The organism is Paenibacillus sp. cl123 (genome assembly GCF_900101595.1).
In the GTDB taxonomy this organism is placed as follows: domain Bacteria; phylum Bacillota; class Bacilli; order Paenibacillales; family NBRC-103111; genus Paenibacillus_G.
The window spans coordinates 109036-166706 of the sequence record NZ_FMYY01000013.1 but is presented as its reverse complement, the minus strand read 5'-3'; the positions used below and the strand labels follow the sequence as shown (position 1 = coordinate 166706).

The 57671-nt window shown below is 56.6% G+C and carries 46 protein-coding genes (1 of these 46 running past the window's edge); 24 read left to right on the top strand and 22 right to left on the bottom strand.

The window, feature by feature from the left end; all coding sequences use genetic code 11:
* The first annotated feature begins 92 nt into the window (after positions 1-92).
* Positions 93-560 (top strand): SRPBCC family protein, encoded by a 468-nt coding sequence (locus tag BLR08_RS19670; protein WP_072333822.1) that lies wholly within the window; start codon positions 93-95, stop codon positions 558-560.
* Positions 561-759: 199 nt separating this feature from the next.
* Here BLR08_RS19670 and BLR08_RS19665 read toward each other — a convergent pair whose 3' ends face one another.
* The 3 genes from BLR08_RS19665 to BLR08_RS19655 form a co-directional block, all read right to left on the bottom strand.
* A complete protein-coding gene (locus tag BLR08_RS19665) occupies positions 760-2310 on the bottom strand; it encodes an extracellular solute-binding protein (protein WP_072333819.1) in 1551 nt (516 codons plus the stop codon).
* Between the two features lie 124 nt (positions 2311-2434).
* On the bottom strand, positions 2435-3304 hold the full coding sequence (locus BLR08_RS19660) for a carbohydrate ABC transporter permease (protein ID WP_072333816.1): 870 nt from the start codon (positions 3302-3304) through the stop codon (positions 2435-2437).
* Between the two features lie 13 nt (positions 3305-3317).
* Positions 3318-4283, bottom strand: a complete 966-nt coding sequence (locus BLR08_RS19655; RefSeq protein WP_083537365.1) for an ABC transporter permease — start codon at positions 4281-4283, stop codon at positions 3318-3320.
* 239 nt (positions 4284-4522) lie between these two features.
* Here BLR08_RS19655 and BLR08_RS19650 point away from each other — a divergent pair, with 239 nt between their 5' ends.
* Positions 4523-6760, top strand: coding sequence for a helix-turn-helix domain-containing protein (locus BLR08_RS19650; protein WP_072333813.1), 2238 nt, complete (start codon positions 4523-4525; stop codon positions 6758-6760).
* A gap of 137 nt (positions 6761-6897) precedes the next feature.
* Here BLR08_RS19650 and BLR08_RS19645 read toward each other — a convergent pair whose 3' ends face one another.
* Together BLR08_RS19645 and BLR08_RS19640 are read right to left on the bottom strand one after the other, a co-directional pair.
* The gene (locus BLR08_RS19645; RefSeq protein ID WP_072333811.1) at positions 6898-8301 is read right to left on the bottom strand and encodes an NAD-dependent malic enzyme; all 1404 of its coding nucleotides are present in this window, start codon (positions 8299-8301) and stop codon (positions 6898-6900) included.
* 131 nt (positions 8302-8432) lie between these two features.
* A complete protein-coding gene (locus tag BLR08_RS19640) occupies positions 8433-9488 on the bottom strand; it encodes a peroxiredoxin family protein (RefSeq protein WP_072333807.1) in 1056 nt (351 codons plus the stop codon).
* A 160-nt stretch (positions 9489-9648) separates the two neighbouring features.
* On the opposite strand from BLR08_RS19640, the gene BLR08_RS19635 reads away from it, so the two are divergent.
* Both BLR08_RS19635 and BLR08_RS19630 read left to right on the top strand, forming a co-directional pair.
* Positions 9649-10422, top strand: a complete 774-nt coding sequence (locus BLR08_RS19635) for a C40 family peptidase (RefSeq protein ID WP_072333804.1) — start codon at positions 9649-9651, stop codon at positions 10420-10422.
* Between the two features lie 183 nt (positions 10423-10605).
* Positions 10606-13734 (top strand): gamma-glutamyltransferase, encoded by a 3129-nt coding sequence (locus tag BLR08_RS19630; RefSeq protein ID WP_072333801.1) that lies wholly within the window; start codon positions 10606-10608, stop codon positions 13732-13734.
* Between the two features lie 217 nt (positions 13735-13951).
* On the opposite strand, the gene BLR08_RS19625 is transcribed toward BLR08_RS19630, so the two are convergent.
* Complete coding sequence (locus BLR08_RS19625; protein ID WP_072333798.1) at positions 13952-14965, bottom strand: NAD(P)H-dependent amine dehydrogenase family protein; 1014 nt, start codon at positions 14963-14965, stop codon at positions 13952-13954.
* A gap of 111 nt (positions 14966-15076) precedes the next feature.
* On the bottom strand, positions 15077-16003 hold the full coding sequence (locus BLR08_RS19620; RefSeq protein WP_072333795.1) for a LysR family transcriptional regulator: 927 nt from the start codon (positions 16001-16003) through the stop codon (positions 15077-15079).
* Positions 16004-16289: 286 nt separating this feature from the next.
* Here BLR08_RS19620 and BLR08_RS19615 point away from each other — a divergent pair, with 286 nt between their 5' ends.
* The 8 genes from BLR08_RS19615 to BLR08_RS19580 all read left to right on the top strand — a co-directional run bounded on the left by BLR08_RS19615 (position 16290) and on the right by BLR08_RS19580 (position 24901).
* Positions 16290-16997 (top strand): gamma-glutamyl-gamma-aminobutyrate hydrolase family protein, encoded by a 708-nt coding sequence (locus BLR08_RS19615; protein ID WP_072333792.1) that lies wholly within the window; start codon positions 16290-16292, stop codon positions 16995-16997.
* A 70-nt stretch (positions 16998-17067) separates the two neighbouring features.
* Positions 17068-18612, top strand: coding sequence for an ABC transporter substrate-binding protein (locus BLR08_RS19610; RefSeq protein ID WP_072333789.1), 1545 nt, complete (start codon positions 17068-17070; stop codon positions 18610-18612).
* A 54-nt stretch (positions 18613-18666) separates the two neighbouring features.
* Positions 18667-19584 carry an ABC transporter permease gene (locus BLR08_RS19605; RefSeq protein ID WP_072333786.1) on the top strand — a complete coding sequence of 306 codons (918 nt, stop codon included), beginning with the start codon at positions 18667-18669 and terminating at the stop codon, positions 19582-19584.
* Positions 19585-19596: 12 nt separating this feature from the next.
* Positions 19597-20523: an ABC transporter permease gene (locus tag BLR08_RS19600; protein ID WP_072333784.1), complete on the top strand. Its 927-nt coding sequence runs from the start codon at positions 19597-19599 to the stop codon at positions 20521-20523.
* 27 nt (positions 20524-20550) lie between these two features.
* A complete protein-coding gene (locus BLR08_RS19595; RefSeq protein ID WP_072333781.1) occupies positions 20551-21567 on the top strand; it encodes an ABC transporter ATP-binding protein in 1017 nt (338 codons plus the stop codon).
* Positions 21551-22558, top strand: a complete 1008-nt coding sequence (locus BLR08_RS19590) for an ABC transporter ATP-binding protein (RefSeq protein ID WP_072333778.1) — start codon at positions 21551-21553, stop codon at positions 22556-22558. Before BLR08_RS19595 ends, BLR08_RS19590 begins: the two co-directional genes overlap by 17 nt.
* On the top strand, positions 22555-24060 hold the full coding sequence (locus BLR08_RS19585) for a gamma-glutamyltransferase family protein (RefSeq protein ID WP_072333776.1): 1506 nt from the start codon (positions 22555-22557) through the stop codon (positions 24058-24060). Before BLR08_RS19590 ends, BLR08_RS19585 begins: the two co-directional genes overlap by 4 nt.
* Before the next feature lie 151 nt (positions 24061-24211).
* A complete protein-coding gene (locus BLR08_RS19580; protein ID WP_072333773.1) occupies positions 24212-24901 on the top strand; it encodes a class I SAM-dependent methyltransferase in 690 nt (229 codons plus the stop codon).
* 86 nt (positions 24902-24987) lie between these two features.
* Here BLR08_RS19580 and BLR08_RS19575 read toward each other — a convergent pair whose 3' ends face one another.
* The 6 genes from BLR08_RS19575 to coxB all read right to left on the bottom strand — a co-directional run bounded on the left by BLR08_RS19575 (position 24988) and on the right by coxB (position 30424).
* Complete coding sequence (locus tag BLR08_RS19575) at positions 24988-25452, bottom strand: DUF420 domain-containing protein (RefSeq protein WP_072333770.1); 465 nt, start codon at positions 25450-25452, stop codon at positions 24988-24990.
* Positions 25453-25487: 35 nt separating this feature from the next.
* Positions 25488-26372: a cytochrome c oxidase assembly protein gene (locus BLR08_RS19570; protein WP_072333767.1), complete on the bottom strand. Its 885-nt coding sequence runs from the start codon at positions 26370-26372 to the stop codon at positions 25488-25490.
* A gap of 194 nt (positions 26373-26566) precedes the next feature.
* On the bottom strand, positions 26567-26884 hold the full coding sequence (locus tag BLR08_RS19565; RefSeq protein WP_072333763.1) for a cytochrome C oxidase subunit IV family protein: 318 nt from the start codon (positions 26882-26884) through the stop codon (positions 26567-26569).
* 2 nt (positions 26885-26886) lie between these two features.
* A complete protein-coding gene (locus BLR08_RS19560) occupies positions 26887-27510 on the bottom strand; it encodes a cytochrome (ubi)quinol oxidase subunit III (protein ID WP_072333760.1) in 624 nt (207 codons plus the stop codon).
* The gene (ctaD, locus tag BLR08_RS19555) at positions 27507-29318 is read right to left on the bottom strand and encodes a cytochrome c oxidase subunit I (protein ID WP_072333887.1); all 1812 of its coding nucleotides are present in this window, start codon (positions 29316-29318) and stop codon (positions 27507-27509) included. The genes BLR08_RS19560 and ctaD overlap by 4 nt, the downstream gene beginning before the upstream one ends.
* Positions 29319-29386: 68 nt before the next feature.
* Positions 29387-30424 carry a cytochrome c oxidase subunit II gene (coxB, locus tag BLR08_RS19550; protein ID WP_072333757.1) on the bottom strand — a complete coding sequence of 346 codons (1038 nt, stop codon included), beginning with the start codon at positions 30422-30424 and terminating at the stop codon, positions 29387-29389.
* A 435-nt stretch (positions 30425-30859) separates the two neighbouring features.
* On the opposite strand from coxB, the gene BLR08_RS19545 reads away from it, so the two are divergent.
* From BLR08_RS19545 to BLR08_RS19510, 8 genes are all read left to right on the top strand, one after another.
* Positions 30860-31567 carry a hypothetical protein gene (locus tag BLR08_RS19545; RefSeq protein ID WP_072333754.1) on the top strand — a complete coding sequence of 236 codons (708 nt, stop codon included), beginning with the start codon at positions 30860-30862 and terminating at the stop codon, positions 31565-31567.
* Between the two features lie 157 nt (positions 31568-31724).
* Complete coding sequence (locus tag BLR08_RS19540; RefSeq protein WP_090586366.1) at positions 31725-33605, top strand: DEAD/DEAH box helicase; 1881 nt, start codon at positions 31725-31727, stop codon at positions 33603-33605.
* Between the two features lie 726 nt (positions 33606-34331).
* On the top strand, positions 34332-34922 hold the full coding sequence (locus tag BLR08_RS19535) for a guanylate kinase (RefSeq protein ID WP_072333751.1): 591 nt from the start codon (positions 34332-34334) through the stop codon (positions 34920-34922).
* Between the two features lie 272 nt (positions 34923-35194).
* Positions 35195-36394 carry a conserved virulence factor C family protein gene (locus tag BLR08_RS19530; protein ID WP_072333748.1) on the top strand — a complete coding sequence of 400 codons (1200 nt, stop codon included), beginning with the start codon at positions 35195-35197 and terminating at the stop codon, positions 36392-36394.
* A 191-nt stretch (positions 36395-36585) separates the two neighbouring features.
* Positions 36586-37356: a stalk domain-containing protein gene (locus BLR08_RS19525; protein ID WP_072333745.1), complete on the top strand. Its 771-nt coding sequence runs from the start codon at positions 36586-36588 to the stop codon at positions 37354-37356.
* Between the two features lie 51 nt (positions 37357-37407).
* Positions 37408-38799, top strand: coding sequence for an MORN repeat-containing protein (locus BLR08_RS32145; RefSeq protein WP_143014420.1), 1392 nt, complete (start codon positions 37408-37410; stop codon positions 38797-38799).
* A gap of 11 nt (positions 38800-38810) precedes the next feature.
* Complete coding sequence (locus tag BLR08_RS19515) at positions 38811-40742, top strand: S-layer homology domain-containing protein (protein ID WP_072333739.1); 1932 nt, start codon at positions 38811-38813, stop codon at positions 40740-40742.
* A 160-nt stretch (positions 40743-40902) separates the two neighbouring features.
* Positions 40903-42507 carry a sensor domain-containing diguanylate cyclase gene (locus BLR08_RS19510; RefSeq protein WP_072333736.1) on the top strand — a complete coding sequence of 535 codons (1605 nt, stop codon included), beginning with the start codon at positions 40903-40905 and terminating at the stop codon, positions 42505-42507.
* Positions 42508-42600: 93 nt separating this feature from the next.
* Here the strand turns inward: BLR08_RS19510 and BLR08_RS19505 are convergent, their stop codons facing one another.
* The 4 genes from BLR08_RS19505 to BLR08_RS19490 all read right to left on the bottom strand — a co-directional run bounded on the left by BLR08_RS19505 (position 42601) and on the right by BLR08_RS19490 (position 49169).
* Positions 42601-44754, bottom strand: coding sequence for an ABC transporter ATP-binding protein (locus BLR08_RS19505; RefSeq protein ID WP_072333733.1), 2154 nt, complete (start codon positions 44752-44754; stop codon positions 42601-42603).
* Between the two features lie 33 nt (positions 44755-44787).
* Positions 44788-46539 carry an ABC transporter ATP-binding protein gene (locus BLR08_RS19500; protein WP_072333730.1) on the bottom strand — a complete coding sequence of 584 codons (1752 nt, stop codon included), beginning with the start codon at positions 46537-46539 and terminating at the stop codon, positions 44788-44790.
* Positions 46540-46739: 200 nt separating this feature from the next.
* Positions 46740-48377, bottom strand: a complete 1638-nt coding sequence (locus BLR08_RS19495) for a hypothetical protein (RefSeq protein WP_072333727.1) — start codon at positions 48375-48377, stop codon at positions 46740-46742.
* A gap of 3 nt (positions 48378-48380) precedes the next feature.
* On the bottom strand, positions 48381-49169 hold the full coding sequence (locus BLR08_RS19490) for an ABC transporter ATP-binding protein (RefSeq protein ID WP_072333724.1): 789 nt from the start codon (positions 49167-49169) through the stop codon (positions 48381-48383).
* Between the two features lie 177 nt (positions 49170-49346).
* Here BLR08_RS19490 and BLR08_RS19485 point away from each other — a divergent pair, with 177 nt between their 5' ends.
* Positions 49347-49604 carry a hypothetical protein gene (locus BLR08_RS19485; protein WP_072333721.1) on the top strand — a complete coding sequence of 86 codons (258 nt, stop codon included), beginning with the start codon at positions 49347-49349 and terminating at the stop codon, positions 49602-49604.
* Positions 49605-49679: 75 nt separating this feature from the next.
* Here the strand turns inward: BLR08_RS19485 and pyk are convergent, their stop codons facing one another.
* Positions 49680-51098: a pyruvate kinase gene (pyk, locus tag BLR08_RS19480; protein WP_072333884.1), complete on the bottom strand. Its 1419-nt coding sequence runs from the start codon at positions 51096-51098 to the stop codon at positions 49680-49682.
* Positions 51099-51256: 158 nt separating this feature from the next.
* Here pyk and BLR08_RS19475 point away from each other — a divergent pair, with 158 nt between their 5' ends.
* The gene (locus BLR08_RS19475) at positions 51257-52096 is read left to right on the top strand and encodes a helix-turn-helix transcriptional regulator (RefSeq protein WP_072333717.1); all 840 of its coding nucleotides are present in this window, start codon (positions 51257-51259) and stop codon (positions 52094-52096) included.
* 432 nt (positions 52097-52528) lie between these two features.
* Here BLR08_RS19475 and BLR08_RS19470 read toward each other — a convergent pair whose 3' ends face one another.
* Together BLR08_RS19470 and BLR08_RS19465 are read right to left on the bottom strand one after the other, a co-directional pair.
* Positions 52529-53074, bottom strand: coding sequence for a DinB family protein (locus tag BLR08_RS19470; protein WP_072333714.1), 546 nt, complete (start codon positions 53072-53074; stop codon positions 52529-52531).
* Positions 53075-53139: 65 nt separating this feature from the next.
* Positions 53140-54087: a helix-turn-helix transcriptional regulator gene (locus tag BLR08_RS19465; protein ID WP_072333711.1), complete on the bottom strand. Its 948-nt coding sequence runs from the start codon at positions 54085-54087 to the stop codon at positions 53140-53142.
* Positions 54088-54213: 126 nt separating this feature from the next.
* On the opposite strand from BLR08_RS19465, the gene BLR08_RS19460 reads away from it, so the two are divergent.
* Together BLR08_RS19460 and BLR08_RS19455 are read left to right on the top strand one after the other, a co-directional pair.
* Positions 54214-55143 (top strand): PAS domain-containing protein, encoded by a 930-nt coding sequence (locus tag BLR08_RS19460; RefSeq protein ID WP_072333708.1) that lies wholly within the window; start codon positions 54214-54216, stop codon positions 55141-55143.
* Positions 55144-55149: 6 nt separating this feature from the next.
* Positions 55150-55803, top strand: a complete 654-nt coding sequence (locus BLR08_RS19455) for a GGDEF domain-containing protein (protein ID WP_072333705.1) — start codon at positions 55150-55152, stop codon at positions 55801-55803.
* A gap of 109 nt (positions 55804-55912) precedes the next feature.
* Here the strand turns inward: BLR08_RS19455 and rnhA are convergent, their stop codons facing one another.
* A complete protein-coding gene (gene rnhA, locus BLR08_RS19450) occupies positions 55913-56572 on the bottom strand; it encodes a ribonuclease H (protein ID WP_072333700.1) in 660 nt (219 codons plus the stop codon).
* Positions 56573-56840: 268 nt separating this feature from the next.
* Positions 56841-57671, bottom strand: partial view of a DNA helicase RecQ gene (gene recQ / locus BLR08_RS19445; protein WP_256257721.1) — the 3' portion only. 978 nt of this gene lie beyond the right edge of the window; the window shows 831 of its 1809 coding nt (coding positions 979-1809); its start codon lies off the right edge, out of view; it ends in the stop codon at positions 56841-56843.

Here is a 57671-nt window from a genome sequence, read left to right as displayed (position 1 = left end):
AGATTCGAGAAGACATCGCCTATAGTCTGCAGTTATTTGGTAAACTTGATTAGGAAGAAACCAAACATTCCCAATAAGAAAGGAACCTACCCATGACCCAACCAAACGACAGTCTAATTGTCCAGGCGGAAATGCTTATACGCCGGCCAGTGAATGAAGTGTTCGAAGCTTTCATCGATCCGGCCGTCACGACGAAGTTCTGGTTTACCCGAAGCAACGGCAAGCTCGAGGCGGGCAAGCGGGTTCGCTGGGACTGGGAGATGTACGGGGTATCGGATGAGGTGCATGTGCTGGAGATCGATGTTCCGACCCGGATTCGCGTTCAATTTTCCGACGACACGCAAGCCGAGTGGCGATTTGCGCCGCGGGCAGCGGATGAAACCTTCGTCACCATCTTAAACTCAGGGTTCAAGGGAACGCAGGACGAGATCACTCAGCAGGCCATAGACGGGATGGGCGGATATACGATGGTGCTCTGCGGACTGAAGGCGCTTCTGGAGCATAACGTCATGTTGAATCTCGTAGCGGACAAGGCTCCCGATGCTCACGTCAAGCTGTAGCGGCCTCTTCCCCTTGGAGCAGGCTTTCTGCTCGCGGCCGTAACGGCAGTGACCGAAATGTCTTTTCCCGCATGATCCGTTGCTTTCCTGCCGCGAAAAGCCATCGCTTCATTGAACGCCAAACTCACAAGCCCCCTAACGCAAAGCAAAGGCTGCCCGCACCCTCCGCGGACAGCCTTTGCTTTTTCCTACCTACTTTTTACTTAGCCGCGCTCATACGATCATAAGCGCCTTTGTACGTATCGATCAGCTTCTGAACGCCCAGGTTGTTCATCTCTTGCACGTATTTATCCCAATCGCTGAGCGGACGGGAGCCGGAGACAAACTTCGCGAAGCTCTCTTCGCGGAATTTCTTGACGGCTTGGCCGGTGACGGACAGCACTTCCATCTCCTTCTCGTTGAACGCCGGTCTTGGCTGCATCGCGGCCGGGTCATACTTGCGGGCCTCTGTATAAGCCTTCTGCAGATCCGGCGTGAACAGCGACAGATGCGCGTCGTAATCGAACCAGGTGTAAGTTCCGCTTGTTGCCAGACCGGTTTTCTTGCGCATTTCCGTCAGGTCGGTGAACTCGGGCTTGAACTTCTTCTTGCCGTTCTCCACCGTATACGTCTCGCCTTCCTTACCCCAGCTGGCGATCGTGCGGCCTTCCTCGCTGTAGAAGAAGTCCATGTAAGCCATAATATCCTTCACGTTCTTGGACGTGGACGATACCGTCAAGCCGCCCTCGAGGAAATGCATGTACGGATTGAGCTGCTTCCCGCCAGGGAGCCCTGCCGGAGGAGCCATGAACTGCATGTTGTAGTCAGGCTGCTCTTTGCGCATCGCATTGTTGAAGAAGTCGACGCGGCTGATGTAGTCGATCGTGATGAAGGACTTGCTCGTGGACATCGCATCCTGCCACTGCTTCGTCTGCACAGTCAGGAAATCCGGCTGAATCAGCCCTTCCTTGACGAATTTATTCATCATCGTGACCATTTGCTTGTAATTCTCTTCCGTTGCACCGTAACGCCATTCCTTCTTGTCGAAGTCATAATAGACATCCTCGCCCGTCTGGAAGTTGGTCGCCAGATGCGCCATCATCTCATCCGGGATTTGTCCGAAGCGGAAGGAGAACGGATAGCTGTCCGGGTATTGCTCCTTCAGCTTCTTCATCACCGTATAAAGCTCGTCATAGGTCTTGGGAGGCGTCAAGTTATGCTTCTTGAAAATATCCTCGCGATACAGCCAGATCATCCGGTTCGTTTCGCCGAAGCCCTGGTTCGGAAACATGTACATCTTGCCGTCCGAGGCGGTAGCCGCCTTCGCTTCGTCGGGATATTTCTCGATCCATTTCTTCAGGTTCGGCATATCCTTCACATGATCCAGGATATTGACGAGCGCTCCCTGCTGGCCGTATTTATTGGAATCGTTTTTGCGGTTCGCCATGTAGATCAGGTCCGGCATGTTGCCGGAGGCGACGACCAAGCTGAGCGTGTCAGCCAGCTTGCCTGACGGAAGCTGCACGTTCAAGCGGACGCCGGTCTTCTCTTCGATCATATTCCATACCGGCCAGTCCTTGCTGTACGGGAAAGTTGCATTGTTGTCCAGCAGCGCCGTGAACGTTTTTTTCTCCTTCGGCTGGTTGGCAGGGGCGGTTCCGGCGTCTCCGCCTGTAGCGGCCGGTGCCGGCGCCGGCTGTCCGCTGCTGCAGGCAGCGGCCATACTGGCCAGCAAAGTAACGGTGAGCAAAGATGCAGCTTGTTTTTTCATATCGTACAATCTCCCCTTTGTCTTCTGTTATCGTACCAAACTTGTGAAGCGTCTACCACTCGGACCCTCAAGCCCGGACCTGAACGACCGGCTGCCCCGGTCTCCTGTCCTGCCGGATGCGCGGCTACCCCTTGACCGCGCCGATCATCACTCCCTTGACGAAGTATTTCTGGATAAACGGATAGATCACAAGGATCGGCAGCGTCGACACCATAATCGTCGCAAACTTGAGCGAATCCTCGACGATCAGATTGTCTCCGCCAATATTGGTAACCTCGCCGGAGCTGACGGTCCCGGCCAAGATGAGGTTGCGCAGCAGCACCTGCAGCGGGAACAAGTCAGGCTGGCGCAGGTACATGAGCGGGAAGGTGAAGTTGTTCCACAGCGCCACCGCGTAGAACAGACCGATCGTGGCGAATACCGCCATGGACAACGGCAGCACGATGCGGGCGAATATGCCGATGTCGTTCAGACCGTCCATCTTGCCCGACTCCTCCAGCTCCTTCGGAATGCCGAGGAAGAAGGTTCGCATGATGATCAGATTCCACGTACTGACGGCTCCCGGCAGCACCATGCTCCACACCGTGTCCACCAGACCGAGCGAGCGGACGACGAGGAAGGTCGGAATCATCCCTCCGCTGAAGAACATCGTGAACACGATCATCATCATGAAGCCCTTCTGGAACTTCATATCGCGGCGCGACAGCGCATAAGCCCCCATCGAGGTGACCACGAGCGCGATAGCCGTTCCCAGAGTCGTGTACAGGATCGTATTGCGGTAAGCCTTCCAGATGCTCGGGTCGCCCAGAACAACCTTATACATTTCGAAGTTCAAGCCCTTCGGCCACAAAAACACTTCGTTCTTGATGACATAAATATCCTTGCTGAGCGATACGGCCGCCATGTACAGAAATGGATACAGGGTGACGACGCATACGAACGACAGGATGATGACATTCACAACGGTAAACCAGCTGATTCTGTTTCGCTTCATTGCCTCTCGCCCCCTACCATAAGCTGTTCTCGCTGACTTTGCGGCTGACCCAGTTGGCCGAGACAATGAAGATCAGGCTGATGATGCCCATGAACAGATCGATCGCCGCCGCATAACTGAAGTTCCCCTGTACCAGACCGACCCGGTAGACGTAGGTGCCGATGACATCCGCCGTCTCATAAACCGCCGCGTTGTACATCAGGAACACTTTCTCAAAGCCGATCTCGAGCACCTTGCCTACATTCAGAATGAAGACGATAACGATCGCGGGCGCAATGCCCGGCAAAGTCACGCTTTTCATCTTCTGCCAGCGGTTTGCCCCATCCATATCCGCCGCTTCATACAGCTGGGGATCGACGGCCGTCAAGGCAGCCAGATAAATGATCGTCTCCCAGCCCAGATGCTGCCAGATTTCGGAGAGCACATAGATCGGTCTGAACAGACCCGGCTCCATCATGAAATTGACAGCCTCGAAGCCGAACATCTTGATAATCTGATTGATCAGCCCGCTTGTCGGTGACAGAAACATAATGACCATGCTCGCCACAATAACGTTCGAGATGAAGTGAGGCAAGTAGCTGACTGTCTGCACGAAGCGCTTGAACACGGCGCTCTTCAGTTCATTAAGAAGCAGCGCCAGCAGGATCGGGGCCGGGAAGCCGAATACCAGCTTATAGATCCCGAGCAGGAATGTGTTGCGCATCAGCAGGAAGAAATCCGGGTTCTGCAGAAACATCGTGTAATACTTGAAGCCGACCCAGTCGCTCGCCATGATGCCTTTAAATAGATTATAATTCTTGAAGGTGATAACCAGTCCGAACATCGGCGCGTACCTGAAGATCAGGAAGTAAATCAGGCACGGCAGGAACAGCAACCATAAGTATTTGGTTTTATGCCATTCTCTGACGATATGCTGCCGTCTGCGCTGCCATCCGCTGACGACGGGGAGTTGCTCGTCGCTAGTGCTCGTCAGTTCCATATATGCTTCTCCTCCGGTGCTAAAATTCACAGTCGCTTGCCATGAGGCCTTGCGTGCCGTAACCTAACGATAACAACCTCCGGGCCTGCTGCAAATCGTCCAGATTTCCGCCGTCTCCGCCCTTTTTCAGGAATATGAACGAATGCATACGAATAAGACAAAAGGAATATTGGGACGCAGACCAAGAGCCTATATAATGAAAGCAACCATAAAGCCTGTAGACAAAAGGGGGATGGCTTATGCGTTTCGTCTGGCCGGAGAAATGGAAGTTCCGCACCTTGTTTGCCAGGCTGCTTGCCAGCTTCCTGGCGATTATTGTGCTGCTCGCAGCCTTTAACTTCGGGTCCTTCCTGTATCTGAAGAGCAAAATTCACGACGAGATCGTCAAGTACAACGGTCTTAATATGAAGCACACGGCGGAGAGCTACGAAAACCATTTCAAGCTGACGCTGGACATGATGCTGAGCCTGAATCAGAACAGCGATCTGTCCGCCAATCTGAACGTGCTTCGCCAGCTGTCCGAGCAAGCCGGTTATGATAAAACCGTCAAAGTTCATACCGAAATCAATACGCTGCTGGCTAATCCGTTGCTGTATTACGAGAATATTCTGTTTTATTTCAAAAATGGGGATTACGTGCTGGAGAAGGAAGGGACGAGCGAGGCCAAGGATACGTTCGGCAAATTTTACGTCAGCCCCGACTACAAACCGGAGTTCTGGCGCCAGCAGTTCGACGGGAGTTATGTGTACCGGATATTGCCGGCATCCCAATTTTCCCAGAGTTATATGAACTCCGGCAAATCGCTGGGCCATCTGATTCCCGTCGTGCTGAAAAATTCGATGCACCGCGACCTGCTGTTCATCGTGATGCTGGACAGCAACCGGATGGCACGGACGCTGCACTACTCGCTGGAAAATCCTCTGCTCATCGTAGACGATCAGGGGCAGCTTATCTTCTCTTCGGACAGCCGCGCAGCCGCAGGGCAGCTGCCCTCGTTCACCGGAGATAGCTCCAGCCTCACTCAGAACGGCTATTATTACTTCCAGGAAAAAGGAAAATTCACCGGCTTCCGCTATGTGACGATGGTGCCGATCCAGAGCATTTCCTCGGAGCTGCTCCGGCTGAATCTGATCCTGATCACGCTGCTGGCCGTCACGATCGCCATCTCGCTGATGACCTCGATCTGGTTAAGCGTCCGGCTGAATACCCCGGTCCAGCGCCTGATCCAGGCCGTCGGCCAGTACCAGAGCCTTGACGGACCGCCGAATCCGAGCGGCATCCGGGAATTCCAGCTGATCGGAGAGCAGATCCGGCGGATGCATCAGGACTTGTCGGACAAAAGCTCGCTGCTTCGCTCCTATGCCTTCACCGACAAGCTGAAGCAGATTCGCACCAATCATGATGAGCTGAAGGATGTCGCGTTCCATCGCCCTTTTGTCGTCATCTTGTTCCGGCTCGAATTTTTCTCGGGTTTTCTGGATATGCCTCATATGAACAGGGAGCGAGTCACTTATTTTATCCGGGAATATATTCAGACCCATTTCTCCCAGATCCATGAGGACAACCTGACGTTTCAGATCGACAAGGATCAGATCCTTAGCCTGATCTTCCATGAGGAGGCGCCGGACGAATGGCTGCTGCCGCTTAAGGCCGTGTTCGACAATGACAAGGACTGGTGCCTGTTCACGATGGCGGTCAGCTCCTCCTATCGGGAAGCCTCTGACTTCGTCCTCGCGTATGAGGAAGCCTTGAAGCTGGCCGAAGGCCGGATGCCTTATGCGGAAACGCAATTGATACGCGTCGCGGCGCAGCGGCCGCTCTACCGGCTAACCGCCATGCAGCAGGAAGAACTGCAGACGAAGATTCGGGCCGGGAACGCGGAGTCGCTGCGCGAATGGATACGGGAGCAGCTCGAGAATTTGCAGAGCAGCGAGCAGACAACGTCCGACCTGCAGCGCTTTGTGAGGCATGCGGCCGAGCTGGCTATGAAGGAAGCGGAGTCGGCTGGCGTCAAAACGGAGGAGCTGCCCGGAGAAGCGGAGCTGCTGACTCAGACCGGGCAGTGCCACACGTACGAGCAGGCCCGCTTGCTGCTCGAGCATGTGCTGCTGCTGTGCGCGCAGACGATGATGGCCAAGAATGAAAACAAGGACCCGGTCATCGAGTTTGTTAAGGATTATCTGGACCAGCATCTGAGCGAAGATGTGTCGCTTGACTTGATGGCCGACAAGCTGAATTTGTCGCGCGGCTACCTGTCCACCTATTTCAAGGATAAGACCGGCATGAACTTCAGCGATTATTTGCACCGGGTGCGGATACGCAAAGCGCAATCCTTGCTGCTTGATCTGGAGCTGAAAATTCATGAGATCGCGCTGGAGCTCGGCTACCAGAACGTCAACTCGTTCATCCGCATGTTCAAACGCTATGCCGGCGTGACCCCGGGCGAATATAGAAAGCAGCAGTCCGGTCATAGTTAGGCCGGTCGAGCGGAGCACGGGGAACACAGACTAAAAAGCCTGACGGTTTTTATACCGTCAGGCTTGTCCTTATTTTCCTATAGGCAGAACTGCGCAGAAAGCGAGCGCGGCGCGTATCCGATGGGCCCGGTCCGGGCTTAACGGAAATCCGGCGGGATTCTCCGCGCTACCCCCGTCAGGATAGCCGCCTCGATAATCGCGTGGCGCACCTTGGTTACGACTTTATCATTGAAAATACTAGGGATGATATACTGCTCGTTCAGTTCGCTCTCGGTGACGACCGAAGCGATAGCCCGGGCGGCGGCCAGCTTCATCGGCTCATTGATGCGGCGTGCGCGGCAGTCAAGCGCTCCGCGGAAGATGCCCGGGAATACGAGCACGTTATTGATCTGGTTCGGATAATCGCTTCGTCCTGTGGCGAATACACGGACATGAGGAATCGCCTCATCCGGCGCAATCTCCGGGTTCGGGTTGGCCATCGCGAAGACGATGCTGTCCGCATTCATCTTCTGCACGTCCTCGCCGGTCAGCAAGCCTCCGCGCGATACGCCGATGAATACGTCCGCTCCCTCGATCGCTTCCTTCAGCGTGCCGGGCTCCGCTCCTACCTGCGGCTGCTCAGCCAGCCACTGCCACATCGGATACGAATACGTGCCTCCGCGGACGATTACGCCTTCCCGGTCGACCGGGACGAGCTTGGTGACGCCTGCGGCCAGCAGCATTTTGCAGATGGAGACGCCCGCGGCGCCGATCCCGTTCACCACTACGCGGACGTTTTCGATCCGTTTGCCTACGACCTTCAGCGCATTGAGCAGACCCGCGATGACGACGACGGCCGTCCCGTGCTGATCGTCATGGAATACCGGAACATCCAGCTCTTCGGCCAGCCGCGTCTCGATCTCGAAGCAGCGCGGGGAGCTGATATCCTCCAGATTGATACCGCCGAAGATAGGACTGATCGCCTTGATCGTCCGGATAATCTCTTCGGTATCCTTGGTGTCCAGGCAGATCGGGAAGGCGTCCACGCCCGCCAGCTGCTTGAACAGCATCGCCTTGCCCTCCATGACGGGAGCGGCGGCATGGGGGCCGATGTCGCCCAGACCGAGAACCGCCGTACCGTCCGTTATGACGGCAACCGTATTACGCTTTATCGTAAGGGAATAAGCTTTGCGCGGATTTTCATGAATGGCCGTACATACCCGCGCCACACCCGGTGTGTAGACGCGTGACAAGTCGTCGCGGTTTTTGATCGGAAGATTGGGCTGCATATTGATCTTCCCGCCCAGATGAACGAGAAACGTACGGTCGGATACGTTGATCAGCTTGATGCCGTCAATCGCTTTCAGCGCATCGACGACTTGCGCTTCTCCGGATTCGGCCACATCTACGGTAATATCGCGGACAGAGGACTCCTTGCCGGGACGGATAACGTCGATGGATGTAATATCTCCACCCGCTTTGCTGATCGTTGTTGCCACATCCCCGAAAGTCACCAACTCGTGATTAAGCTCCACACGCAAAATAACACTTGTCTGCGCCATACTTTTTCCTCGCTTTCGACCTAAAATGATGTCACGTTTAACATATATGACCTATGAATAGAACTATGTTACCATGTTGTCGTTTTTTTTGGCAAATGAAAAACAACTTGCACCCCGATTAGAAACATTTTTCACTTCGCCTTGCGAATGGAGGCCAGAGCGTTTTCCAGCATCTCTCCGTTCATCGGACCGGGATGCTTGGCCCGTATGATGCCCTGCTCGTCAATCACGAAAGTTGCCGGATAGGCCTGAACCCTGTACAGCTTGCCTACTGCTCCGTCTCGGTCCAGCGGGATCGGGAAGGTGAGCTCCCATTCGTCTACCCATGCCTCCACGACCGGCACGCTGGCTTCCGTCTGGGTTTCATTGACGCCGAGGATGACAACGCCGTTCTTTTCATTATTTGTATAAAACTGCTGCATATACGGCATCTCGGCCTGACAAGGCGGGCACCAGGTCGCCCAGAAGTTTACATACACGACGCTTCCCCGGTAATCCGAGAGCTTGAGCTCGCCTCCGCCAAGTAGGGACAGAGAAAAATCCGGCGCCTCTTGGCCGATATTCAGCCCTACCTTGGCGGCCGTACCGCTCCCGCCCGCTTCTTCCGGCTTGCCCGCAGAGCCCGGTTGGTTGAACACTGTGAACACAAGCGCGCATCCGATCCCAAGCACCAGCAGCCGCTGCGCCACAGTGCCCGCCGAGTAGTTCTTCCCCTTCATCAGCCATATCCCCAGGAAAATCGCCCCCAGCAAAGCGACGGACAGCCGCTCCGGCAAGATGTCGTCCCCCTGAACGCTGGTTAGCGCGCTATAGGCGACGTACCCCCCGAAAAGCGAAACGAGCAACGAATCTATGTAGACGGGTCTGCCGATCCGGCGTTTTTCGAGGGCGATCCCTACATAGAGTACTGCCGCCGCGGAAGCGAGCCAGGCCGAATAACGGCCTCCGCTGAAGTAGAGCAAGGACTCCGGATGGTTCCAAACTCCCGACAAATCCGTGAGCACCCAGCCCCACTTCCAGATCAGCAGCCAGAGCAAGGCGCCATTAAGCGCCGCCGCCGCGATGCTGCGGCGTTCCGGTTTGGCTCGAAGCCTAAGCTGCAGAACTCCGTAGCCCATGGCCGCAGCTGCCACAATGATCACCACATGGCGATGGAGGACCAGCGGTCCCCAGACCCAAGTATCCATGTCACTTCCGTCTCCCTTGTATTTTTGCCTTTGTTCCATTGTGAATCGTCGTACGTTACCTTGTCAACATGGACTCGGCCACGCACGCCTAACCTTAGGAACATGCGCGGCCTTGTTCAGGAGCACCACTCAACCAGAACCGCAGGAGGGCATGACATCTATGAAAAAAAAGCTCGTTGTTACGATTGTTACTGCAGCTATCTCCCTGAGCACGCTCGGCTCCTTCGCCGGACAAGCTCTTGCCGCCACCGGTACGATCGTGGGCAGCGTCAACTTCCGCAGCCAGCCGGACGCCAACGCATCCAGCTACGGCTATCTCAAGAAGGGCGAACGCGTCGACATCGTATCCAAAGTCAACAACTGGTGGTATAAGGTCAAGGACGATCAAGGACGTACCGGCTATGTCTCAACCAGCAGCAACTATATTAAAGTCAGCGGCTCCACAGGTTCATCGGGTTCTTCAGGCTCATCGGGCTCTTCCGCTAAAGATTCAAGCTCCGTGCGCAGCAAAGTGATTGCGGCCGGCAAAAAGTATCTGGGCACGCCTTATGAATATGCTTCCGACCGCAGCAACACCCGCACCTTCGACTGCTCGGACTTTGTCAGACAAGCCTTCAAGGTCGGCGCAGGCATCACGCTTCCAAGCGACTCGCGCAGCCAGGGCAGCTATGTGAAGTCTATCGGCAAAACAAGCACCAACTGGAAAAACCTGAAAGCCGGCGATTTGATGTTTTTCATGGAATACCGGGGAGGCAGCGCTTCGGCTTACCCGTCCAATACGTCGGGACAGCGTATCACGCATGTCGGCATCTATCTGGGTGACGGCAAGATCCTCCATACATACTCGAAAGAATCGGGCGGCGTCCGCATCGATACGATCAGCGGCAAGCATTGGGAGCATCGCTTTATCTTCGGCGGCAGCGCTCTCAAATAAAAAACAGGATACTCCAAAGCAGCGAGCCTTTAGAAGCGATTCTAAAGGCTCGTTTTTTAATTTATAAGCCACGATTATTATTCTATAACGATCCGATATTAAAAGTTTTCCGGCATGCACTATATAATAAAGTTGCTTCCATGAATTGGATGAAGCAGTTAAAACCCAAAGGAGGAATGGATTGTGAAAGCAGTGAAATACAAAAAGGCGCTCAGCGCGGCACTATGCGCCTTCATGCTGTGCGCCTCGCCCACGGCGGTGCTGGCGGACAGGCTCCCATGGTATGATCAGCAGTCGACAGTCACCGGCACCGGCGGAGCCGCTGCCACCGAGCATCCGCTTGCTTCGGCGGCCGCTATGCGCATCCTGCAGGCCGGAGGCAATGCGGTGGAGGCGGCTATCGCAGCTTCAGCCGTTCAAGGAGTGGTTCGCCCTTTCTCGGGAGGCATCGGCGGGGGCGGCTACATGCATATCTACCTGAAGGATACGAACCAATTCATTGTACTGGATCATCGCGACGTGGCGGCCAGCTCATTTGGTCCAAGCTCTTTCCTCGATGAGAACGGCAATGAATTTGCCGACGTAATCCGCGACAGCAGCGGTGTCGCAGTCGGTGTCCCCGGCATGGTCAAAGCCTGGGAGGAAGCTCTTCAGCTGTACGGCAGCGGCCAGCTTACGCTGAGCGACGTACTGCAGCCGGCCATCGAGGCGGCCGAAGACGGATTTTATGCCGATCATAACTTCATCCGCGAGATTACCGAAAACGCCGAACGATTCCGTGCCTTTACCTCCACTACCGATATCTACCTGAATCCCGACGGAAGCGTGCCCGCTCCGGGTACCTTAATGAAAAATCCCGACCTGGCCGACACCTACCGGCTGATCGCCCAACACGGCAGCAGCGTATTTTACCAGGGAGAGATCGGACAAGCGCTTGTCCAAACTGTCAATCATCCCCCTGTCTCATCCTCTCCCTCCTTCCAAGTCCTTCCCGGCAGCATGAGTATGAGCGATGTTCAGAACTACCAGACGCTGACTTATTCACCCCTGCACGTTAACTATCGGGGCTATGATATTTACGGCTTGCCTCCTTCTTCTTCGGCAGGAGCCACGATCGGAGAAGCGCTGAACATTCTGGAAGGCTATCCGCTCGCTTCCATGCCCCGCAGTACGGCGCTCCATTATTATCTGGAGGCTTCCCGGCGGGCCTTCGCCGACCGTAATGCCTATCTGGGCGACCCTAATACCTTCAGCGGCCCTATGCCGATCTCAGGGATGCTGTCCAAAAACTATGCGGAGCAAGTCCGGCAGGAGATTACGGAGCGAGGAACCCAGCGTATCGTCGATGCGGGAAATCCGTGGCCGTTCGACGCCAACCCGCAACTCCAGGCTCAGCCGCTTCCGTCCAGAGGGAAGCAGATTTTCGCCGCTGATTTTGCCGGAACGGCCAACGGTTCGCCATGGGACGATACGGGCAAGTTCGCCACAGGCTTCGGCATCGGCTCCGGCTCTCCCGGAATCGGGGTAACGATGAGCGTATATAATGAAGCGGGACGCATAGAGCTGCCCGGCGCTCAGTACGGTTACGCCCGGGCCTCGTCCGTATCGGCTCCTGTGTATGACAGCGAGGTGCTGCTGCGCTTCAAGCTCGATGAGCTGGGCGGCAACCGCAATCTGCGGGTATGGCTGAGAGCGGACGACTGGAACAGCACTTCCGCTCCGCATAACGGCTACGGCGTTGAGATCAATACAGCCTCCGACACGATCCGCATGATCCGGACGCGGGACAGCAACGGCGTATACGGTTTGTCTACTGCCAGCCACGCCCGGACCACGGATTGGCAGTGGCTTCGCTTCCGCGTCGAGGGAGATCAGTTACGTGTGCGGATTTGGAAGGACGGCGAGCAAGAGCCGCGGGACAGCTGGACGCAGTCGCTCCAAAGTCAATCGGTCAACAGCAAGGGAACCTTTATGCTGAGCGCCGTTGAGCTTACAGGAGCTGCCGAGGGCGGCGGCATCCAGGTCGACGATATTCGCGTAACGGAGCTGAACCCCGCTTCGTTAACCGCCGATTTCTCTCAGGCTGCCAACGGCGCAAGCTGGGACAGCACGAATCTGTTCACAACTAACGTCGGCATCGGCTCCTCCAATCCGGGCACCGGAGGCGTGATCGATATCCAGGATGGGATCGGGCGCATGTATGTCGATAAAACGAAGTTTGCGTATGCCCGGGCTACTTCGGTGATGAATGCCGTCTATGACAGCGAGCTGCTCGTCAAATTCAAAATGGATAGCCTGGGGGCTGACCGCAACCTCCGTCTGTGGCTGAGGGCGGACGGCTGGAACAGCACCTCCGCTCCGCATAATGGCTACGGCGTCGAGATCAACACCCAGTCCGATACGATCCGGCTGCTGCGCACCCGGCAGAGCAACGGCATCTACGGGTTGACGACCATCGATCATCCAAGGACGACGGACTGGCAGTGGCTCCGCTTCCGCGTGGAAGGCAATGTGCTGAAGGTGCGTCTGTGGAACGACGGACAACCGGAGCCGGTAGACTGGCTGCATCAGAGAACTAACGGAGATGTGACGGCTCCCGGCAAATGGATGGCCAGCGCAATCGAGCTGACCGGGGGCACCGGTATCCAGGGCGGCAGCTTCCTGATCGATGAGCTGAAGGTGTACAATCTGGATGCGGTCAATACACGCGAATCGACGATTCATCTCACCGTCTCCGATGCAGACGGCAATATCGTAGCTTACACGCATACGTTGAATTCGATCGGCGGCAATGCGATGGTTGTACCCGGCTACGGTTTCTTGCTCAATAACGGCCTGAATACCCGCGTGCCTTCCAGCAGCCCGGAGGGACATCCGAATGCTCCGCGGCCGGGCATGCGGTCCTTGAGCAGCATGTCGCCGACCATCGTGCTGCAGAACGGCGAGCCTGTGCTCGCGCTCGGTTCGCCGGGCGGACAGACGATTCTGACTTCCGTCCTGCAGGTGCTGATTAACCGGCTTGATTTTGGAATGACTTTGCCGCAGGCTGTAGCCGCTCCAAGGTTGTCGCAAAATAACGGCAATGCTTACGGACGAACGCTGATCGAGCCTGAAGTGACCGCCATGCCGGAGTATGAACAGCTGCGCCAGCTTGGCCAGCCCTTCAGCATATCGGGGCTCACCTACGGAATCGGCTCAGTCAACGCGATTGCCTTCCTGCCGGACGGTCAGGTGCAGCCCGTATCGGAGCCGGTCAGACGGGGCGGAGGCAGCGCCATGGTCGAGAGCCTTTATCCGCCCGCCTCACCCTAACTGTTACTGGCGCCCTTGATCCAAGCAACTCAGCAAGTCAAGCAGCATGCGGCCTTCTCCGCAAGGAGAACCGCATGCTGTTTTGCTGCGTACAGCGGGCAAGCAGCTTCGTCTGTCGGGCACGTTCTTCCAAGGATACTCCGGTTTCCGAGAAATAATAAAACGGCTTGCGGATATGCTCCGCAAGCCGTCAAGCCGTTATCTCAAGCCGTTATCTTTAAAGCGCAGCGCGTGTCAGCGGGATATCCGCCATCGTGAGCAAGCCCGTCAACCCGCTGTCGTAGAGCGTTTTGGCCGTGTTGACCGCCACATTCACCGTTGCCGTATCTCCGAATATCCCTTCCGGCACGACGAAGACCAGTCTTCCCATATCTTCCGTCTCCAGCACGATCCGGTCTTCTTGCTCGACCTCCACCGACATGATCAGATCCAGCTCGATCGGAATTCCCTGCTCGGTCTCCCCCCGGGTGTTTTGATGCAGCCCGCTGACTTGTCCGCTTCTCAGCTCTCCTAGCGCCAGCGTCGTGTCCACACTGGAGATGGTCGGCTCGATCGTGTTGCGGACTTCGGTCAGGTTCAGCTTCAGTCCGTAGGCAATCAAGCGCAGCGACTCTTCCAGCCCCACATGGCCTATTTTCTCCTGCCGGGCCAATTCACGGAAGGCTTCCGGCGTCATGCCGATGCCGACTTTCCTTTGCAGCGGAATACGGCGCTTGGACACATCCACCCTGCGGAAGATGCTGATTCGCTTGATCGCCTGCGAGACAGTAGTCGCGAACAGCGTCATCGCATCCATAATATAGCCCGGATTAACACCAGTCCCGATTACAAATTTGTTTTTCGAGCGGGCATATTCATGAATCTCCGCAGACAGCTCAGGATAGCGATGCCAAGGGTAGGATAATTGCTCGCAGGTAGATACGACCGAGTAGCCTTCATCAAGCAGCAGCTTGATCTGCGGCCATACTTGAGCAAGATTCGAGCCGGTGGCGTGCAGAGCCACCTTGGAGCCTGCGGCATCATTGCCCGCGATTTCCCGGACGTTCGAGACGACTTGAATGCCTGCCGGCGTGCTGCCTGTCAGCTCGCCCGCGTCCTTGCCTATTTTCTCCGGATCGATATCTACGGCTCCGATCAGGCGGATCGTCGGGCTGGCCAGATAGCTTTGCATCATCTTGATGCCGATCGGCCCCAGACCATAAGAAATAACATTCATTGGTTGTGCGCGCATGTGTTCATGCCCCTCTCCCTTAATATGGTTCCACTGTACCACCAGGGAGATGAAAGCAAAAATACGGAAAAATTATATTTTCATAAGCCTGGCTTATAAAACGGCGGTTGTTCACATGGCTGCCGGATGGCTGTCGCCGACAGATTCCTTTAAAATTCGCAGGGCCGCTTCCGTAATCAGGCTGGGATGCGTGTTATTCCAAACAGCCGAAATCGAGCTGTACAGCGCCATATTTTTGATCGGAACCGCCTTGATATCATAAGAGCCGAGCAGTTGAAGCATATCTTCAGGCATTAGCGTAATCCCGATTCCGTTGGAGATCAGATTCGCTATCGTCAGTATCTCCGGCCCAACGCCTATCGTTTTGGGAACGAAGCCGGCGGTAAGACAGGCATGCTCCAGCAAGTAATACAGAGAAGGCGAATGTTTGGGATCATAATGAAGGAAGGTTTCGTTTTTGAGGTCAATGAGATCGATCTCCTCTTGCTGGGCGGCCGGATGCTTGCCTGACAAGGAAACATGCATAGGATGCTTGGGAAACTCCATCCAGCGAAGGGGCTGCTGGATCGTATGCTTCTGATCAATGGGCGTACGGATGAAAGCTAGATGATACTCGCTTTTTTGGACGAGTTCGATGGCCTGGGTAGAGGTAGTTTCCTTAATATAAAACTCGATTTGAGGATGTTCTTCTTTCAACCTTTTCAGCAGGTACGGCACCATATTGCTGGCCGCCGAAGGTACGGTTGCGATGCGGATCGTCGTCTGAGGCACCGCTCCCTCCGCCTTCAGCTCCTTCAAGGTCGATTCGATATTTTCAAATGAAGGCAGCAGACTCTTGAACAGGTACTCCCCTTCGGCTGTCAGCATAACGCTGCGCGTCGAACGGTACAACAGCTTGAAGTTCAGCTCTTTTTCCAATAATGTGATCTGCTGGCTGAGCCCGGGCTGCGAAATATGCAGCTTCTGAGCAGCTTGACTGAAGTTCAAGTATTTGGCAATCTCCATAAAATACCTCAGTGACAAATAGTTAATGTTCATTTTGCCCGTCCTCCAGGAAAATGGATATAAATATGACTGGAATTTATAGGTCCATATTATACCACTAACCTCCCATTTTGTAACCAAATGCTTAAGTTTGGTTCTCTTTATCAAGTCATGTTTATGTTACACCTATTTTATGAAAGCGATTAAAGTAATAAATGAAGGGCTTTCATAATTATTACTTATAAGTATATAAGCAGAATGTCATTAAAACCTGCTGACTGGAATGTTATAATTTATAACATTCAAACTATCTTTCACTTATTTTCAAGGAGGACAGAGCGTGAAGCCAATTATCGGAATTACCTCTAATATTCGCGAAGAAAAGCTGCTGACCACCGGGATAAGCAATGTGCGCGCGATCGAACGTGCTGGCGGAGTGCCGGTTGTGCTTCCAAACCTTACCGATGAGCAGGCTGTGATGCGTATAGCCGGCATCGTGGATGGCCTGCTCGTGACAGGCGGCGGAGATATTGACCCTTCCTTCTTCGGAGAGGAGCCGCTTCCGGCCCTGGGCGAGGTATGCCCCGAACGGGACTTGTTCGAGCGGATGCTGATTAACCGGCTGCTCGAGCTGGATAAGCCCATGCTCGGCATATGCCGCGGATGCCAGATGATCAATGTATCGGCAGGCGGGTCTTTGTACCAGGATATTTACTCCCAGCTTGGAAACGGGCTGCTCCAGCATACTCAGAAAGCCCCCCGCTCCCATACCTCCCACTGGGTGGAGGCGACGGATTCATCGCTGCTGCACCGCATCGTAGGAGAAACCCGCTTCAAGGTCAACACCTTCCACCATCAGGCGATCAGGACCGTACCGGAAGGCTTTAACATCTGCGGCTATGCAAGCGACGGCATTGTCGAGGCATTCGAGAGTCAGCGGCACCGCTTTGTCCTCGGGGTGCAGTGGCATCCGGAAAATCTGGCCGGACGCGACGACGTTTATTCGCTGCAGCTATTCCGCGCATTGGTCCAGGCTTGTACGAATTAGTCGCTGGACAGCAGAGCAAGCGCTGCCTGTCACCGGAATATTCCAAACCAAGTATTAGGGGGACTCGAGAATGCGCTTTATCAAAAAATGGGCTGTAGGCGCGGCCGTACTGAGCATGGTATTGACCGGATGCAGCAAGGATGCGGCGGTTACCGGTGATTCCCCGCAGGGACCGCGCCCTCTGACGATCGCTCTACCGACGGAAATCAAATCCATGGATTTGTACGCACACAATGATTTCGTCTCCTGGATGGCGGCGGCCAATCTGTATAACGGTCTGCTCAAGCGCAGTCCGAAGGGCGAGATTGTTAACGATCTCGCGGACAGCTACACCAAGATCAACGATACGACCTGGGAGTTTACGCTGAAGAAGGGCGTCAAATTCCACGACGGCAATGAGCTGACCGCGGAGGACGTTAAGTTCACGCTTGAGCGGGCCACCAAGGATAAGACGCTCAATGAGGGCACCGCCTTCAAGTCCATCGCCGAGGTCAAGGTACTGGAGCCGCATAAGCTCCAGGTGCTCACTCAAAAGCCCGATCCGCTGCTGCTGAGCGTTGTGGCGCGCACCAGCGCCGTCATCTACCCCAAGAAATACATAGAGGAGAAGGGTGCCGATTACTTCAACGAGCATCCGGTCGGCACCGGCCCCTATAAGTTCGTAGAGTGGAAGCGCGGCAGCCACGTGACGATGGAGCCTTACGCCGATTACTTCGAGGGCGCGGCCAAGGATTGGAGCAAGCTGACCTTCCGCATCGTGCCCGAAGCGACGACCCGCGTCGGCGAGCTGCTGACCGGCGGCGTCGATCTCATTCCCGGCGTAGCCAGCAACGACTGGCCGCGTATCAAGGGCAACGCGACCACCGAGCTCGTGTCCGCCAATTCCAACCGCGTCGCGATTATTGTCCCCAAAGCTGCGCCCGGGACGCCGACAGCCGACAAGCGAGTCCGCGAAGCGATTGAGCTGGCGATCGACAAGAAGCTGATTATCGACAAGCTGCTTGGCGGGGATGCGAGCCAGACGCGTACACGCGTTACACCCGGAAGCTTCGGCGCCAACGAGAAGCTGTTCAATACTTCGCTGACCGACGTCGAGAAAGCGAAGCAGCTGTTAAAGGATGCCGGCTATGCCAACGGGCTGCAGTTAACGATGCAATCTTCCAACGGCCGTTACGCCAAGGATAAGGAAGTCGCCGAGATGGTCGTCGGCATGCTGGCTGCCGTAGGCATCCAGGTCAAGCTGGAGCTGATGGAGTGGAACAGCTATCTCGAATTGCGCAATGCCAATAAGGTCGGCGATCTGCATATGGTCTGGTTCGCCAACTCCTTCTATGACGCTCATATTATGATCGGCGAGCACCTGACCGGTTCCCGCTCGATGGAGAAACTGGGCTATACGAATCCCCAGCTCAAAGAAATCCTCACCAAAGCCGAGAGCAACATGAACGAAACTGAACGTGCGGCGCTGTATAAGCAGGCTCAGGAGATTGAAGCGGAAGAACGCATGCGCATTTATCTGTACTTGGAGCATAACACCTACGGAGTCAACAAGGCGGTCAGCTTCCAGCCTAGGCTCGATGAAATGATTAAGGCTTATGAAATCAAGCGCAAGTAACACGTCCGATCCACTTACCCGCAGGGAGCAGTCTGGAAATAAGGAAGTGAACGAATGAGACAATATGCCGCCCGACGCTTGATTCAGATGTTACCCGTTTTATTTATCATCGTGGCCATCGTGTTCGGTCTGATGTATCTGTCCGGCGACCCCGTAATTTTGATGCTGCCCGAGGATGCAACGGAGGAGGACCGGGCAGCGCTGCGACAGGCTCTTAATCTGGATAAGCCTTTCTACATTCAATTCGGCACTTATCTGTGGAATGTGCTGCAGGGCGACTTCGGCAAGTCGTTCCGCTATAACCAGGATGCGCTTGGGCTCGTCCTGGAACGGCTGCCCGCCACCTTCCAGCTTGCGGCCGTCTCCATGATCATCGCGATCGCGATTGCAATTCCTCTCGGCATTCTGTCCGCGACCCGACGCAACTCCGTACTTGAGCTGTTCGTCACCACCGGCACCGTACTAGGCAAAGCTATGCCTCACTTCTGGGTCGGCATCATGCTGGTGCTGCTCTTCGGCATCGAGCTGCAGTGGTTTCCGGTTTCCGGATCGGGTACCCTGGCCCATATGATACTGCCGGCGCTTACGCTGGGCACCTCGGTCTCGGCATATATCGCCCGGCTGACGCGCTCCAGCCTGCTGGAGTCGCTGAATCAGGATTACGTCCGGACTGCCCGAAGCAAGGGGCTCCGCCCTTCGCTCGTCGTCTACAAGCACGCGCTGCGCAATGCGCTGATCCCGGTGGTCACGATCATCATGATGCAGACGGGCGGGCTGGTCGGAGGAGCGCTGATCACCGAATCGATCTTCGCCTGGCCAGGCCTCGGGCAGCTGCTGGTGCAATCGATCAATGGCCGGGATATGGCAGTCGTGCAAGCCGCCATCTGCGTCATCGCTCTGCTCGTCATTGCGATGAACCTGATTACGGATTTGCTTGTAGGCTGGCTCGATCCACGCATCAAGTACAGATAGGAGTGTGCGCCGATGATATCCAATACGCAGGAGGCGCCCGTGCGCCCGCAGGAACTGGTCCGGGCATCCGGCCGGATAGGCAAGGCCGCGCCCAAGTGGCTGAGGCTTCTGCTTCAAAGCAAGACCGGGACCATCGGCTTCGTGATTCTGACGCTGGTGACCTTGACGGCGCTGCTCGCTCCATGGCTGGCGCCTTACGATCCGAACGAGCAGCATGTCGTGGATATGCTGGCGCCGCCTTTCTGGCTGGAAGGCGGCAGCTTCAAGTATATACTCGGCACGGACAATCTGGGCAGGGATCTGCTCAGCCGGCTCATCTACGGCGCGCAGGTTTCCCTGTTCGTCGGCTTCTTCTCCGTCGTCGTTGCCGGCTTAATCGGACTGGCCGTCGGCCTCGTATCCGGCTATTACGGAGGCTGGCTTGACAATGTATTCATGCGGATCGTCGACGCCTTCCTGGCGATTCCCAATATTTTATTCACGCTCGTTATCCTGAAGCTGACCGGCCCCGGGCTGATGACCCTGATCGTCGTACTGGGCGTAACCAATTGGGTCGTCTATGCCCGCGTCATCCGCAGCGAGGTGCTGAGCGTCAAGGAGAGGGAGTTCGTGCGGGCGGCACGCTCGATCGGCGTCCGGGATACCGTGATTATGGTCAGGCATCTGCTTCCTAACATCTTCTCCTCCTTCAGCGTCATCGCGACGCTCAGCATGGCGACTACGATAATTGCCGAGGCTTCGCTCAGCTTCCTGGGCCTGGGGATTCAGCCGCCTACGATATCCTGGGGCGGAATGCTGAGCTCCGGAAGGGAATATCTGGCCACCAACTGGGCTCTGGCTACTTTTCCCGGCATCGCCATTACCTTGACCACACTGGGCATTATTTTTCTGGGCGATTGGCTGCGCGATGTATTCGATCCCCGCTCGAGCGAGCTGTAGGCTAAGACGAACCTGGGAGGCTGCGAGATGGAACTATCTATGCTGCAAGTGCGTCATCTGAAAACGTATTTTTTTACGGAAAACGGCGCCGTTCCCTCCGTCGACGGGGTGAGCTTCGAGCTCCGCGAGGGAGAGACGCTGGGAATTGTCGGCGAATCCGGCTCTGGCAAAAGCGTCACCTCCCTCTCCATCATGAGGCTGATCGATAAGCCCGGAGAGATCATCGGGGGAGAAATCCGCTTTAAGGACAAGGATTTGCTGAAGCTGGGAGAAGCCGAGATGCGGACGATCCGCGGGCGGGAGATCGGAATGGTGTTCCAAGAACCTCTGACTGCGCTTAATCCGGTATTTCGAATCGGGCATCAGATTGCGGAGTCGCTGATCCATCACCTCGGTTTATCCCAAGCGGAGGCCAAGCGCCGGACGCTGGAGCTGCTGACCAAGGTCAGAATCCCGCGCCCGGAGAGCGTCTATAAGGCTTATCCCCATGAGCTTAGCGGCGGCATGAGGCAGCGTGCCATGATTGCGATGGCTATCGCCTGCCGGCCCAAGCTGATTATCGCCGATGAGCCGACCACGGCCCTGGATGTGAGCGTCCAGGCTCAAGTTCTGGATATCATGAAGGATATTATCGATCAGGAGGGCAGCTCGATGCTGCTTATCACTCATGATCTGGGGGTTATCGCGGAGATGGCTGACCGGGTCGCCGTGATGTATGCCGGTCAGCTGGTCGAGCAATGCGATGTTCACGCTCTGTTCTCCCGGCCGCTTCACCCATATACCCGTGGCCTGCTCCATAGCACGCCCAAGCTGGGCAGATGGGGCGAGCCGCTGGCTTCAATCGAAGGCGCGGTCCCGAATCCGCTGTCCATGCCCTCAGGCTGCCGGTTTCACCCCCGCTGTCCCCATGCTCTGCCGGCATGCGCTGAGCGGCAGCCGTCGCTTTATGACCAAGGCTCGCACCATGAAGTCCGCTGTCTGATGTACGATCCTCACTATGCCGATTTATGGAAGGAGGCGGCCGTTCATGGAACAACCGGTTAGCAGGCCAAGCCCGCTTCTGGAGATTAGAGAAATCAGCAAACATTACGAGATTGGCAGCGGCTTTCTCGGCCGGAACAAGCAGGTGCTCAAGGCTGTCGACCGGGTCGATCTGACCGTCTACCAGGGAGAAACCTTGGGAATCGTCGGCGAATCCGGATGCGGCAAATCGACGCTCGGCAATCTGATGATGCAGCTGACCGATGCGACCTCCGGAACCATCACCTTTGACAACACCCCGTTCAGCCAGCTTTCCCGGGAAATGCTGCGCCGGAAAAGAAGGGATATCCAGATGATATTCCAGGACCCGTTCTCTTCGCTGAACCCGCGGCTGAAAATTTTCGATATTTTGGCCGAACCTCTGCGCACCCACCGGATTGCGGAAGGCAGGCAGCTGACGGAACGGGTGCATGAGCTGCTGGAGGCGGTTGGACTTCCTCTTCAATCCGCAGACCGATATCCGCATCAATTCAGCGGAGGGCAGCGCCAGCGCGTCGGCATCGGACGGGCGCTTGCGCTTAAGCCCAAGCTCATCGTCTGCGATGAGCCGGTTTCAGCGCTGGATGTATCGATTCAATCGCAAATTCTGAATCTGTTGGCCAAGCTGCAGAAGGATTATCAGCTGACCTATGTGTTTATCGCTCACGGCATCCCCGCCGTCGCCTATATCAGTGACCGGATCGCCGTGATGTACTTCGGGCGGATCGTGGAAATCGCCGATAAGCGGGCTTTGATCGAGCGGCCGGCTCATCCTTATACGGAGGGGCTGATGGCTTCCGTTCCGATCTCCGCCCCGGAGCAAAGAGGCCGCAAGAAAGGTCTGGTCGGCGAAACGCCGAATCCGTTCCAGCCGCCGTCCGGCTGCGTCTTCCATCCTCGCTGTCCTTATGCGCAGCAGCGCTGCTCGGCCGAAGCCCCTTCACTCGCACCGCTGGCAGACGGACGGCTGGCCGCCTGTCATTATCCGCTGAACCAAGGAGGCGTTCGCTCATGACAACTTCACGCGGCTATGCCGTCAGCTCGGCACACCCTCTGGCCACGCGCGTCGGCATGGAGGTGCTGGAGGCTGGCGGCAATGCGGTGGATGCCGCCGTCGCCGTCTCGTATGCGCTGGGCGTCGTGGAATTTTACGCCTCGGGCATCGGCGGCGGCGGCGTTATGCTGATCTGTCCGCCGGACAGCCGGCCGCCGGTCGTCTGCGACTACCGTGAAACCGCGCCGATGTCCGGACATATCTCCCCCGAGGAGACTGGCGTCCCCGGCTTCGTCCGGGGAATGGAGCAGATCAGCGCCAGCTACGGTACGAAGCCTCTGGCTGAGCTGATCGCTCCCGCCATTCGCTTGGCCGAGGAAGGCTTCATCGCCGGAGAGGCGCTCGAGAGACAGGTCCGGCAAGCGGTTCATCTGAATGCCGAGCGGTTTCCCGGGCTATTCCCCGGAGGAGAACCCATTCGGTCGGGGACGCTCTTCAGACAGCCGGAGCTGGCCGCCACTATGCGCTCCATTCAACAATCAGGCAGCCGCTGGTTTTATGAGGGCGAATTCGCTCAGTCCTTTGCCGCTTCCGTAGATGGCATGGATGCGGAGGATCTCCGCGGATACCAAGCAGCCTTCAAGGAGCCACTGTATAACCGTTATGGGGACTATGAAATTGTCTCCTCCCCTCCCCCCTTTGGGGGAATGACGCTCATTCAGGCGCTTCGCGTCGGGGAAGCGGTCGGCGCTCCGGATTACCCTGCCCTCTCCGCCGAATCCATCCATCTCTGGGCGGCTGCAATCGCAGGATGCTATGAGCTGCGTAAAAGTACGATGGGCGACCCCGGCTTCTATCAAGCGGATACGGAGAAGTGGACCGGGGACGCCTGTATCGCGCAATTGGCAGCCGCTGTTCGGTCGGACGGGCTCGCGCAGACCGCCGCAGGCTGGGATGATGTGGCCAATACGACGCATTTCACCATCTTGGACTCCGCCGGCTTGTGCGTAAGTACGACGAATACCATCGGCGGATTTTTCGGTCCCGGCTTGTCGGTCGGCGGCTTCTTCCTGAACAACCAGCTGCGCAACTTCACTTCCGACACGGACGTCCAGTCCCCGAACAAGCCGGAGCCGGGCAAGCGGCCCCAAAGCTATGTGTGCCCGACTGTCCTGAGAAGCGAACGCCAGCTAATCGCCATCGGCTCTGCCGGCGGCAAACGGATTCCGCTGGTGCTGGCGCTAGTCTTGTCGTCTATGGTCAAGCATGGGCTGGATCTTGCTCATGCTGTTGCAGCTCCCCGTTTTTTCGCCGATCAGCAGACGATTCAGGTTGAGCAGCCGCTCCCCGCGGACACTAGGCAAACGTTGGAGGCTATGGGTTACGAGGTCATCGACCATCCTGAACCGTTTTTCTATGGCGGTATCCAAGGCCTGACCCAATGCCGGCTGACAGGAGCTGTAGCAGCTGCGGCCGATCCTCGGCGCGGAGGGCTGGCTCAGACAGGGACCGCTCTTGTCTAACTAGACTACTCCTTGATCACCTTTGCGTATGACCGCCTGCTGTCGGCAGGCGGTCTGTTTGTATTTGGGCAAGACCCATCATCTTCATGCCTTGACCTTCACGCAGCGTTAACGTGTATGCTGGCCCTATCACGTTAAGGAGATGATGTTTATGCCCAACCATACTTATATTTACGAAAATCAAGCGGCTCTCTATGAGCTGATGGTATCCAAACAGCCCTTGCTTTCGGATGTCATCGCACGTATCGCTCCTTATTCCGGCCGCTATATTCTCGATCTGGGAGCCGGCTCCGGACGTTTGACTGCCGAGTTGGCAAATAAGGCGGCATCCGTCACGGCAACCGATCTGTCGCCGGCGATGTTGGACGTACTGCGGGAGCGGCTTGCACGTCTTGACGCAAGGACGCCCGTGCTTACGTATGCGGCAGACCACCGTCAGCTTCCGCTGGCCGATCAGTCCTTTGATCTCGTCGTATCAGGCTGGAGCATCTGTTACCTGACACAATCTCATCTTCCCGAATGGAGCGACAATCTGGCCGCGGTGATGAACGAGATCGACCGGGTCCTCAAGCCGGGAGGGAGCATGATCATCTTGGAAACGATGGGAACCGGCTATACGGAGCCTCATCCCCCCGAATTCCTGAAGCCTTATTATCAGGCATTGGAGCAGGAGTACGGGTTCAGACACGACTGGCTGCGGCTCGACTATACCTTCGACAGCGTGGAGCAGGCCGCCGAGCTGACACGCTTCTTTTTCGGAGACGAGTTGGGGGATACAGTGAAGAGGAACAACTGGAGCGTGGTGCCCGAATGCGCCGGGATCTGGTGGAAGCGCAAATAAGACCTTCCCGTCAGAAGGAAGGTCCTCATCGCTATGCTTGAAACCAGGTGAACTTTATGCGGGACGCAAGAAGCAAAAAAGCCGCTTTACAGTCCGAAGATCGCATCGATCATCGGCTTCGTCTCCCCGCCCGGGTAAAGCAAGTACAGCAGCACATAGACGGCGACGCCCGTCGGCGCGGTAAGCAGCCACATGACCGCCGTTATGCGGCCGATCCGTTTGTGCTTGAACCAGCGCTGCTTGAAGGCATGAAGCAAGGTCACGATCCCGAAAACACCTGCAAGCGTAGCGAGTGCAATATGGAAAAACAGGAACAGATGGTATGCCAGCTTCAATTCCTCGGGACCGCCGAAGCTGGTGTTGCCGACAAAAATCGTGCGGCTCGCATAGATCAGGAAAAATGCCAGGGCGAAGCCGGCTCCCCACAGCATCAGCTTCTCATGCGTCTGCCGGTTTCCTTTCACAATATGGAACCATCCGAACGCAACAAAGATCGCACTGATGACAATAAAGCTTGTGCTGATCGTAGGCAATAAGACGGAAAGCTTCATTGTTACTCCTCCACTATTTGCTTCTGCCAAGGTCGTTAAGCTCGGTTTGCATGGCTGGCGGCCTGCAGGTAGCCGTCACTGCCCAAATCTTCTTCCTCATCCCGTTTGCGTTCTCTGCGGTACCAGCGGAAGAAGGTGTAGCCCAGAGCAATCCCGTACACAATCTCCTGAACGATCTTCATGATGACGCCGCCAAGCTGCTGATCGTCGAGCATCGGCAGCAGCAGCATGCTCTGCGGAACGGCTGCATACATCGCATACATCGGCTCTTTCGCAAAAATAATCAGCGCGCATGCCGGCGTAAGCAAAACTCCGTTCAGGAAAATATACGCCATACGCTTGAGCTCGGACATCCGGTTGTATTCGGGCAGCGGGCAAAATACCGGGAACCAGAGCATGAAGGCAGATATCAGGAAAACAACCCTGTATGCAAACAGCAATGTCGTATTGGCCATCAAAGCATCCATAATAAACGGGATGTGATAGACCGAGAAAACGAAGTTAAACAGGAACAGCGCCAGCAGCGGGTTCGTCAGCCAGCGCACAAATCGCTTTGCGCCTTCGCTTTGGATCGCGGGACGAAGAAGCCATCCGGGCAGACCGACCAGCAGCAGCGGCGGCATAACTAAGTACAGAATCGACTGCTGCAGCATGTGGAGACTGAAAAAGTAGTGATGCCCGTAATAGGCCATCGGCGAACCCTCAGCTATATACCAGCATACAATGCCCAGCCAAAAGTACAGCTGGAGCTTGGGAGCAACAGGCTCGCTATCCGCGAAATGATGACGCCAGCGGTTGACAGCGAACGTATACAACAGACCTATGACCAGAAGCAGGACTAGAATCCCCGGATTCCACATCTGGGCGAATGACCCGGCAGCCGTATGTCCGGCATGTGTGAGAACCGTGCTTGTATCCATATCGAATGACTCCTTCCTTCCCGGCTTGTTCTCCGGAGCTGTGTCTAATTCGTGAATTATTTCGCAAGCCATCCCAAAGGCATGCCCGCCTTGCCCAAGGCAAGCGGGCATCCACCGAAGCCGGAGGCTTCGCGGCATAACTTAAAAAAGAGGGGCTGTTCAACAAGTGACAAGCCGCCTCTTTTTCAACTATGTTACCACCACATCCAGTAAACAGCGGCTGCTAGAGCCGTTAAAGCAATGAAAAATCCGAAGCATAATCCCACGATCGGAAAGAAATGACCGCGATCCTTCATATGCATCCAATATGCCAATTGGAACACGATCTGGATCAGCGCGAGTCCCGTCAGAAACCAGATAATGAACGTTCTGTCCAAACCTCCGTACATGACGACAGCGAAGGAAAGCATCGTCAGTACAATCGAGATGATGTACGAGACATAGTGGTTCCGCGGCCCTTCCAACCGGTGACGATGATTGTCTGCCGATGAAGAAGAATGTTGGTTCGCCATGCTTATGGACCCACCTTTCCGAGCAGGTAAACTACCGTGAAGATGAACACCCACACAACGTCGATAAAGTGCCAGTACAGTCCGGCTACATAATACTTAGGAGCTGTGACAGTTGTCAGACCTTTCTTAAAGCCCGAAATAATCAGCAGTGAAATCCATAGCACCCCGAACGCCACGTGAGCTCCGTGGAACCCGACAAGCGTATAGAAGGATGTAGCGAATGCGCTCTTCGAGAACGTATGGCCTTCATGCACATAGTGAACGAACTCATAGATTTCCAGGCCAAGGAATGCCAGACCGAGCAAAACAGTAACAAACATCCAGCCTTGAAGCTTCTGGAACTGGCCCCGATGCAGAGCCATAGTCGCGAAAACGCTGGTGAGCGAGCTTGTAAGCAGAATGAAGGTCGAAATAGCAACCAGATCAAGCTGGAACAAATGCTCAGCGGTAGGTCCGTCAGGAACTTGATTGCGCAGGGCGATGAAGGAGGCGAAGAGCGTACCGAACAGTACGCACTCGCCGCCCAGGAACAGCCAGAAGCCCAGAACCTTGTTCTTGCCTTCCAGTGTCGCTGTCTCCGCGTGGGGTGGCAGGGCACCGCCTACTTCGTGATGTGCTGCACTCATGCCTTAACCCCCTTATCATTAAGCTCTTCAGGCTCGATATGGAACCCGTGATCGTCATAAACCGAACGGAAGAACATACAAACCAGGGTGAAGCCGATACCCAATATACTTACCAAGTACACGTGATACATGAATCCGTAACCTGCGATGAAAAGACCCAAGGACATCAGGAACGGAAGAATCGATGGAGACGGCATATGGATCGAACCGATCGGTTCGGCCGGCGTCATCTCTTTGTTGCCTGCCATCTTCTCTTTCCAGAAAGCATCGTAGCCGCGAACGAGCGGAGTCTGCTTGAAGTTGTACTCCGGCGCTGGCGATGGAATCGTCCACTCCAGCGTACGCGCATCCCATGGATCGGCAGGAGCCGTCATCGGTTTGCGGGCCGTTGAAATAATGTTGATCAGGAACACGATCGTACCGACACCCATCAGGAAAGCGCCGATCGTACTGATAAAGTTGCCTTCTTCAAGCCCGACTCCCGGCTCGAACGTAAATACCCGGCGCGGCATCCCCATAAGGCCCAGGAAGTGCTGCGGGAAGAACGTCATATGGAAGCCGATAAAGAAAGTCCAGAAGTGAATTTTTCCTAAGGTTTCGTTCAGCAGACGGCCGAACATCTTAGGCCACCAGTAGTAAGAAGCCGCGAACAAGCCAAGCACCAGACCGCCGACGATAACGTAGTGGAAGTGAGCAACGACGAAATACGTATCATGATATTGGAAGTCGGCTGCCGGAACGGCCAGCATGACCCCGGTAACTCCACCCATCGTAAACGTCGGGATGAAGGATGTTGCGAACATGTTGGCTGTCGTAAAGCGAATTTGTCCGCCCCACAGCGTGAACAGCCAGTTAAAGATCTTGACGCCCGTAGGAACGGCGATAGCCATCGTCGCTACCCCGAATATCGCATCCCCTACAGGTCCGATACCCGTTGTAAACATGTGATGCGCCCAAACCATGAAGCCCAAAAATCCGATCAAAGCTGTAGCAAATACCATCGAGCTGTAGCCGAACAGGCGCTTGCGGGCGAAGGTCGCTACGATCTCGGAAATAATACCGAATGCCGGCAAGATCAGGATGTACACCTCAGGGTGACCAAAGATCCAGAAAATATGCTCCCAAAGCACCGGATTACCGCCCTTCGATACATCGAAGAAGGCGCCGCCGAAAATCCGGTCGAACATCAGCTCAACAAGACCTACCGTAATGGCAGGGAAAGCGAACAAGATGAGAAGCGATGTAATAAACGATGCCCATGTAAACATAGGCATTCTCATATACGTCATGCCAGGCGCACGCATATTGATAATCGTGACGAGGAAGTTAATCCCCCCGATCAGCGTACCGAGACCTGCGATCTGCAAACCGAGCACATAAAAATCAACGCCCTTGAATACGCCCGTGCTGTCGACAATACCCGATAATGGAGGGTATGCCGTCCAGCCTGCGGCAGGAGCGCCTCCCAAAAACCAGGATGTGTTCAGCAGCACGCCGCCGAAGAAGAACAACCAAAAACCGAGTGCATTGACGAAGGGGAACGCAACGTCGCGCGCGCCGATCTGCAGCGGCACGATGGCGTTCATAAAACAGAAGATAACCGGCATCGCAGCCAAGAAAATCATCGTTGTTCCATGCATCGTCGTCAATTGGTTAAAGGTGTCGCCGATAAAAATACTTTGGTTCGGATAAAGCAGCTGAATACGAATCAATAACGCTTCAAGTCCGCCCAGCAGGAAAAATATCCCGCCCGCAAGCAGATACAGAATGCCGATTTTTTTATGGTCAACCGTTGTTAGCCAGTCCATCAGCCCGGTATGACGTTTTACCGTATGAGCATGTGCCACGTGTTTAACCTCCTTTTCCTTGATGCTCGTTACTGAGGAAGCTTCAACGAGTTCAAATATTTAACCAAATCATTAAGCTCTTGATCCTTGAGCGCTTTTTGCATATTAGGAGCGCCTTCCGAGAAACCAGGCATTTTGGCGCCAGGTTTGATCGATTGCGGGTCCTTGATCCATTCTTTGAGCTTCGCATCATCATGAGGCAGAATGCCCGCTACTCTTTCGCGGGAAGCAAAGCCGTTCAGGTTCGGGCCTGCGCCCAAGCCCTGCGCGTTCACCGCGTGACAGGAGAGACAGTTGTCTTTAAACAGCTGCTCGCCGGCTTTCGCATCGGCCGGTATGGCAGCCGGTGTTTTCATCTTGGACACCCATTGGTCGAACTGGGCTTGATCCATAGATTTCACCTTGAAATCCATCAAGGAGTGGGACGCTCCGCACAGCTCCGCGCACTTGCCGAGGAACGTATCCGCTTCATCCGCTTCCAGGTAATAGACGTTGGTCAATCCAGGGTTCGTATCCATCTTGCCGCCGAGCGAAGGAACCCAGAAGGAGTGCTTCACGTCGGACGCCGTCAGCTCGAAGGCAATTTTCTTGCCTGTCGGAATAACCAGATCCTGTGCTGTCGCAATGCCCAGCGAAGGATAGTCGAACTGCCACCAGAAAGCGTGCGCCGTTACTTTGACATGCAGCGCATCCTTGTTGTCTCTGTGGTCTTCCAGAAGCTTGAACGTGTATTGTACCGTCGGCACAGCCAATACGAGCAGCAGGATAATCGGGATAGTCGTCCAGATAATCTCCAGCGTATGGCTGCCTTCAACTTGTTTTGGAATGATGTCCTTCTCGCCTTTTTTCTTTCTGAAGCGGAACAAGACGTAAATATAGAGTACAAATACAACAACGACGACCGCGATCATGATGAAAAAGCTTAGCTTCATCAAGTACAGCTGATCTCTGGCTACCGGACCCCTTGGCTTCAAGGCGGAAATCGTATCGTCTCCACACCCCGTTAGCAGCAGCATCATCAACCCAAAAAGAGGGATGGATCGCCACAGATTTTGCCATCGAATCATCTTCTCAATCCCACCTTAAAAAGCAAGTATTTTTCGAACAAAATAGGTCATTTTTTGTCAATGAACCTAATCACCATATTAACTATAAATTCGTCCCTGTTTTTTGTCAATGAATCTAGAGAAGTTCACAAAACGGTCATAACTCCTGATTTTTTCTTGATTTATGCGGGTTTTTCAGGCTTGGCACAGCTCTTGTCCCCCCTCTTGAAAGCGTTCAATTGCGTTCTTTCCCGCTTGATTCAGACTCTATTTGTTTATTTCCATTATGCGGTTTCTTTATGCATGTTTTGGCCTTCCTTCGTCCGAATCAAATTCGCCGGCTAAACTCATCCTAAGCTCAAGGCATTAGGGAAGTTTTCGCTGCAAACGTTCAGCCTCTAGCCTATGCAGCCGCCAGATCCTATTTTGCCCGAGAAAGGGAGGTCATGAGCCACCATGCGAATGATTCGTACGATACCCGTCATAACCGTGTTCCTCGGCTGCGTTTTCTTGACCGGATGCTTCAGCAAGTACGATTACAACAGCGCGAACAATTACGGCAGCAAACGCGATCAGCCCAGACAAGACACTTCGCGCGCTTACCAGACCGCTCAGCAGCACGCTCCCGTCAGCCATCGAATAGCCAATTTGGAGATGAATCAATTTTTATCCGATCAAGTGGCGGCGATGGACGGGGTAAACAGCGCCATCGTAATGATGGGCGACAATATCGCCTACACGGCCATTACGATCGATAGCACGGCCAGCGGGACGCGCGGGGGAGATATCAAGGGCACGGAGACTAATAATTACGGATTGGTCAAAGGTTTGTATAATCCTTACACCCCGCAAAGCGACAATGCCAACCCGGACGATCTGATTTCAGGCAGCAGCGGTGCCGAAACGGAGATGCATCACGAGCATTTGTCCCATCTGTTCAAGCAGAAAATTGCGGAGAAAATTCGTTTGCTGCAGCCAAGCGTCACCGATGTCTATATCTCGGCCAACCGCATCGTGGTGAATGAATTCAACCGTATGGCTCAAGAAAGCTGGCAGGGTCGGTCTCTGGAGCCGTACAAAAATTCATTCATTGAGTTGATGGAGCGCACCTTCGGAACGGAGCCGACCATCCCTAATCAGGCGGAGGCGAACGGCCGGGAATAACCAACTCTGAAACTGCACATGCGCGGCCTTGAGCGGCGCCTGGCAGTTTCTTTTTATGCCTGCATGCTGTAGAATGCATTATTAATAAGTAGAAATCATATCGAAGCGGCTTGAGCGCACCCGCTCGTGCAAAATTTGCGATTTAGGAGATATTATAATGAAGAAAAACGAATTTGCCTCACTAGGCGTAAGCGAACAAGTGTCTGAGGCTCTGCTGAAGTTCGGCTATCAGGAGCCGACGCCCATTCAGAAGGAAGCTATCCCCACAATATTATCCGGCAGCGATCTGATCGCTCAGGCTCAGACGGGAACAGGCAAAACGCTGGCCTTCGTCCTCCCTATTCTGGAGACGGCGGACCCTTCCAAATCCCATGTGCAGGCGCTGATCGTCACACCGACCCGCGAGCTGGCCATTCAGATTACGGAGGAAGTGCAGCGCTGGGCGCCGCTGATGGGTCTGAACGTGCTGTCTGCCTACGGCGGACAAGATGTTGAGAGGCAGCTGCGCAAGCTGGAAGGCGGCGTGCATATTATTGTAGCAACGCCGGGCCGACTGCTGGATCATATCCGCCGCGAATCGGTCGCTCTGCATAAGCTGTCCATTCTCGTGCTCGACGAGGCCGATCAGATGCTTCATATGGGCTTCCTGCCCGAGGTGGAGGAGATCATCTCGGTTACCCCGTCCAGACGCCAAACGCTGCTGTTCTCGGCCACCATGCCGCAGCGCATCCGCGACTTGGCCAAAATTTATATGCGCAACCCGCTTGAAGTCGAAGTAAAAGCCAAGCGGGTTACGCTCGACGGCATCGAGCAATTGCTGATTCAGACGACCGACCGCGGCAAGCTGGACACGCTCTGCAAGCTGATCGACGACGAGAACCCTTACCTGGCGATGATCTTCTGCCGGACGAAGCTCCGCGCCGGCAAGCTTAGAGCCGAGCTGGCCGAGCGCGGGTACTCCTGCGACGAGCTGCATGGGGATCTGACACAGGCGAAGCGCGAGCAGGTGATGAAGCGGTTCCGCGATGCCAAGATCCAGCTGCTGATCGCTACCGATCTGGCTGCCCGCGGTCTGGATATCGAAGGCATCACGCATGTGTTCAATTACGATATCCCGCACGACGCGGAAAACTATATTCACCGTATCGGCCGGACCGGTCGCGCCGGTCAAACCGGCAAAGCCATCACGCTGGCCGCTCCGCGCGACGCCGAGTATATCGAGCTGATCGAGCGCGGCATCAAAGCGACGCTGCCCAAGCAGCGGGCTGGCAAGCCGGCGCCGGACAGCGCTGGCGGCGAGCGAGCGAGCGGGCGCAGCGCGAGTGAGCGTGGCGCAAGCGGGCGCGGCGCGAGCGGGCGCGGCGCGAGTGAGCGTGGCGCGAGCGGGCGTGGTGCGAGCGGGCGCGGCGCGAGCGGGCGTGGTGCGAGCGGGCGCAGCGCGAGTGGGCGTGGCGCAAGCGGGCGCGGCGCGAGTGGGCGTGGCGCGAGCGGGCGCGGCGCGAGCGGGCGTGGCGCAAGCGGGCGCAGCGAGAGCGGGCGTGGCGCAAGCGGGCGCAGCGAGAGCGGGCGTGGCGCAAGCGGGCGCGGCGCGAGTGGGCGTGGCGCAAGCGGGCGCGGTGCGAGCGGGCGTGGCGCGAGTGGGCGCAGCGCAAGCGGGCGCGGCGCGAGTGAGCGTGGCGCAAGCGGGCGCGGTGCGAGCGGGCGCGCAGCGCTGGGTGAAGCGAGCTCTCGTTTCGACGCGGAGCGCGAAACGAAGAGCTTCACCCAGCTGCGCGCCCGCGGCAGCGCAGGCTCGGGCCGCCCGTCGGTTCCGGGCGGGCAAAATGCTGGCGCACGCTTCGGCGGCGAGCGCGAGGAAGCGCGTCCCCGCCAGGACGGACGCGCCTCAAGCGCTGGCCGCGGAGCCAGCGCCGCACCGCGCGGGCGCGGCGGCGCGCCTGGCAAGCCGGCAGCGAAGGGCGGCCGGCAGCAGCCGCGCGGCGCATCGGGCGGCAAGCGGCAGCAAAGTCGGCCTCCCGGCGGACGACGCGGGCGGTAGAAGCCTCTGACCTACTGGCCGCATATGCCAAGTGGCTGGCTCTCTGCGCAACGTCAGCCTCGTTTAAAAAATGACAGGATACTCGTTACTGCTTAGGACTCCTCTGCCCCTGGAGACCTAAGTAGTAACGAATGTTCCACGCATATCCCCTTTCGACCGTAAACCGAGAGTATTCTGTCCGGTTTTCCGCACAAATCCTCCACCTCGAGCGCACGTCCGGAGCATTATGTCCGGTTTTCCACACAAATCCTCCACTTCGATCGCACGTCCGGAGCCTTTTATCCGGTTTTCCGCACAAATCCTCCACTTCGATCGCACGTCCGGAGCATTATGTCCGGTTTTCCACACAAATCCTCCACCTCAAGCGCACGTCCGGAGCATTATGTCCGGTTTTCCACACAAATCCTCCACCTCGATCGCACGTTCGGAGCCTATTATCCGGTTTCCCCCATAAATCCTCCATTTGCCAGCTATACGAGACCGCTTTGCACGATTTTTCCGTTATTACTCAGGGTTCTCTGAACTGTCCTCCAATAAGCAGTCCCGCTCCGACGACGCCCTCTTTACTTTCCGTCCTTTTCTCCGACAGCTGCCGCACGCCATCTCGAAAAGATGAATCGTTCCCGTACAGTTTGCCATAAACCTTTACCAGAAAACAGAACTCATGTAATATGAAGGGTAAGCAATCGGCAAGGAACTGCACTTCACTATCGAGGGAGGGTTTCTATGTACGAACTGAACAATCAAGAACTCATATTTGTATTCACTGGCCCCAATGGGGCAGGACGCAGAACGGTCGCTCAGATGTCAGGCAGTACGCTGGGAATCAAGCAGGTAATTTCGTACACGACCCGCCCTCCCCGCTCATCCGAGGTAGACGGGCAGGATTATCATTTTGTTTCGGCTGCAACCTTTGCGGAGGCGGAAGCCAGGAACGAATTTATCGAGGTTATCGAGATCGACGGCAACCGGTACGGAATCAAGGATGCCGATGTGGTCGACCAGTTGCAGAAGCATGGCGCGGTATATTTGGTTCTGAACCGGTACGGCGCAGAGACGCTGAAGAAGGTATACGGCGACCGTGCGGTGCGCATTTTCATTTACGCGGATCGCGATACGGTGCAGCGGCGCGAGCAGGAACGCGGCGACTCGCCGGATATGATCGAGCGATACATGTCCCATTATGAAGAAGAGATGGCTTACAAGGATTCCTGTGAGCACGCCTTCGAGAATCTGGATCTCGCTCATACGGTATTCGATCTCACGAAGGCGCTCGACGACAACTATTTGCACCGCAATCTGCTCGATTTGGACTAGAATGCGCTTCGCGCACCAAATGGAAGCGGAAGCAAGACCGTCAGCCCGTTTCCGGCGCAGACGGTCTTTTTCATCTCGAGCGGCTATCCCGTCTCGCGCTTTCTGTCCTAGATAAGATTGCTTATCCGGCAAATTGCCAATTCTAAATAAAGACAGGAAGCAAGCAACTTGCGAAGCGAAAACCCGACCGACTCCCTGCCCATTCAGGGTGTTCGACGGGATGCTTGCAGACACATTCATATTGATATGAGCAAAGGAGGCTAACCGTCGCTATGGCGATCCTATTTATTGAACCGACCCCCAGCCCTAACACGATGAAAATTACACTCGACGCCAAGCTCCCGGACACCACACGTTTGACCTATACCAAGGATCAGGCCGCGGATGCGCCGGAGCCGTACAACCGGCTGCTCGCCATAGAAGGCGTCCGCAGCTTATACCATGCCAGCGACTTCATCGCGCTGGACCGCACGCCGAGGGGAGATTGGCAGCATATTTTGGCCGGAGCCAGACGTGTTCTCGGGGAAGCGGCGACGCCCGGAGGAGGCAAGCCCGCGGCCGAGGCCGCAAATTCCGAAGCGGCTGGCGCAGACGGCCTGCCGGATTCCCAGCCGCCGCTAAGCGCATTCGGCGAAGTCAGCGTGAAGCTCCAGCATTTCCGCGGCATCCCGCTTCAGGTGCGGGTATCGGCAGGCGATGAGGAGAAGCGGGCCGCCATGCCGGAGCGCTTCACGCAGGCCGCCATCCGGGCGGCGTCAGCCTCGCCTAATCTGATCAAGGAAAGGTCGCTTGAGGAGTGGGATACAAGGTACGGCGAGCTCGATGAAGTGCTCGACTCCATCGTACAGGAGCTTGACGCCTCCTATGACGATAAGCGCCTGGAGGAGCTGGCCGCTCAAGCCGCCTCCGGCAAACTGGCTGCCGGTGCGGAAGAGGTAGCCGCTGCGGCGCGCCGCTCGCTTTCTTATGAGGAGACCGAACGCCAGCTTCGCTCGGAGGACTGGAAGCTGCGATACGCGGCGCTGGAGCAGATTAAGCCTTCCGCCGAGACGATGCCTCTGCTGATTCTGGCGCTCGACGATGCGCAGACGGCGGTCCGGCGGCTGGCGACGGTATATCTGGGCGATTTGAAGGACCCGGTCGTGCTTCCCTACCTGTATCGCGCCCTTCAGGACAAATCGGCTTCCGTCCGCCGTACGGCCGGCGATACGTTGTCGGATATTGGCGACCCTGCCGCCCAGGCAGCGATGATCGGTGCGCTCGGCGACGCCAACAAGCTGGTGCGCTGGAGAGCGGCCCGCTTCCTGTATGAAGCCGGGGATGAGCAAGCGGTGCCCGCCTTGAAGCAAGCGGCGGAGGATCCCGAATTCGAAGTGAGGATGCAGGCCCGCATAGCCTTGGAACGAATCGAGGGGGGACATGCGGCCGAAGGTTCCGTCTGGCAGCAGATGACCCGCCGGAACGAAGCTTGACCCCTGCGCTCCGCAGTATCCGGACCGGATATTGCGGTTTTTTTCGTTCCAATTCTTATGAAACTGTCATATTCGATTATTTCGAATGCTGATATAATAGAAAAGGAGATGCGGCCAGAGACTCATGCCGCTGGTATGATTTTTTACATGATTCGACACACACGGACTTTTACATAAGGAGAGAGATGTTCTTGCGCAAAACGATTGCCCTGCTGTCACTAACGGCCGCCACGCTTGCCGTTCCATGCCTATCCCCGGCCCTCCCTGTCTCCCTGGGGTCTTCCGTTCAAGCGGCCGCTGCCTCACCGTCGCTTGTCGTGAGCGGCAATGCGGTACAAGGAGATGTCCCATTCTATCTCGGCGGAGCAAGCGGAGCTACTTTGTTTGCACCGGCCAGGCTGGTGCTCGAGGCTTTAGGCTATACGGTCACTTGGAAACAAGAGGAACAGTTATTATTCGCCCAGCTTCAGGATGCGACCGTCCAGCATAAGCCGGGAGGCGCTGCCTGGACCGTGAACGGTCACTCCTTCGTGCTAAGCGATGCTTCGGTCATGCGTGACGGGACAGTATGGATGCCCGTGCAGCCTGTCATGGAGACGCTCGGCCAAGAGCTGAAGTGGAGTTCTCTGACTTCCACCCTGTATGTCAAGCCCTCTTTCGTCGCCTCGGTGCAGGAAACGCTGAGCTACGGCTATACCCGGCTCAGCTATGAGGGCGAAACCTCGGATGGCCTCCGGCATGGCGAAGGCAAGCTGTATCTGGACGGCAAGCTGTGGTATGAGGGCAGCTTCCGCCACAACAAGCTCAACGGCGGAGGCAAGCTGTACATCAATGGCCAGCTCCGGTACGAAGGCGGCTTTTCCGACGACCGGCCGGATGGCAAGGGCAAGCTGTATTTGGCCAGCGGCTCCGTCTATGAAGGAGATTTCCGCGGCGGGCAGCAGACGGGCAAGGGCGCCTAGTACGGCGCAGGCGGTCAGCCCCGTTATGATGGCGAATGGGTCAACGGTTTGATGGAAGGCGCCGGACATGTCTACAATGAGCAGGGCGAGCTCGTATACTCCGGCGAGATGAGACAGAACCGTCAGCATGGCATGGGCGTCGCTTTCGCCAAAGCAACCCGTGAAGCGGCGGGCAGCGCGACAGGCGCTCAAACCGGCAAAACCGATAAGCCGGTCAAAATTTATGAAGGCCAGTGGGCGGACAATGTCCGTTCAGGCACCGGAAAGTCGTTTGACAGCTCAGGCAAGCTGGAGTATTTGGGCAATTGGAGCAATGACAAGAAGGACGGCGAAGGCCTTGCTTACAAGGTATCGGACAAGGACTGGGCCAAAGAAAACGAGAACGGCGAGCTGATCGCTCAGGCGTTGGAGACGACAGAGATCCGGCAGGTTACTTACAGCAAGGGCATCAAGATCGCCGAAGGCGACAAATACCTCCACACGGGTCCCAAGCTGGCTGATGGAACACCGCATGGAGCTGGCGTTCTTTATTACGATTCCGGCGTCAATATAGCTTCAGCGCTCGGATCCCTGCTGGATACGGTCATCTATTACGAAGGCGTATTCGTCCAAGGCCGGATGACTGGCGAAGGCAAGCTCTTTGACAAAAAGGGCAAGCTCGTCTACGAGGGGCAGATCGTCGACGGCAAGCGAAGCGGCCGCGGCAAGAGTTATGAAAACGGCATTCTCGCCTACGAGGGAGAATGGTCGGGAGACCAGCGCTCCGGACTGGGCCGCCGCTACACATACGATAAGTCGTATACAGGCTCCGATTTTACGGGCAGCTCCTCTCTGCTCATGTATGAAGGCCGGTTTGCCGCTGACAAAGAAACCGAGCAGATTGCGGTTTACCGCCACTACGGCAATTTCGTGGACGGGCTCCCGGATGGATACGGTTCTGTGATGCTGGTGCATGACTATAAACACGACACCGGACCCAAGTCGCTGGACAAAGAGCAGGGTCTCGCTTGGCTGATCTATGAAGGAGAGTTCCGCAAGGGCTTGCGTGAAGGCAAAGGCAAGCTGTACGAGGACAATAAGCTGGTGTATGACGGGGAGTTCCGCAAGGGCTTGCGTGAAGGCACCGGTACTTCCTACGAGGACGGCCTGGTTTATAAAGGTCCGTTTGCAGCCGACCTCAAAGAGGGCGAAGGCGAGATGTTTGATGCTTTCGAAACGCTGCGCTTTGCAGGCACATTCAAGAAAGGGAAGAAAACCGGCTTCGGCCGTCTGTATTCCGAGAACGGACTCTTAACCTACGAAGGCCAATTCAAGAACGACTGGAAGCACGGCTACGGCAAGCTGTTCGGCGCCGATGGCAAAACGCCTTTCTACCAAGGGGAGTTCCGCGACGATAAAACGCTGAGCCAATATTTGCAGGACCTAAAAGAGAAATCTCAATAAGGAGGGGCCGCATGAGTTACAAACCTATCCCATGGCTGGCGTTTCTGCTGCTCGTCTTCGCTGCGCTTGGATGGAGCAGCCCCGCCGAGGCCGCCGCCGGCTCCAAGGATAAAGACACGGTTACCGTCAGCGCCGCCGCCTACGGTCCGAAGCTGGCCGCGCTCTACACCAGCCCTGAGCTGGCCTTGGGATTCAATCCGGACGAGAGAAACTACTCCATCTCCGTCCCTTATGATGTCAAGCAGATTAGCCTGTGGGCGAGATCCGAGGATTCGCAGGCCTCTGTCACCATCAACGGCAAGCTCGTGGGCTGGAACGACAACTTCACGACCTCCTTGGAGGTCGGCAGCAATACGATTACCATCAACGTATCGCTTTTGGGCGAGCGGGGACAATACGAAATTAAGATCAACCGTCAGGCAGGCGCTACCGACGACTCTCTGGGCAGCCTGTCCGCCAGTCCCGGACGGATGTACCCGTCCTTTAGCCCGAATACAACCGAGTACACGCTGTATATCGACTATCCGATCGAATACGCTTATGTCACCGCCTATGTACGCAATAAGGATAAGGCGACACTGCAATTCAACGGTCAAGCCTTCCCGGACGGGTCGACAGTCAGCAACAAGAAGCCGCTGACAACCGGAGAAACAAGCCTTGTCATCACAGTGGTCGCCCAGAACGGCAATTCTACGGCCTACACAATCACAATCAAGCGGGGTGGCCCAACCAGCCACCCGATGCCGAGCGGCAGCAGCGGCACCTTCGACGTGCAGCCCATTGCCAAGACAAGCACCGACCGGCTCACCGAACCGTTCGGCGTGAAGAAAGTGCAGCTCGACATCGCGCTGGCACCCTATCAATCGGCCTTGGCCGCAGCCAATAACGAAGCTGTGCTCGTAGACGGCACAGCCAGCCAGCTCCGTCCCTATATGGAAGTCAAGCTGCTGTCCGAGCTGTGGAGAGCGGCAGCCGCCAACAACAAAACGCTGCTCGTTCATACCAACGAGGTCGATATCTCGCTGAAGCCTTTGGCGCTCCCGCAAAGCACGGCGGACGCTTCCGTACTGCTGACAGTAAAGCCCGTCGACCTGACTGCCCGCAAGGAATGGACCAGCAGGCCCTCGTCTGCTGGTCGTACGATCGGCGCATTCGAGCTGGGCCTGGAGTCGGTCGGTGAAGATACGGCGCGCTGGGCTCGTCCGATGACGACCGCGCTGAAGCTGGACCCTCTCAGCATCACGCAAGCCTCAAAGCTGGGCGCTTACCGGTATGATGAGCCTGCTCATACGTGGGTTTTCCTGGGCGGGGAGCTGAAGAAGGGCAACCGGTTCGAATTTCAGACCGATACGCTCGGGTTGATTGCCGTTTTCGAGGAGAATAGGTCTTATAGTGATATTCAGGGGCATTGGGCGGAGTCCTACATCTCCATCATGACATCCAAACAGATCGCAGGCGGAGTAGGCGAAGGAAAATTTGCGCCGGATGAACAAGTCACCCGGGCGGAGTTCGCTTCGATGCTCTCCCGGACGATGAATTTGCAGGAGACGGCGTCTGTTCCGTTCCCCGACGTTCCGGCGGACGCCTGGTACCGGTATGACATAGCGAAGGCGGTATCGGCAGGGCTGATCGAAGGACTGGACAACGGCTCGTTCCTCCCCCAGGCTACCATTACCCGCGAGCAGATGGCCGCGATGATGATGCGTGCCTACAGCTTGAAGACCAAGATTCGGCAGCAGGATATTTTACTCCCGCCCGGCTCCAGGTTCAGCGATGAAAGTGACGCGGCAGACTGGGCTTTGCGAAGCGTTCGACTGGCCGACGCCGTCGGATTGATGAACGGAGCGGCGGGCGGCGCCTTCCATCCGAAACAAACCGCTACCCGGGCTGAAGCACTCGTTGTGCTTTACCGGCTGATGAACAAGGAGATTCCGCGGCCATAAGCTTTGAATCACCGAGGCTGTCCTTCTTTGGATAAGAGGGACAGCCTTTTGGCTAATATTTCACAAGCAAAATGTCGAAATAGGAATATAGTATACTAGATGAAGTTGTCCACTATCATAAGCAGTTCTGCTATTTATGACACAAAGGAGCGATGCACCAATGAGATGGCGACTGCATAATTGGCGTAGCGGACGAATACGTCTCGTGTATCTCATCATCGGACTGGTCATTGCTTCGATGCTAGGCACGACTTGCATACAAACGTTCGTAGGCTTTCGTTCGGATCTGCAATCCTTGTCCTCGACTACGCTTACCCTTAATGTGGAGGCGGCGGCCAAGATGAGCGCAACGCTGGATTCGATGATCAACTCTATGAATGTCAGTCTGAAAACAACGGCCGCTTACCTCGCGGAGCATCGGGAGCATGGACAGGCGCTGCAGCAGCAGCTCGATCTGCTGAGGGATACCGGGGGACATTTCAATTCGCTCTTCGTGCTTGGAAGCGACGGAATCGTCGAACAGATATCCCCCTCAGCCGTCGGCATCGTCGGCCAGCGGCTGAGTGCGGAAGCTATTCCCGAACCGTCGCTCCTGCAGCAACCCTATATATCGAAGCCTTACCGAGGGCTTACCAATCGTATGATCATGCTGATGACTTATCCGATTTTCGATCAAGGCACCGGCCAATTTCTCGGACTGGTCGGCGGAAGCATCTATTTGCAGGAGTCGAATGTGTTGAATAGCGTGCTCGGCAACACTGCCGCCCATCAATCGGGATCGTATGTCTATGTGGTCGATCAGGCCGGCCATCTCATCTATCACCCTGAGACCGAACGGCTGGGCGACAATGTAAGCAGCAACAAGGTCGTACAGAAGGTCAAACAAGGTTTGTACGGAAGCGAGGATGTCATCAATACGCAAGGAAACCGTTTTCTCGCCGGCTATTCGCCTGTGAAGGGAACCGGCTGGGGCATCATCGTCCAATCCCCGTATGACGGCATTTATCAAGCTTCTGTAAATACCGTCAAGCGTCAAGCGATGTATTCGCTGCCGTTCTGGCTGACTTTTTTGCTGGTGGTGATATTAATAGCGCGGTTGCTGACGGTTCCTTTTACCGTGCTTTCGGAGGCAGCCGAGCAAATCTCCAAGGGTAAGCGGGTCAGCGAGCCTCCGTTCCGCAGCCATTGGAACTATGAAGCGAACCAGTTAAACAAAACGACCATGCTGGCGATGCAAGGTCTTCAGGATCAGGCCGAGCATTACGCCGCCCAAGCGAAGATCGATCCGCTGACCGGCCTTACCAACCGGCGGACGATGGACCAATATACCGGCCTGTGGGTCAAGGAACGGCGGCCCTTCGCCATGATGACGCTCGATATCGACCGGTTCAAGGCAGTTAACGACACTTATGGGCATCAGGCAGGGGATGAGGTGCTGCGCATGCTGGCCGCCAGGATGGGAGCGGCTACGAAGCCGACGGATATTTGCTGCCGCTACGGCGGCGAGGAGTTTGTCATCCTGCTGCCGGATACCAGCAGGGAAGAAGCGTATCGGATCGCGGAGCAAATCCGCAGCTCAATGGCTGCTTCGGTCAGCCCTACGGGGAAGCCCGTCACCGTCTCCATCGGCGTAGCCGGCTTCCCTTCCGACAGCTCGAACATTCAAGAGCTGTTTCAATTCGCCGACCGCGCGCTGTATCAAGCGAAGCAGTCCGGCAGGAACCGGGTCGTCGTACACGGAAGACCGCATCCGCCGGAGCGATGAATCAAGCGCCGCGTCCGTCCCCTCTCTTCGCGTTCACGGCAGCTCCGCGAGCCGGCCGGACCCGGCCAGCCGCGGAATCACCGCCCTTCAAACCTATCCATGAGCCTGTATCGCAGCGGATGTGGCGGTTCCGTCCGCCCCTCCCGCCTGGAGCTGATACATATGATAATACCTTCCTCCGCGCTGCATCAGCTCTTCATGAGTACCCCGCTCGACGATCTCTCCGCGGTGCAGCACCAGGATGAGGTCGGCTTCCCGGATCGTAGACAGCCGATGAGCGATAATAAAGGTCGTCCTGCCTTGGCTGACTACGCGAAGCGCCTCTTGGATAAGTCCCTCCGTCTCGCTGTCGATGCTCGCAGTCGCTTCATCCAGAATGAGGATAGCCGGATCGAAGGCCAGCGCGCGGGCAAACGAAATCAGCTGCCGCTGCCCTGCGGACAACGTGCTGCCCCGCTCGACGACGGGCTCATCGTATCCGCCCGGCAGCTGCTCGATAAAGCCTGCCGCTCCGACATCGGCCAGCGCCTGGCGCACCTGCTCCGCCGTGATATTCTTATTGTACAGGCTGACATTAAACTTGATATCGCCGGCGAACAGAAAGGGGTCCTGCAGCACGATGCCCATATGCTTGCGCAGCGATTGCTTCGAAATCTCGCGAATATCGCGATCATCGATCCGGATATGTCCGTCCGTAGGCTCGTAGAAGCCCAGAAGCAAATTCATAATCGAGCTTTTGCCCGATCCGGTGTGCCCGACGAGGGCCACGGTTTCTCCTTTGCTGGCTTCGAACGAAATATTGCGCAGCACCGGCTCCCCCGGCTTATAGCCGAAGGTTACCTTGTCGAATACAACCCGGCCTTCGGGCCTTTTCACTTCCTCCGGCTCCGACGGCGCATGGGCTGCTTCCGCCGTGTCCTCATCCAGCAGCTGGAATACTTTCTCCGAAGATACGATCGCACGCTGGGCGTTCATCAGTTGATCGAATATGCCGATGATCGGCTGGAAAAATCGCCCCAAATAATCGATGAATGCATAGAATACCCCGAAGGAAATGGCGGATTGCAGAGATTGCCCTCCGAAGTACCAGACGATACAGGCCGTAAACAAAGCGCCGACCAGCCCCGTGAAGTTCCGTGAAGAGAGCGAAAATACGCGCATATTCCTAATATTGTTGATATAGCGGTCCTGATTGAGCGCGTCGAACTCCTCCATCCGGTTCTTCTCCTGACGGAAGGCTTGGATGATCGGCATCACCGCAATCGACTCGCTGATCATCGCATTCATGTCGCTGAGCCGCGCGCGCATCACGGAAACGTATTTCTTCGTATACTTCAGATGCACGGTCATCACGACCGCGAACAGCGGCAGGAACAGCAGCGTGAGCAGCGCCAGCCGCACATCCAGGATAAATAATGCGATATAGATGCCGAGCAGCGTGATCAAGCTGACAACGAATGTGGCCATAAAGCTGATAAACAGATCGCGCACCGCCTCGGTATCATTGGCTATCCGCGACACAACTTGCCCGATCGGCGTATTGTCGAAATACCGGACAGGCATCTTCTGGATATGCGTCATCAGATCGATCCGCATCCGCCGGATCATGCGCAGGGCGGTCGATTGCAGCGTGTAACTCTGCGCAAAGTGGAGCAAACTGCCGGTGAACAACAGCGCGATATAAATGCCCAGCAGCCCGAAGGCAGGCATGATGTCATGCTGGTAAAACCGGGCGGATTCGCCCGTTGTCAGCTTGCGGGCGCTGAGCTCCTGCACGCTGCCATTTTGTGCGGTGCCCTTCAGCACAGCCAGGCCCCCGGCCTCCGCCTCCCGCTCCAGCGTCCAGACGAGCTCCTCGCCAGGCGGCGTCTGCAGCACATACATCCCCCGTCCGAGCTGTACGACTCGCGCATCGGCCCCTTCACTGAAAGGATTGCTTTCCCACGACCTACTTTCCAAGTAAGCATTCATCCAGTCCGAGCGGACGTACACATCGCCTTCGAACTCGATCCGCTTCACCTCGGCGGGCAGTCCGGCTCCGGCAGCAGCGCCGAAATGCTTCCACGGAAGCGCAATGCTGCCGATATGCCGGTCGATCATCGTCTTCATCAGATAAGGACCGGCCAGCTCCGCGCCCACGGCCAGGCAAAGCACCAGAAGCGCGGCGGTTATCCGGTACTTGTAAAGCAGTGTATACCGAAGCAGCCGGCGCAATACCGGCGTCTTGGCCTTCGGGTTTTCCTCCATCAATCATGCTCCTCCTTTCTTATTCCTGCATGCTCAGCCTGTCGAGTCGAGCAAGTTCGCCTCCAGCTGCTGCCGCTCGAACTGCTCCTTATACCAGCCCCCCAGCAGCATGAGCTGCTCATGTGTGCCCTCTTCCACGATACGTCCATCTTCCAGCACTACGATCCAATCGGCATGCATAACGGCAGACAGCCGGTGCGACGCGATCAGGGTCGTTTTGCCCGCTCTCTCCGAGCGAATGCTGCGGAGAATGGCGCTTTCCGTCCGGGCGTCCACAGCCGACAACGAATCATCGAGCAGCAAAATTTCCGGATCGGTCAGCAGCGCCCGTGCGATGCTCACCCGCTGCTTCTGGCCGCCGGACAGCATGACTCCGTTCTCCCCGACGATGGTGCCAAGTCCTTCAGGAAGATGCCGGACATCCTCCGTGAACGAGGCCATCGCGATCGCGCGGGCTATCTCTTCATCCGTCGCCTCCGGCTTGCCGAGCGCAATATTGGCGCGCACTGTCTTGGACAGCAGCAGATGCTCCTGCGACACATACCCGATCCAGCTGCGGATGCGCTGGATCGATAGCCGCTCCACCGGTATCCCGGCCAGCAGCACCGTCCCCGGCTCCGCCGGGTAATAACGCAGCAGCTGCTTGAGCAGCGTGCTCTTCCCGCTGCCCGTCCGTCCGACGATGCCCAGCGTCTGTCCCCGCTCCAGAAACAGCGATACGTTCTTCAAGCTGTCGGAGGCGGCTCCGGGGTAACGGAAGGTCAGCGACCGCAGCTCGATGGAATCGGGAACAGCGACCTCAATCGGCTCCGCCGGCTCACGGACATCCGCTGTCTGGGCGAAGCTTTTCTCCAGACGGTCGACGGAAGCCGTGCCGCGCTGCAGCACGTTGACAAATTCCCCGAAAGCGATCATCGGCCAGATCAGCATGCCCAGATAAATATTGAACGAGACAAGCTGTCCCAGCGTCAGCTCGCTGTAGAACACAAGATAAGCCCCGTACCCGTTGCCGATCGCGAAGCTCAGGCCCACAATCGACGAGATGACCGGATGGAACAGCGCATTGATAATCGCTACGCGGCGGTTTTTCTCCATGACGTCTTCCGTTACCTGCTTAAACGCTTCCAGGTCGTGCGATTCCTGCACATAAGAGCGGATAACCCGCAGGCCGGAGATCGATTCCAGCGCCTGGTCATTCATCTTGCCGAACGCCGCCTGGGCCGCAATAAAACGCTTGCGCATCTGCTTGCCAAGCACGCCGATCAGCAGGGATACGAACGGCAGAGGGATAAGCGACACCAGCATCAGCTTCCAGCTGATCGTCGACACCATCGTGATGATCACCACCAGCGTGCCCACTATCGTATTGGCCAAGGTCATGACGCCATACCCCGCCGTCTGCCCGATCGCCACAATATCGTTGGTGGCCAGCGCCATCAGCTCTCCCGTGCTGTTGCGATGGAAAAAGGACGGCGTCATGCGCATCAGATGCGACAGCAGTCTGCTGCGCAGCATCCGCTCCAGCAGCGAGGAATTGCCGAACAATGTCGTGATCCATATGTAAGTCATCACATAAAGCAGCACGGCCAGGCCGATCAGCGTCAGCACGCTGCTCTGCAGCTCGCCCGCGCTCAGCGTTCCCGTTCGGATCTGGTCAATAATGGTGCCGATCATCTTGGGGGGAATAATGTTCAGCACACTGACCGTGGACATGAGGACAATGGCCAGCACGTACCATTTCCAGCGAATGCTGAAAAACCAGGCTAATTGTCTGATAAATACCATCAGGGATATTCTCCTTCCCTTGTCCCTTCCGGCCGCCTTCGGCTCCGAATCAAAGCGGCCTTATAGGATCATTTGTTCCCATAAGCTGTACTATACCATAATATGGGTGAGTTGCCACGCGAATTTTTAATTCGCAATTATTCTCCCCGCTCCCGGCCCTGGCCTGGATAGGGCCGCCGCCCGCCAGCGAAGCCCCTCCGTCACAGCCGGACCCGGTTGAACGCCTTGCTCCACACCAGCGCGTTCAGCCCCAGCAGCAGCGCCATATACAGATACACCCCGTAAGCCAGCCAGGTTGCGGCGAAGTGTGCACCCAGAAACGCGCCCAGCAGAAGCAGCAGCGGCAGCACCTTCAGCCCTTCGCCGGAGCCCGAGCTGAACGGCTCCGTAAACGGCATTCGCTTGCCAAGCATCAGCCAGCACAGCACCGTATACAGCAGCGAGCCCAGCAGAACCGCGATCAGGTCGGGGATGATCCGCGCGCCGAACAGCACGGCAAATACGCCTCCGACAATCACATAGACAGGGAAATACAGCCGGATCAGAAACGCCTTCAGCGTTCCCTTGAATACCGGAGCCAAGTTGGCCAAAGGAACGGCCTTGAACAGCCATGCCCCCTTATAAGTCCCGGAATAACGAAGCAGCATGGCGACCGTCGGGATCACGATCATCGTAAAATAAATTATCAGATACGAGCGTCCCGCCGCAATCTCCGCCCATTCGTTCCCCCGCAGCCCGTTCAGCAGAAACAGGAACGGGAACACGATGGAGAAGCCCAGCGAAGGGTATGCCTTCAGCTTGAACTCCCGCTCCTGGCTCATCATCGAAGCGGCGAACCGGAAGAAGCTGCGCTCCTCCTTGCTCCGGCACACCAGCTTCGCTGCCCGATCCATCAAGCCGCCCTTCCCCTGCCTGCGGGTACCGCCCTGATGGGACAGCTTCTGCAGTCCGCGCTCGAACGCGGGCATAAGCCGGACGTAAAGCACCAGCGCCGCCAGCGGGACAACCAGCGCCAATACGGAGAAGGCCACGGTGTATGCTTCTCCTCTGCCATGCAGCAGCAGCTCGTACGGCGCCCCAAACCAGACGGGCGGCAGAAGCAGCTGCCACCAGGCCGGGGAAAACTCGATACGAAGCATGTCGGAGAATTCGAAAGACCGGACGGCCAGCTGATAGCCGACCGACATCATGACCGTCAGCACGATCTGCACATAATTGATCATATCCTTGAGCTTCTCCCCGTCGAAGAAGCGCAGGATAAATAGGTATGCCAATGCCGTCAGAACAAGAACCAGCACATCCATCAGGATGATCTCCAGCGCGAATATCGCCGCGAAGCCGATGCCGTGTCTGACGGCGCCCGCAATCAGCGGCCCGATCGTCAGAGCCCCTGTCAGGAAGCTCAGGTAGATGGCGATATGAACGGCCTTGGCCATGGTGGCCGTACGGGCATTTACCGGTCGGGTCAACAAAATCGGCTTGTCCCGGATATCGAGCAGCACGGCGGAGAAGTCGCTGATCATGGAGGTCATCAGCATGAACATCAGCACACTGAACACGAGGAGCATCTGGAACATAAAATGGTCGCCGATCACAACGAAGGGGACGGTAAGCAGCCCCATGATGATATAGATCCAGAGCGATTTCAGAAAGTAATTTTCCTCGCCGTCCCGCTTCCCCGCCTTCTTATTCTGCGCCTGATACAAGGTCGGCACCCTGCGGCGGTCCATGGTCAGCTTCACCTGCAAAATCTTTCTCATGACGACATAATCGACGTTCAGCCTCTCGAATACCGGACGCAGCCGGTCCAATAGGCGCAGCGTGCGGAAATCCCTCATCGGTCAGTCCTCCTGTACGATGGAGACGAACTGCTCGGCGATCTGCTTATGCTCGTGGAAGCCGGTCAGCTGATTGAATATATCCTCCAACGTCCCTTCTCTGGATTGCTCCTTCAGCTCCTCGAAGCTTCCGTCCGCAGCCACCTGACCGTCATGCAGCAGCACGATGCGGCTGCTGATCTTCTCCACGACCTCCATAATGTGAGAAGAATAGAAGATCGTTTTTCCGCGGGCCGAGAGCTGGGTCAGGATTTCCTTCACGATCATCACGCTGTTGGCATCCAATCCGCTTAACGGCTCGTCGAAAAACAGCAGATCCGGGTTATGCAGCAGACTCGAGATCAGCAGGACCTTCTGGCGCATGCCCTTGGAGAAGGAGGCGATCCGGTCGTCATAGCTGGACGCCAACCCGAACATCCCCATCAGCCGCTCCGCCTTCCTATCGGCGCTGTCCCCATCCAGGCCGTACAGCTCCCCGACAAAGGTCAAATATTCGCGGGCCGTCAAATTATCATAGACCTCCACCACCTCGGGCACGTAGCCGATCCTTCCTTTATAACCGACATCGCCACCTGCGATATCCCGTCCGAATATCCGGACTTCTCCCGTATAGCCTTGAACAAGTCCAAGCATGATCTTGACCGTCGTGCTCTTGCCTGCTCCGTTCGGGCCTATGTACCCGATAATTTGCCCGGGGTATACATCCAGATCGATACCTTTAAGCACATACCGGTCCTCATATTTCATTCTCAGATCTCTCAGAGACAAAACAGGCTTATTTCCAACTTCCATCTGGTTTCACCTTCTTTGACAAGGATATCCATATTGTAGCACGCCCATGTCAGGAAGCGCGAACCGGCGGACACGCCTCCGGGGGCGGACGGATTGGCAAAGGAATGGATAATGGGCAGACCCGGACGGGTATACTAACGGGCGTATCGCAAGCTAGAAGGAGGAGACAGGCGACTTATGGCCAACCATAAAGACATGCAGCCCGTATCGGGCGAGGAAGTTGAAACCGACGGCATCTATGAGAACGAGTGGGGCCGCGAGGAAACGTTGAAGCGCGGGGATGAATTCCCGTTTGATCCTGTCATGGGCCAGACCGAATGGGAGCTGACGAGCCTCGCCCTGGAAAGCCAGGAGGATGATATGTACAAGGACACCAAGCCCAACACCAAGAAACGGATGCATCTGAACATCGGCACTCAGGAGCAGGAGGATTAGCCCGCACTCGTGCAACGTGCGCAAAGCGCCGCCCCCCATCCAGGGAGCGGCGCTTGTTTATGCCGGCTTATCCGTTTACTCGGCATGCATGATCTTGATCAGGTTCGTGGAGCCGGACTTGCCGATCGGCACGCCCGCCGACACGATAACAAGGTCGCCGGATTCGACGATGCCGGCGGCCTTGCCGCTGGCGATGGCGCCTTCGAACATCTCGTCCGTCGTCCGCACAGCGCCTCCGACAATCGGCGTTACGCCCCATACCAGACTAAGACGCCGCGCTATATGCTCATCCGGAGCGACCGCCACGATCGGCGCGCTGGGGCGGTACTTGGACACCATCCGCGCCGTAAATCCGCTCTCCGTCGGCGTCACGATCGCCTTGGCTTCCAGCTCCAGCGAGGAGCTGACGACCGCTTGGCTGATCGCTTCGGTGATGTTCGTCTGCTGCAAAGCCGCTTTCTTCACGAACAGCTCGCGGTAGTCGAGCGAATCTTCCATCCGGCTGGCGATCGAAGCCATCGTGCGCACCGACTCCAGCGGATATTTCCCTGCCGCCGTCTCGCCCGACAGCATGATGGCATCCGAGCCATCGAGCACCGCATTGGCCACGTCGCTGGCCTCCGCCCTGGTCGGACGAGGATTCGACTGCATCGAATCGAGCATATGCGTAGCGGTAATGACGGGCTTGCCGGCCAGATTGCACTTGTGAATCATCATTTTCTGAATATGCGGCACATCCTCTACCGGCACTTCGACGCCGAGATCGCCCCGTGCGACCATAAGCCCGTCCGACGCCTCAAGAATGGCATCCAGCTCGTCGACGCCCTCCTGATTCTCGATCTTGGAGATGATCTGAATATGCCCCGCGCCCAGCTCTTCCAGCAAGCGGCGGATTTCCAGCACATCCTCCGCTTTCCGGACGAAGGAAGCCGCGACAATATCTACCCCTTCCTCCACGCCGAAGCGGATATGCTCCACATCGCGCGCCGTTACGCCGGGCAGCGACGTATGCGTGCCGGGCAAGTTGACACCCTTGCGCGGCTTGATCAAGCCTCCGTTCAGAATCCGGGTATGAATCTCCGTGCCTTCCACCGTCTCGACCGCCAGCTCGATCAGCCCGTCGTCCAGCAAGATGCGCGAGCCCGGACGCACATCCCGGGTCAGCTCGGCATAATTGACCGCGATCCGCTCCCCGTCGCCTTCGATCTGTTCGGTCGTCAGCGTCAGACGATTGCCGGTCTCCAGCATATATGAGCTATCCTTCAGCTTGCCGATCCGGATCTCCGGCCCCTTGATATCCAGCAGCACGGCGATCGGTCTGCCCGTCTCCCGCTCCGCTTCGCGCACCTTCACGATCCGCTGGCGCTGCTCGTCCAAATCCCCGTGCGCCATATTGAGCCTGGCCACATTCATGCCCGCCCGGATCATTTCCTTCAGCATCGGCACTTGATCACAGGCGGGTCCCATCGTACATACAATTCGAGTTTTCGGCAGCTTAAACATCTTCATTTCCCTCCATAAGTAGGCTTCACGCTCAGGTTGTCGATGTCATTGTACTGCCGGGAGACCTTATTGACTATGAATTATAGTCCTTATCCTGTATTATAGTATGATCATCAAGAACATGAGACTTGAAACAAAGGCGGTGCTATATGCTCCGGATGAAGTCGGTCACCCATCACGCAGGGTCCACGCCCTGGTTCGAGGAAAGCGGCGCAAATCGCGAAGCCAGCTGGTTCCTTATTCTGATCGGATACGGGAAATGCGTCTACTGGCTGGAGGAAGAGAAGGCGCTGCTGGAAAAGGGAGATGCGCTGTTGATCCCGGCCGGCGTACGCTTTTACGGCAAGAGCATCCCTTCTCTGTCGCATGAAAAGTACGTCGTCACCTTTCAACCCCGGCTCCCGGAACCGTCTCCAGCTCCCGCCGAACCGTCCGCGTCCGGCCCGGACCAGCCTCCGGCGCTGCCGCTGCTGCGGCTGGCAAGCTTCGTGCATCTGCGCCCCGGCTCCTCGGAGCTGCTGCTCAGCCGTCTGCAGCTGATGCATCGGAACTGGACCGAGCGCCTGCCTTATTACGAGGTCATGGCGCAAGCCTTGCTGCTGGAGACGCTGACTTTGCTGAACCGCGAGCTGGACCGCGGCCCTCATTCGTCGGCCCGTCATCAGCTTGCGGAGCATATGCGAGCTTATATCAAGCAGCATTACCGGCGCAAGATAACCAAGGAGGAGCTGGCCGCCGTCACCGGCAAAAGCCCAAACTACTGCGCCACCCTGTTCCGCCAGGTAACCGGAGAGACTATCAGCGATTATGTGCATGCCGTCCGGATCAAAACGGCTATCGCCATGCTGCGCCACTCCCGCCTGACCGTGAGCGATATCGGGGAATACGTCGGTTATGCCGATGTCTCGTATTTTCACCGCATCTTTCGCCGCATGACGGGCAACCCCCCGAGCTTCTATATGAAGGAACGGGAGGAGCCGCAGACGTAAGACCAGCCGTTGAGCGAGGCCATATAAGCCGGTCGGCCTCGCGTGATGACAGCCGGGCAGGGTCATCATGAGCAGAGGGCTGTCCCGATCGTATTTTCATAAAAAATACGGGCTCGTCTGTTTCACCCGGACAAGGAAGGGGTAATCATAGGCAAGTGGGAAGTGCTGATTATATAAATCAAACGGCGGAGGCAATCCGAAAGGTTGATGGTAATCATGAAAACCACGTTGAGGAAGAAACGCTTAAAATGGTTTCGTTTCCTGTCCGGTAAAGTACCCTAGCAATTGGAAAATTGCTTAGATAACAAGTTTTCAAGTAATCATGCACTCCCACGAGAAAGCCCTGCAGCGAAGTCTGCAGGGCTTTCATCTGTTGGCGGCTCGGGTTCGGCTGCTGCGCCGCGCCTATAACCGATCGTGCGGGAGGAACTGTCATCCCTGCGCGGCAGCCATATTGGCGGTCAAGCGATCCAGTTGAAGCAGATGATGACGATAATGCATCTCCACCAGCCTGAACCATTCGCCGGCATTTAATCCTCCGAATCGGGGATGGTCCACCGTATACCGCGCAGCCGACGGTCCGACTAATGGCTGCAGCTCCCTCATCCGCTCCAGCACTTGCTCCAGGCCCTGCGCCAGTTGTTCCTTGCGCTCAGGCTGGGCCGGCGTATACGCCGGCGAAGCAGGGACCCGGATACGTATAGGAGGAAAACTTCCCTGCTGAAATACCGCCTGGCCCGCTTCGCTTTTCTCTCCCTCTCCTGTGAGAGGACTTCCCTCCGGATCAAGACACAGCTCGATATTTCGGATATGCATATGCCGAGAAGCCCCGATCAGATGCATATACATCTGTCCGATCGACCACTCCTCTTCATCAGGCTTGCATAGCAATTGCTCCATGCTGAAAGTCTCCAAGCGCTGAATATAATATTTCGTGGTTTCTTCCAAACGCTGCAAGGTGTCCATCGTGGTAGGCATAGTGAAAACCAGCTCCTTTTCTTTGTCTGGTTCCACTATACCTGACTGCTACTGACAGCATTATGTCAGTAGCGTTCAAGAAGCTTGACGGCTTCTTCGCGCACCCGGCAGCGCAGCGATTCGGGCTCAAGCACCTCCGCGTCCGCCCCCCAGCCGAGGACCCACTGCAGCACGTCTTCGGGCTGCCGGACATGCAGCGTGACCAGAAGGCCGGCTTCGTCATCTTCCATCGCAGTCAGATAGAAGCTCCCTGCTTCTTTGACCCGATCCGCTATTTCCGGCTGAACCCGGAGGACGACCTTCAGATGCCGGTCATTCTCGGGCTGATAGGTTTGCAGCTCGAAATCGGGCGGCCGGACGAACTTGTCGTCCCGAACATTCAGCCTGCTCATCCGGGACAGCCGGAAGTGGCGGAGCTCGCGCCGCAGCTCGCAGCGCGCGAGCAGTATCCAGGCTCCCCGGACGAGGACAAGTCCGTACGGGTCGGCGGTGCGGTGACTCTGCCTGCTGGCCAAGTCGCCGGTTCCCCCTTTCGCGTAATCGAAATCCACTTTCCGCTCCTCCAAAACAGCGCGGCGCAAAGCATGAATATACGCCCGCTCGGTTCGGCCGATTCGGCGGGCATCGGCTTCCAGCAGCCTCATCGCAGCGCCGGTCCGCTTGGCTTCGCTCAGAATGGCTGCGGGCAGCACCGCTTCGACCTTCTCTCTGGCGCTCCGCGCATAACCTGCATACCCTTCATCGAACCACTGCTCGACAAACTCCATGCCGATCAGTACCGTTACGGCTTCGTCCCCGGTCAAGCTTACAGGGGGCAGGAAGTAGCCCTCCATCAAGGAGTAGCCGACTCCCGGAGCGCCAATAACCGGAACCCCCGCTTCGCTCAAGGCTTGAACATCCCGATAGATTGTCCTCACGCTGGTTTCGAATCGGGCGGCCAGATCTTCAGCCCGCAGCGTTCCTTTTCGCTGCAGCTCGAGGACGATAGCCAGCAGCCGGTCCGTTTTGTTCATGACTGACACTCCCCTTCCCGAAACTTCTGTATCCGGGCCATTTTTGGTCAAGACTCAAATCGACAAATAGCGACATAACGAATAAAATGAGGAGAAGGACTTGCTTTACAGGAAGGAGGGCTTGGCTTGACCTTTAAAGAAGCGGCGCTGCCCCTGCTCGTTTATTTGCTGCCCATGCTGTTTTTCGTCTACATGGGGACCGATGTGCTGCTGCGCAATCCGAAGAAAACCGAGCATCGTCTTGTCAGCCTTATCATCGCCTGCTATTTCCTGCTTTTTCTGGAGGAGTATGTCCGGCAGCTGCTGCCAGTTTCTTACAGCCCCCTTCTGTCGGCCTTGTGGTTTTCAAATGTAGGCATCGCGATCCCGGGACTGGGCTTCCATCTCTTCGTCAAATTCTCCGGGATGGACAAGCTTATGCCGAGGTGGCTGTACCCTTATCTCTTTTATACGCCGCTTCTCGTCGTGCCCTTGTCTTTTCTAAGCAGGCAGCGATTTATTTCCGCTCATGAATTCAGCGTAATCGGCCTTTGGAAGTGGCCGGTGTATAACATGCCTTATTATATCGCGTTGACGGCCAGCGTTCTGGTCAGCCTCCTGTCATTGGCTGTTCTGTTCCATGGCAGAACCCAAGCCCGCTCGCCGGAGCACCGGGCTATCTTCAACCAGCTGATCATCGCCTCGATCGTGACGAATGGGTGGATCGCTGTTTTCGGCTATTTCCGATTCGGAGAGATACTGCCTCCTTATCCCTACATATTCGGGGGGATCGTCTGGTGTTTCCTGCTTCGGCATGCTATGAAGAAGTATGAATTTCTGCATTTCAACAACCAGCGGTATGAGAAGCTGTTTCACTTGAATCCGGCGGCTATCCTGCTCATTGGACCCGGCGGAGTGATAAGAGAGGCGAACCCGAGCGCCAGGCAGCTGTTCCATCATATCGATCTTGCCCGCACCGGGCTTGGAGGCCTCGCAAGCGCCGAGCTGATCGAGAGATTGCGTGAGAAACAGGCTATCCGGGAGCTGGAGACCACGATTCGCAACGGAAAACATTAGGAGGATGTGCTGATCGATGGCGATTATGTAACCGTAGACAATGAGCCGCATGCGATTCTGATCATCCGCAATATTACGCTGCAGAAGGAGTCTCAGCGGCAGATTTCCTTTCTCGCCTATCATGATCCGCTGACCCGGCTTCCGAACCGCAGGTACTTCTACGAGAAGCTGACGGATGCGATACGGCTGGCCCACGCCGAGAAACATCAATTAGCCGTCATTCTCGTCGATCTCGATCAGTTCAAGGAGACAAACGACCGTTACGGTCATGAAGCGGGAGACGAGGTGCTGCGGCAGACGGCCCGCATCATCGGCGAGATGGCGGCCAAGGCTGGAATGTCGGCCCGCCTGGGCGGCGATGAATTCGTCATCTATTTGAGCCCTGTCGCCTCGCTCTCATCCGTCCATGCGATGATCCGTCAGCTGGAGACGGCCATTTCGCAAACGGTTGTGCCTTACGGAAAAGAGCAGCTTCCTATCGGCATGAGTATCGGAGCAAGCCTGTATCCGGATGACGGCCTGGATGCCGACACCCTCCTGAGCAGCGCGGATAAGGCGATGTACCGTGTGAAGCATACCCGCAAGCAACGGCTGCGGGGGGATGGCCGAGGGCTTGGCCGATCGGAGGAGGACCCTTCCGCCGATCGTAGCGGCGCTTGAGTGTGGAGCTTGCTTGGGCGGGGAGCCGGCGCCCGGGCTTGCATGTGGCTCTTATGTAAATCAAGGCAGGCATTCGGTCGATACCGGACGCCTGCCTTGATTCGTCTTCTTATTTCCGCCCGTAATCGGCCTTGATCTCGCCCCAAGCCTTCGTATCCCACTTCAGAATTTTATTCGGGTACGTATTTTGGCGCAGCCACGCCTCCGCCCGGTCGACCAGCTCCCAAATCTCCTTCGTCGAAGCGTCGCGCGGCAGCGTAGAAGCCGCGGCCTTCTTGCGCACCCAACTGATGGCGGTCATCGAATCGCTGTAGATCGTCATCTTGCTGCCTATCTTCTTCAAATGGGCCAACCCGTGCACGATGGCGAGAAATTCGCCCATATTGTTAGTCCCCCGCGAGATCGGCGGATGCTGAAACACAACCTCGCCCGTGCGCGTATACACGCCCTTGTATTCCACTATGCCCGGGTTGCCGCTGCAGCCTACGTCGACCGAAAGGCTGTCCAGATCGGCTTCCTCCGAAGAGGTCGCGCTCTTCGCAGCCCCCCCGCTTCTCCCGCGTGCGCCGGTTCCTGCCGCAGCCTTGGAGGATGCGCTGAAAGCTTTCTTCCAGCCCGCGACGAACATGCGCCGCGCTTCCTCCTCCGTCTCATACGACTTGAATTTCGCTTGCGGGTACCCGTTCGTCTGCAGCTGGCACTCCACCCATGTCGTATATACGCCAGGCTTATGGCCTTCCCACACGACATACCATTTCGATTTTGCCACGAATACCCTCCTTGTTAAATTGCTAGTGTGCGGCGGCGGCGAAAGCCGCGACCGGCGCGCCTGGCGGGCCCGCTTTCGCGGCTTCCTACATCCATCCGCGGCGTGGGCTCGACTGTTGCAACTCCAATACTTCCCCTGGCGCAGGCTCGACGTTGCAGCCCCCTCCATCCGCTAGCAAGCCCAACTGGCGCAGACTTCACCGTTCGCCAGCATGGGCTCTGTTCGCCGCATTTCCGGAGCGCCCTGCTTCAGGAGCCGGCGCCTGACGTTAGTCCCGCGCGCCTGCACGTTCTTTGAAAAATTCGATAAAATACGTCCCATACTTGAAAAACTTCGCTTCCCCCACGCCCTTGATCTTGAGCATCGCCGCCGGATTCGTCGGCATCACGCCGCACATCTCCCGCAGCGTGCTGTCGGGGAACACGATATACGGCGGGATGCCTTCGCGCTTTGCAATTTCAGAGCGCAGCTTGCGCAGCTCGTCGAACAGCTCGGCCTCAACGTCCTGCACGAGCGGCGCAGCCGGCTTGCTGCGGATGCGCTGGACGACTCGCGCTCCATCCGGCATCAACACTTCCGTCGCTTTCGGCGTCAGGCTCACAGTCGGGTATTTGCCCTCGGCCAGCTGCAGATAGCCCTCGGCGACCAGCAGCTGGATCAGGTCGACAATCTCCTTCTCCGTCCGCTGCTTCATCAACCCGTAGGTGCTCAACTCGTTGAAGCGGAAGTCGAGCACCTTCTTGTTGCGTGAGCCCTTCAGCACCGACGCAACCAGCGTAACGCCAAACCGCTCGCGCATGCGCCTCACGCAGGAGAAAATCTGCTGCGCCTCCAGCGTAATATCGGTGAGCTCCATATCCGGGCTGGCGCAGTTGCTGCACTGTCCGCAGTCCCGCTCCAGTTCGCCGCCAAAATACCGGACGATGTAGCGCTGCAGGCACTGTGTCGTATGGCAGTAGTCGGCCATCTGCTGCACGCGCCGGTATTCCTGCTGCTGGCGCTCCGGCGCGGCGACCGACTGTTCAATCAGAAACTTCTGGATCAAAATATCCTGAGGGCTGAACAGCAGCAGGCAATCGCTCGGCTCGCCGTCGCGGCC

Coding starts and splice junctions, on each gene's coding strand:
- BLR08_RS19670 (WP_072333822.1), top strand. CDS start 93: ATGACCCAACCAAACGACAGTCTAATTGTCCAGGCGGAAATGCTTATA.
- BLR08_RS19665 (WP_072333819.1), bottom strand. CDS start 2,310: ATGAAAAAACAAGCTGCATCTTTGCTCACCGTTACTTTGCTGGCCAGT.
- BLR08_RS19660 (WP_072333816.1), bottom strand. CDS start 3,304: ATGAAGCGAAACAGAATCAGCTGGTTTACCGTTGTGAATGTCATCATC.
- BLR08_RS19655 (WP_083537365.1), bottom strand. CDS start 4,283: ATGGAACTGACGAGCACTAGCGACGAGCAACTCCCCGTCGTCAGCGGA.
- BLR08_RS19650 (WP_072333813.1), top strand. CDS start 4,523: ATGCGTTTCGTCTGGCCGGAGAAATGGAAGTTCCGCACCTTGTTTGCC.
- BLR08_RS19645 (WP_072333811.1), bottom strand. CDS start 8,301: ATGGCGCAGACAAGTGTTATTTTGCGTGTGGAGCTTAATCACGAGTTG.
- BLR08_RS19640 (WP_072333807.1), bottom strand. CDS start 9,488: ATGGATACTTGGGTCTGGGGACCGCTGGTCCTCCATCGCCATGTGGTG.
- BLR08_RS19635 (WP_072333804.1), top strand. CDS start 9,649: ATGAAAAAAAAGCTCGTTGTTACGATTGTTACTGCAGCTATCTCCCTG.
- BLR08_RS19625 (WP_072333798.1), bottom strand. CDS start 14,965: ATGCGCGCACAACCAATGAATGTTATTTCTTATGGTCTGGGGCCGATC.
- BLR08_RS19620 (WP_072333795.1), bottom strand. CDS start 16,003: ATGAACATTAACTATTTGTCACTGAGGTATTTTATGGAGATTGCCAAA.
- BLR08_RS19610 (WP_072333789.1), top strand. CDS start 17,068: ATGCGCTTTATCAAAAAATGGGCTGTAGGCGCGGCCGTACTGAGCATG.
- BLR08_RS19605 (WP_072333786.1), top strand. CDS start 18,667: ATGAGACAATATGCCGCCCGACGCTTGATTCAGATGTTACCCGTTTTA.
- BLR08_RS19600 (WP_072333784.1), top strand. CDS start 19,597: ATGATATCCAATACGCAGGAGGCGCCCGTGCGCCCGCAGGAACTGGTC.
- BLR08_RS19595 (WP_072333781.1), top strand. CDS start 20,551: ATGGAACTATCTATGCTGCAAGTGCGTCATCTGAAAACGTATTTTTTT.
- BLR08_RS19590 (WP_072333778.1), top strand. CDS start 21,551: ATGGAACAACCGGTTAGCAGGCCAAGCCCGCTTCTGGAGATTAGAGAA.
- BLR08_RS19585 (WP_072333776.1), top strand. CDS start 22,555: ATGACAACTTCACGCGGCTATGCCGTCAGCTCGGCACACCCTCTGGCC.
- BLR08_RS19580 (WP_072333773.1), top strand. CDS start 24,212: ATGCCCAACCATACTTATATTTACGAAAATCAAGCGGCTCTCTATGAG.
- BLR08_RS19575 (WP_072333770.1), bottom strand. CDS start 25,452: ATGAAGCTTTCCGTCTTATTGCCTACGATCAGCACAAGCTTTATTGTC.
- BLR08_RS19570 (WP_072333767.1), bottom strand. CDS start 26,372: ATGGATACAAGCACGGTTCTCACACATGCCGGACATACGGCTGCCGGG.
- BLR08_RS19565 (WP_072333763.1), bottom strand. CDS start 26,884: ATGGCGAACCAACATTCTTCTTCATCGGCAGACAATCATCGTCACCGG.
- BLR08_RS19560 (WP_072333760.1), bottom strand. CDS start 27,510: ATGAGTGCAGCACATCACGAAGTAGGCGGTGCCCTGCCACCCCACGCG.
- ctaD (WP_072333887.1), bottom strand. CDS start 29,318: ATGGACTGGCTAACAACGGTTGACCATAAAAAAATCGGCATTCTGTAT.
- coxB (WP_072333757.1), bottom strand. CDS start 30,424: ATGATTCGATGGCAAAATCTGTGGCGATCCATCCCTCTTTTTGGGTTG.
- BLR08_RS19545 (WP_072333754.1), top strand. CDS start 30,860: ATGCGAATGATTCGTACGATACCCGTCATAACCGTGTTCCTCGGCTGC.
- BLR08_RS19540 (WP_090586366.1), top strand. CDS start 31,725: ATGAAGAAAAACGAATTTGCCTCACTAGGCGTAAGCGAACAAGTGTCT.
- BLR08_RS19535 (WP_072333751.1), top strand. CDS start 34,332: ATGTACGAACTGAACAATCAAGAACTCATATTTGTATTCACTGGCCCC.
- BLR08_RS19530 (WP_072333748.1), top strand. CDS start 35,195: ATGGCGATCCTATTTATTGAACCGACCCCCAGCCCTAACACGATGAAA.
- BLR08_RS32145 (WP_143014420.1), top strand. CDS start 37,408: ATGGAAGGCGCCGGACATGTCTACAATGAGCAGGGCGAGCTCGTATAC.
- BLR08_RS19515 (WP_072333739.1), top strand. CDS start 38,811: ATGAGTTACAAACCTATCCCATGGCTGGCGTTTCTGCTGCTCGTCTTC.
- BLR08_RS19510 (WP_072333736.1), top strand. CDS start 40,903: ATGAGATGGCGACTGCATAATTGGCGTAGCGGACGAATACGTCTCGTG.
- BLR08_RS19505 (WP_072333733.1), bottom strand. CDS start 44,754: ATGGAGGAAAACCCGAAGGCCAAGACGCCGGTATTGCGCCGGCTGCTT.
- BLR08_RS19500 (WP_072333730.1), bottom strand. CDS start 46,539: ATGGTATTTATCAGACAATTAGCCTGGTTTTTCAGCATTCGCTGGAAA.
- BLR08_RS19495 (WP_072333727.1), bottom strand. CDS start 48,377: ATGAGGGATTTCCGCACGCTGCGCCTATTGGACCGGCTGCGTCCGGTA.
- BLR08_RS19490 (WP_072333724.1), bottom strand. CDS start 49,169: ATGGAAGTTGGAAATAAGCCTGTTTTGTCTCTGAGAGATCTGAGAATG.
- BLR08_RS19485 (WP_072333721.1), top strand. CDS start 49,347: ATGGCCAACCATAAAGACATGCAGCCCGTATCGGGCGAGGAAGTTGAA.
- BLR08_RS19475 (WP_072333717.1), top strand. CDS start 51,257: ATGCTCCGGATGAAGTCGGTCACCCATCACGCAGGGTCCACGCCCTGG.
- BLR08_RS19470 (WP_072333714.1), bottom strand. CDS start 53,074: ATGCCTACCACGATGGACACCTTGCAGCGTTTGGAAGAAACCACGAAA.
- BLR08_RS19465 (WP_072333711.1), bottom strand. CDS start 54,087: ATGAACAAAACGGACCGGCTGCTGGCTATCGTCCTCGAGCTGCAGCGA.